This is a genomic window from Actinomadura sp. NPDC000929 (assembly GCF_040492065.1).
Classification (GTDB): domain Bacteria; phylum Actinomycetota; class Actinomycetes; order Streptosporangiales; family Streptosporangiaceae; genus Spirillospora; species Spirillospora verrucosospora.
In genome coordinates this window covers 1-48,897 of sequence record NZ_JBEUPA010000047.1, presented here as the reverse complement: position 1 = coordinate 48,897, position 48,897 = coordinate 1, and the positions used below count along the sequence as shown (strand labels likewise).

41 protein-coding genes are annotated in these 48,897 nt (G+C 74.9%); 22 read left to right on the top strand and 19 right to left on the bottom strand.

Annotation, left to right across the window (positions count from 1 at the left end; translation table 11 throughout):
• The coding region (locus ABWI04_RS18830; RefSeq protein ID WP_353833227.1) for a GntR family transcriptional regulator at positions 1-491 on the bottom strand (491 nt) is incomplete at its 3' end.
• A gap of 80 nt (positions 492-571) precedes the next feature.
• Between ABWI04_RS18830 and ABWI04_RS18825 the strand changes: the two genes are divergently transcribed.
• Together ABWI04_RS18825 and ABWI04_RS18820 are read left to right on the top strand one after the other, a co-directional pair.
• Complete coding sequence (locus tag ABWI04_RS18825) at positions 572-1,867, top strand: FAD-binding oxidoreductase (RefSeq protein WP_353833226.1); 1,296 nt, start codon at positions 572-574, stop codon at positions 1,865-1,867.
• A gap of 241 nt (positions 1,868-2,108) precedes the next feature.
• Entirely contained in the window at positions 2,109-2,432 is a 324-nt protein-coding gene (locus tag ABWI04_RS18820) for a histone-like nucleoid-structuring protein Lsr2 (RefSeq protein WP_345182244.1), read from the top strand.
• Positions 2,433-2,953: 521 nt separating this feature from the next.
• Here ABWI04_RS18820 and ABWI04_RS18815 read toward each other — a convergent pair.
• The 5 genes from ABWI04_RS18815 to ABWI04_RS18795 all read right to left on the bottom strand — a co-directional run bounded on the left by ABWI04_RS18815 (position 2,954) and on the right by ABWI04_RS18795 (position 7,445).
• Positions 2,954-3,274 carry a GroES family chaperonin gene (locus ABWI04_RS18815; protein ID WP_345182246.1) on the bottom strand — a complete coding sequence of 107 codons (321 nt, stop codon included), beginning with the start codon at positions 3,272-3,274 and terminating at the stop codon, positions 2,954-2,956.
• A 69-nt stretch (positions 3,275-3,343) separates the two neighbouring features.
• Positions 3,344-4,108 carry a serine protease gene (locus tag ABWI04_RS18810; protein ID WP_353833225.1) on the bottom strand — a complete coding sequence of 255 codons (765 nt, stop codon included), beginning with the start codon at positions 4,106-4,108 and terminating at the stop codon, positions 3,344-3,346.
• Between the two features lie 17 nt (positions 4,109-4,125).
• Positions 4,126-5,073: a DMT family transporter gene (locus ABWI04_RS18805; protein WP_353833224.1), complete on the bottom strand. Its 948-nt coding sequence runs from the start codon at positions 5,071-5,073 to the stop codon at positions 4,126-4,128.
• Positions 5,074-5,195: 122 nt separating this feature from the next.
• Complete coding sequence (locus ABWI04_RS18800; RefSeq protein WP_345182253.1) at positions 5,196-5,963, bottom strand: SDR family NAD(P)-dependent oxidoreductase; 768 nt, start codon at positions 5,961-5,963, stop codon at positions 5,196-5,198.
• A gap of 24 nt (positions 5,964-5,987) precedes the next feature.
• Positions 5,988-7,445, bottom strand: coding sequence for a flavin-containing monooxygenase (locus tag ABWI04_RS18795; protein ID WP_353833223.1), 1,458 nt, complete (start codon positions 7,443-7,445; stop codon positions 5,988-5,990).
• A 114-nt stretch (positions 7,446-7,559) separates the two neighbouring features.
• Here ABWI04_RS18795 and ABWI04_RS18790 point away from each other — a divergent pair, with 114 nt between their 5' ends.
• From ABWI04_RS18790 to ABWI04_RS18775, 4 genes are read left to right on the top strand one after another with little or no spacing between them, the layout of a single operon-like run.
• Positions 7,560-9,743 carry a DUF4132 domain-containing protein gene (locus ABWI04_RS18790; protein WP_353833222.1) on the top strand — a complete coding sequence of 728 codons (2,184 nt, stop codon included), beginning with the start codon at positions 7,560-7,562 and terminating at the stop codon, positions 9,741-9,743.
• A gap of 49 nt (positions 9,744-9,792) precedes the next feature.
• On the top strand, positions 9,793-11,043 hold the full coding sequence (locus tag ABWI04_RS18785) for a DUF4132 domain-containing protein (RefSeq protein WP_353833221.1): 1,251 nt from the start codon (positions 9,793-9,795) through the stop codon (positions 11,041-11,043).
• Positions 11,034-13,364, top strand: a complete 2,331-nt coding sequence (locus tag ABWI04_RS18780) for a DUF4132 domain-containing protein (protein ID WP_353833220.1) — start codon at positions 11,034-11,036, stop codon at positions 13,362-13,364. The genes ABWI04_RS18785 and ABWI04_RS18780 overlap by 10 nt, the downstream gene beginning before the upstream one ends.
• Positions 13,364-13,756, top strand: a complete 393-nt coding sequence (locus tag ABWI04_RS18775) for a hypothetical protein (protein WP_345182264.1) — start codon at positions 13,364-13,366, stop codon at positions 13,754-13,756. Before ABWI04_RS18780 ends, ABWI04_RS18775 begins: the two co-directional genes overlap by 1 nt.
• 8 nt (positions 13,757-13,764) lie before the next feature.
• Here ABWI04_RS18775 and ABWI04_RS18770 read toward each other — a convergent pair whose 3' ends face one another.
• On the bottom strand, positions 13,765-14,430 hold the full coding sequence (locus ABWI04_RS18770; RefSeq protein ID WP_345182267.1) for a DNA-binding response regulator: 666 nt from the start codon (positions 14,428-14,430) through the stop codon (positions 13,765-13,767).
• 94 nt (positions 14,431-14,524) lie between these two features.
• Between ABWI04_RS18770 and ABWI04_RS18765 the strand changes: the two genes are divergently transcribed.
• Together ABWI04_RS18765 and ABWI04_RS18760 are read left to right on the top strand one after the other, a co-directional pair.
• A complete protein-coding gene (locus tag ABWI04_RS18765; RefSeq protein ID WP_353833219.1) occupies positions 14,525-15,379 on the top strand; it encodes an aldo/keto reductase in 855 nt (284 codons plus the stop codon).
• 61 nt (positions 15,380-15,440) lie between these two features.
• Positions 15,441-16,007 (top strand): PadR family transcriptional regulator, encoded by a 567-nt coding sequence (locus tag ABWI04_RS18760; RefSeq protein WP_345182271.1) that lies wholly within the window; start codon positions 15,441-15,443, stop codon positions 16,005-16,007.
• Between the two features lie 31 nt (positions 16,008-16,038).
• Here ABWI04_RS18760 and ABWI04_RS18755 read toward each other — a convergent pair whose 3' ends face one another.
• The gene (locus ABWI04_RS18755; RefSeq protein ID WP_345182273.1) at positions 16,039-17,025 is read right to left on the bottom strand and encodes a diacylglycerol/lipid kinase family protein; all 987 of its coding nucleotides are present in this window, start codon (positions 17,023-17,025) and stop codon (positions 16,039-16,041) included.
• 169 nt (positions 17,026-17,194) lie between these two features.
• Here ABWI04_RS18755 and ABWI04_RS18750 point away from each other — a divergent pair, with 169 nt between their 5' ends.
• From ABWI04_RS18750 to ABWI04_RS18730, 5 genes are all read left to right on the top strand, one after another.
• A complete protein-coding gene (locus ABWI04_RS18750) occupies positions 17,195-18,211 on the top strand; it encodes an alpha/beta hydrolase (protein WP_345182275.1) in 1,017 nt (338 codons plus the stop codon).
• 17 nt (positions 18,212-18,228) lie between these two features.
• On the top strand, positions 18,229-19,116 hold the full coding sequence (locus ABWI04_RS18745) for an amidohydrolase family protein (RefSeq protein WP_345182277.1): 888 nt from the start codon (positions 18,229-18,231) through the stop codon (positions 19,114-19,116).
• Positions 19,117-19,224: 108 nt separating this feature from the next.
• Positions 19,225-19,356, top strand: coding sequence for a hypothetical protein (locus ABWI04_RS18740; RefSeq protein WP_345182279.1), 132 nt, complete (start codon positions 19,225-19,227; stop codon positions 19,354-19,356).
• 202 nt (positions 19,357-19,558) lie between these two features.
• Positions 19,559-21,061, top strand: a complete 1,503-nt coding sequence (locus ABWI04_RS18735) for a cellulase family glycosylhydrolase (protein ID WP_353833218.1) — start codon at positions 19,559-19,561, stop codon at positions 21,059-21,061.
• A 1-nt stretch (position 21,062) separates the two neighbouring features.
• The gene (locus tag ABWI04_RS18730; protein WP_353833217.1) at positions 21,063-23,054 is read left to right on the top strand and encodes a glycoside hydrolase family 44 protein; all 1,992 of its coding nucleotides are present in this window, start codon (positions 21,063-21,065) and stop codon (positions 23,052-23,054) included.
• A 26-nt stretch (positions 23,055-23,080) separates the two neighbouring features.
• Here the strand turns inward: ABWI04_RS18730 and ABWI04_RS18725 are convergent, their stop codons facing one another.
• Genes ABWI04_RS18725 through ABWI04_RS18715 form a run of 3 tightly spaced genes read right to left on the bottom strand, consistent with a single transcriptional unit; the run spans position 23,081 to position 25,610 of the window.
• Complete coding sequence (locus ABWI04_RS18725) at positions 23,081-24,127, bottom strand: cation diffusion facilitator family transporter (protein ID WP_345182285.1); 1,047 nt, start codon at positions 24,125-24,127, stop codon at positions 23,081-23,083.
• Positions 24,124-24,513, bottom strand: a complete 390-nt coding sequence (locus ABWI04_RS18720; protein ID WP_345182287.1) for an ArsR/SmtB family transcription factor — start codon at positions 24,511-24,513, stop codon at positions 24,124-24,126. The genes ABWI04_RS18725 and ABWI04_RS18720 overlap by 4 nt, the downstream gene beginning before the upstream one ends.
• A gap of 23 nt (positions 24,514-24,536) precedes the next feature.
• Positions 24,537-25,610: a DUF6777 domain-containing protein gene (locus ABWI04_RS18715; RefSeq protein ID WP_345182289.1), complete on the bottom strand. Its 1,074-nt coding sequence runs from the start codon at positions 25,608-25,610 to the stop codon at positions 24,537-24,539.
• Positions 25,611-25,709: 99 nt separating this feature from the next.
• On the opposite strand from ABWI04_RS18715, the gene ABWI04_RS18710 reads away from it, so the two are divergent.
• Complete coding sequence (locus ABWI04_RS18710) at positions 25,710-27,197, top strand: serine/threonine-protein kinase (RefSeq protein WP_353833215.1); 1,488 nt, start codon at positions 25,710-25,712, stop codon at positions 27,195-27,197.
• Positions 27,198-27,202: 5 nt separating this feature from the next.
• Here ABWI04_RS18710 and ABWI04_RS18705 read toward each other — a convergent pair whose 3' ends face one another.
• From ABWI04_RS18705 to ABWI04_RS18680, 6 genes are read right to left on the bottom strand one after another with little or no spacing between them, the layout of a single operon-like run.
• Positions 27,203-28,396 carry a VWA domain-containing protein gene (locus tag ABWI04_RS18705; protein WP_353833214.1) on the bottom strand — a complete coding sequence of 398 codons (1,194 nt, stop codon included), beginning with the start codon at positions 28,394-28,396 and terminating at the stop codon, positions 27,203-27,205.
• Entirely contained in the window at positions 28,393-30,591 is a 2,199-nt protein-coding gene (locus ABWI04_RS18700) for a DUF5682 family protein (protein ID WP_353833213.1), read from the bottom strand. Before ABWI04_RS18700 ends, ABWI04_RS18705 begins: the two co-directional genes overlap by 4 nt.
• On the bottom strand, positions 30,588-31,721 hold the full coding sequence (locus ABWI04_RS18695; RefSeq protein ID WP_425550322.1) for an ATP-binding protein: 1,134 nt from the start codon (positions 31,719-31,721) through the stop codon (positions 30,588-30,590). The genes ABWI04_RS18700 and ABWI04_RS18695 overlap by 4 nt, the downstream gene beginning before the upstream one ends.
• Positions 31,718-33,229, bottom strand: a complete 1,512-nt coding sequence (locus ABWI04_RS18690; RefSeq protein ID WP_353833212.1) for a DUF5691 domain-containing protein — start codon at positions 33,227-33,229, stop codon at positions 31,718-31,720. The genes ABWI04_RS18695 and ABWI04_RS18690 overlap by 4 nt, the downstream gene beginning before the upstream one ends.
• Positions 33,226-34,617, bottom strand: coding sequence for an SWIM zinc finger family protein (locus ABWI04_RS18685; protein ID WP_353833211.1), 1,392 nt, complete (start codon positions 34,615-34,617; stop codon positions 33,226-33,228). Before ABWI04_RS18685 ends, ABWI04_RS18690 begins: the two co-directional genes overlap by 4 nt.
• Positions 34,618-34,674: 57 nt before the next feature.
• Positions 34,675-35,436 (bottom strand): M50 family metallopeptidase, encoded by a 762-nt coding sequence (locus tag ABWI04_RS18680; RefSeq protein WP_378187843.1) that lies wholly within the window; start codon positions 35,434-35,436, stop codon positions 34,675-34,677.
• 277 nt (positions 35,437-35,713) lie between these two features.
• Between ABWI04_RS18680 and ABWI04_RS18675 the strand changes: the two genes are divergently transcribed.
• Genes ABWI04_RS18675 through ABWI04_RS18660 form a run of 4 tightly spaced genes read left to right on the top strand, consistent with a single transcriptional unit; the run spans position 35,714 to position 42,217 of the window.
• Positions 35,714-37,861, top strand: a complete 2,148-nt coding sequence (locus ABWI04_RS18675; RefSeq protein WP_353833210.1) for a fibronectin type III domain-containing protein — start codon at positions 35,714-35,716, stop codon at positions 37,859-37,861.
• A 57-nt stretch (positions 37,862-37,918) separates the two neighbouring features.
• Positions 37,919-38,902 (top strand): AAA family ATPase, encoded by a 984-nt coding sequence (locus ABWI04_RS18670; RefSeq protein WP_345182307.1) that lies wholly within the window; start codon positions 37,919-37,921, stop codon positions 38,900-38,902.
• A gap of 1 nt (position 38,903) precedes the next feature.
• Positions 38,904-40,034, top strand: a complete 1,131-nt coding sequence (locus ABWI04_RS18665; protein ID WP_345182309.1) for a DUF58 domain-containing protein — start codon at positions 38,904-38,906, stop codon at positions 40,032-40,034.
• Entirely contained in the window at positions 40,031-42,217 is a 2,187-nt protein-coding gene (locus tag ABWI04_RS18660) for a transglutaminase TgpA family protein (protein WP_353833209.1), read from the top strand. The genes ABWI04_RS18665 and ABWI04_RS18660 overlap by 4 nt, the downstream gene beginning before the upstream one ends.
• Here ABWI04_RS18660 and ABWI04_RS18655 read toward each other — a convergent pair.
• Positions 42,198-42,836, bottom strand: a complete 639-nt coding sequence (locus ABWI04_RS18655) for a hypothetical protein (RefSeq protein WP_345182314.1) — start codon at positions 42,834-42,836, stop codon at positions 42,198-42,200. The two genes, ABWI04_RS18660 and ABWI04_RS18655, sit on opposite strands and share 20 nt — an antisense overlap.
• A gap of 18 nt (positions 42,837-42,854) precedes the next feature.
• Between ABWI04_RS18655 and ABWI04_RS18650 the strand changes: the two genes are divergently transcribed.
• The 3 genes from ABWI04_RS18650 to ABWI04_RS18640 all read left to right on the top strand — a co-directional run bounded on the left by ABWI04_RS18650 (position 42,855) and on the right by ABWI04_RS18640 (position 46,161).
• Positions 42,855-43,052: a hypothetical protein gene (locus tag ABWI04_RS18650; RefSeq protein ID WP_353833228.1), complete on the top strand. Its 198-nt coding sequence runs from the start codon at positions 42,855-42,857 to the stop codon at positions 43,050-43,052.
• Entirely contained in the window at positions 43,049-43,984 is a 936-nt protein-coding gene (locus ABWI04_RS18645) for a threonine ammonia-lyase (RefSeq protein WP_353833208.1), read from the top strand. Before ABWI04_RS18650 ends, ABWI04_RS18645 begins: the two co-directional genes overlap by 4 nt.
• Positions 43,985-44,070: 86 nt before the next feature.
• Positions 44,071-46,161, top strand: coding sequence for a fibronectin type III domain-containing protein (locus ABWI04_RS18640; RefSeq protein WP_353833207.1), 2,091 nt, complete (start codon positions 44,071-44,073; stop codon positions 46,159-46,161).
• Between the two features lie 21 nt (positions 46,162-46,182).
• Here the strand turns inward: ABWI04_RS18640 and ABWI04_RS18635 are convergent, their stop codons facing one another.
• A complete protein-coding gene (locus ABWI04_RS18635) occupies positions 46,183-47,928 on the bottom strand; it encodes a serine/threonine-protein kinase (RefSeq protein ID WP_353833206.1) in 1,746 nt (581 codons plus the stop codon).
• 384 nt (positions 47,929-48,312) lie between these two features.
• Between ABWI04_RS18635 and ABWI04_RS18630 the strand changes: the two genes are divergently transcribed.
• The coding region (locus tag ABWI04_RS18630) for a hypothetical protein (protein WP_353833205.1) at positions 48,313-48,897 on the top strand (585 nt) is incomplete at its 3' end.

Below are 48,897 nucleotides of genomic sequence, written 5' to 3'. Positions count from 1 at the left end.
CGAGGCCCGCCTGGCGGTCGCGAACTGCCCCGAGCGGGCGATCGACGTCCTCGGGGAGGAGTGAGATGACCGCGGACGACCGCTTCGACAGGTGCCGACGCCAGCCAGGCGGCGCGCGGGAACGACGACGCGTCCGGCTGGCCCTGCCGCAGGTCGTGCGCCGGTTCGGACGGACGGGGCCCGAGGGGACGGGCGGCGGGCCGGGCCTGGGGCTGCGCGCCGAGCGCCACCTTCGTCCCGGAGCCCTGGCGGGCGGTCAGCCATCCCTCGGCGACGAGTTCGGCGTAGGCGTCGGCGACGGTGTTGCGGGCCATGCCCAGGTCGGCGGCCAGCGAACGGTAGGGCGGCAGCCGGGTGCCGGGGGCCAGCCGCCCGGAGCGGACCGCCGCGCGCAGCGCGCGGGTCAGCGCCGCCCGCCGCCCGCCGCCGGGCAGGTCGAGGTGGAGGTCGGCCCCGATCCGCTCCGCCAGATTGACCCAGTTTTCTGCCATGGGATTGCACCCTATCTCCGGTCTCTTCTCCTCCTAGATTTCGGTGTAGGGCTTGATGACCTGCTGATTCGGAGGAAATGATGAACGACTTGCGCGCCGCTGTCCGCGGTCGGGTCCTGCTGCCCGGCGACGCCGGATTCGACGCCGCGCGGCGTCCCTGGAACCTCGCCGTGGAGCAGCCGGTGGAGGCCGTGGTCGAGGCCGCCGACGCCGACGACGTCGCCGCGCTCGTCCGGTACGCCCGTTCCGCCGGGACGGCGATCGCCACGCAGCCCAACGGCCACGGCGCCACCGGCCGCACCGAGGGAGCGATCCTCCTGCGCACCCGGCGGCTGGACGGCCTGGAGATCGACCCCGCGGCACGCCGGGCCCGGGTGGGCGCGGGCGTCGCCTCGGGGCGGCTCCAGGCGGCGGCCGCGCCGCACGGCCTGACCGGGCTGCCGGGGAGCTCTCCCGTGGTCAGCGTCGCCGGGGTCGCCCTCGGCGGCGGGCTGAGCTGGTTCGGGCGCGCCCACGGGTGGGTCGCCGACAGCGTCACCGCCTTCGAGGTCGTGGACGGCGACGGCCGCCGCCGGCGCGTCACCGCGGACACCGACGCCGACCTGTTCTGGGCGCTGCGCGGCGGGGGCGGCGGCCTCGCCGTCGTGACGTCCCTCGACCTGGCGCTGCACCCGGCGCCGCACCTGTACGGCGGCCGGATGCTGTGGCCGGCCGTGCACGCGCCCGAGGTGATGGACGCCTACCGGCAGATCACCGCCGCCGCCCCGGACGAGCTGACCGTCTGGCTGGACCTGCTGCACTTCCCCGGCGCCGACCCGATGGTCGCGGTGGACGTCACCCACCTCGGCCCCGCGGACGAGGCGCGCGACCTGCTGCGCCCCCTGGACCGGCTCGCACGCCCCCTGTCCGACGGCAGGGCGACCATGCCGGTCTCCGAGCTGGGCGCCATCACGGCCGAGCCCACCGACCCCGGCGCCGGCCGCTCACGGGCCGAACTGCTCACGGAGCTGGACGACCGCGCGGTCAAGGCGCTGCTGGCCGATCCCATCGCGCCGCTGCTGAGCGTGCAGATCCGGCATCTGGAAGGCGCGTTCGCCCGTCCCTCCGACAGCCCGCACGGGCCGCTCACCGAGCCCTACGCGCTGTACATGTTCGGCATCCCGGCCGATCCGGCGACCGCCGACGCGGTCGCCGCGAAGCAGGAGGCGCTCGCCGGCCTCCTGCCCGCCAGCGGACGCAAGCCCTTCACGTTCCTCAACCCCGAGGAGACCGCCGCGAACGCCTTCGCCCCCGAGGCGCTGGACCGCCTCCGCCGCGTCAAGGCCCACCACGACCCGCGCGACACCTTCCGCGGCAACTTCCCGGTCACCCCCTGAGAGCCCGACCGAGAAGTGCACTGCAATCGACACCCTGGGCACAAGAAATTGCCAAGACAGGGTCCGAATTGCAGAAGCATCGTGTCCGCGCCGGTCTGCTGCCTTTATACCGGAACATGGGGGCGGTGCCTCGCCCGGACGAGGCAGTGGCGGCGCGGTTGCGATGACCTGGCCTGTTCCCCGGCGGCCTAGTATGAAGACGGGACCGTCATTCGTCAGTGAACGAGGGGGAAGGCAATTCATGGCGCAGCAGGTCAAGGTTCGCCTGGTCGACGACATCAGCGGCGGGGAGGCGGTGGAAACCGTGTCGTTCTCGCTGGACGGCCGGTCCTATGAGATCGACCTGAACAAGAAGAACGCCGCCAAACTGCGCAAGGTCATCGAGCCTTACCGGGAGCACGCCCGCAAGGCGCGCCGCACCGCGGCGAGGAGCGCCACGCGCACGGCGGGCAGCCGCGAGCGCAGCGCCGAGATCCGCCGGTGGGCGAGGTCGGCGGGAATCCCGGTCAACGACCGCGGGCGCATTCCCGCCGATGTGCTCCAGAAGTTCGAGGCCGCGCACTGACCCGTCACTCCGCCGGGCAGAGGCCCATTTCCAGGCGGCTGCGGGCTCCGAGTCGCTCCGCATCCGGCGCCGAACGCCATGCGGCGAGATCCCCGGAGCACTCGCGGCCGCCTGGCAGGTCTCCCACAGATTTCGAGCCGGGGCAAAGCGACCGCCGGTCGTTCTCAGCAGACTGGACGACGGCGGCAGCGCGATAGGGCCTGTCACGCCCGCCCAGCGGGCACTTGCGGCCCATCACCGGATGAAGTCCGGCAGCCATACCGCAGACCAGCACCCACTACTGCGACGACCTAAGCCACCACAGCACCCCGCGACAACCCGGGGCCCGCGATCGCGTCCGAAGGCAGATTCGAGCGAAGCAAGAATCTGATCGCGCAGCGAGCCGCCAGGCGAGCCGGAGCGATGCCAGCGATCGCCGCGGTGCTCGACGATGGAGGGCCCTCCGGGCCCGAAGGAGGAGAGCACCGCAATAAACACAGCCGACGATGGAGGGCCGCCAGGCCCGAAGGAGGAGAAAAAGGCTATAGATAGAGCCCAGTGCCGTGTTCTGGGCGTTCGCTGGCGATGGCGTGCAGGTCGCGCTCGCGCATGATCAGGTAGTTCTCGCCCTGGATCTCGACCTCGTACTGGTCGGCGGGGTGGAAGAGGACGCGGTCGCCGGGCTTGACGATCCGCACGTGGTGGCCGACCCCGCAGACCTCTCCCCATACCAGGCGGTTCTGCTGCTCGACCGTCGCGGGAATGACGATGCCGCCGGTGCTGCGGCGTTCGCCGCTGTCCTTCTCGGACTTGATCATGACGCGGTCGTGCAGCATCTGGACTTCGAACTTGGGCTCGGACACGCGGGCGAGTTTATCCGTCCGCGCGGGTAGGAACGTTCCGCGCTGCGCCCGGGGCGGGGCTGCGCGGGGTCAGGGCAGGGAGGTGAGCCTGGCGTAGACGCCGGGGTAGCCGGGCTTGCCGCAGCCGTAGCCCCAGGAGACGAGCGCGGCGACGCGCCCGCCGGCGATCAGCGGGCCGCCGCTGTCGAACTGGCACGAGTCGGCCTTCGCGGATCCGGCGCACAGCATGTCGGACGGGTCGAAGGAGTCGCCGTAGGCGCGCCGGCACGCCGCGTCGCCGGGGAGCGGGACGGCGGCGGCCCGGAGGCGGGTGTTGAACAGGTCGTTCTCGGAGGTGAAGCCCCACCCGGCGATCTCTGCGGTGCGGGCGGAGCCGGGGGCGCCGAGGGGCGCGGCCGGGCGGTTCACGCGGCGCGCGAGCGTCAGGACGGCGAGGTCGTGGTGGCTGACGGACTCGTCCTTGAAGGTCGTCTCGCGGTACTTCGGGTGCATGCGCACGGACTTCACCGCGACCGTCTCCCCGCCTCGGCCGGCCAGGTCGTCCCGGCCGAAGGTGGCGGTGAGGACGCCGGGGACCCGGCGGAACATCGACACGCAGTGGCCGGCGGTGAGCAGCCGGTCGGGCTTCACCAGGACGCCGCCGCAGAACTGCCCGGCCGGGCGGACGAAGAAGATCGGGGAGCCGACGGCGGCCATCCACGGGTACCGGGCGGCGGGCGCCGGGGCGCCGCCCACGACGGCGTCGGCGGGGGCGGCGGTGGCGGCGAGCGGCGCGAGCCCGAGGCAGGCTCCGAGCAGGGCGAGACCGAGGGACCGGCGGGAGGGCAGGGCCATGGCCGCACTGTAGGCGATCAGGGGGCGGCGCGCACGCGTTTGCCGGCGGCTGCCCGTTGCGTCTGCGCGGCCGGGTCCTCGTAGCGGGGGAACAGCGCCAGCGCGGCCAGCGCGAGCGCGAAGCCGCCCGCCCGGAGCGCGAACGGCGCGGTGTCGCGCGGCCACTGCTCGTCGAACAGGACGGTGCTGCTGAGGACGAGGTAGGTCCGGCCGATGACGGTGAGCACGACCGCGACGATGGCGATCCGGCAGCGCTGCAGCGCGACCTGGAGTTGCCCGAGCGCGATCGCGGCGAGGCCGATCGTCAGGTACGGGTAGGGGGACTCCAGGACCGCCCGCGCGCTGCCGGTGTCCTGGTAGACGAGCGAGATGCCGCGGATGCCGGCCTCGGCCAGCCCGGCGCAGGCCCCGGCGCCGATCCCGTAGGCGACCCCGGCGAGCCTGCGGGCGTGCCGGCCGCCCGCGCGGCGGTCGCCGACGAGCCAGACCATGGCCGCGACGATCACCGCGGGGGCGCAGACGGCGAGCATCGTCCAGGGCCGGGCGAGGGTCCCGGCGAGGGTGGCGTCGGCGCGCGGTTCGCCCTCGGTCGTGGCCGACAGGCCGATCAGCCCGGTGGCGAGGACGAACAGCGCGACGCTCGCCCATTCGCGCAGGCTCAGCCGCTCGCCGAGGACCCCGGCCGCGAAGGCGACGAGGAGCACCAGGCCGAGGGCGAAGACGGGCTGCGCGACGGCGAGCGGCACCGCGGAGAACGCGACGACCTCGTAGCCGAGGCCGAGGAACAGCAGCAGGCCGCCGCCCAGCCAGACGGGGTCGGTCAGCATGAGCCGGGCGACGCGGAACGGGCGGCTGCCCCGCAGCGGCTCCATCCGGCGCGCGGAGACGCGGAAGACGAGGAAGGCGATGTAGTAGACGGTGGTGGCGAGCAGGGCGAGGGCGGCGTAGCCCAGGTCGTGACCCATCGGGAAAGACCCTTCGGCGGACGGGGGCGGGAAGAGTCGTCCGGCGCGCCTCGAAGCGACTCGCCCTGCCACGATGCCCTCTCGCACCGCCCGTGACAAGGCCGTGACCCCTGACTACATGATCAATCGTAGTGACGGCCGCGGGTGGACGACAGGCGGGAGACGAGGCCCCGGGGCAGCAGCCGTGTGATCCCGACGACGGCCTTGTACTGCGCTCCCGGGACGCTGACCTGCACGCCGCGGCGCAGGTCGCGCAGGGCGGCGGCCACGACGTCGTCCTTGTCCAGCCACATGAAGTCGGGGACGTCTGACATGTCCATCTGGGCGCGGTCGTGGAACTCGGTGTGCACGAAACCGGGGCACAGCGCCATCACCCGGACGCGGCCCCGCGACCGTCTCCGGATGTCGGCGGCGACGCCCTGGCTGAAGTTCACGACCCACGCCTTGGACGCCCCGTAGGTGCCGCGCGTGGCGAACGCCGCGACCGACGAGACGTTGACGACGCCGCCCCGGCCGCGCGCCAGCATCCCCGGGAGGGCGGCGTGCGTGAGGCGCAGGACGGCCTCGCAGTGCACGCGCAGCATGGTCAGCTCGTCGGACACCGGGACGTCCAGGAACACGCCCCTGTTGCCGAATCCGGCGTTGTTGACCAGCAGGTCGACGTCCTTGCCGACGCGCTCCTCGGCCGCGGCCAGGCCCTCCTCGGTGGACAGGTCGGCGGGCAGCGCCTCGGCGCGCACGCCGTAGGCCGCGCGCAGCTCGGCGGCGGTCCGCTCCAGCCGTTCGGCGTCGCGGGCCAGCAGGACCAGGTCGAACCCGTCGGAGGCGAGGCGGCGGGCGAAGGCGGCACCGATCCCCGCGGTCGCGCCGGTGATGAAGGCGGTCGGCATGGCCCCGAGCCTAGGGCGCGTTCCCTACCGGGCGGCGGCACGCCGCGCGCGGAAGTGCCGCGGGTCGGGGCGGCGGGTCGCGCGGCGGTAGGCGAAGGTGTAGCCCGGCCAGTTGTTGACGACCTTCCCGCCCTCCGTCATGTACCAGCTCCGGCAGCCCGCCTCCCAGACGGTCGAGCGCATCCGCTCCCGCATCTCCCGGGTGAACGCGTCCTGCACGTCGGGCCTCACGTCGATCCAGGCCAGGCCCGCGCCGCGCAGCGCCTCCACGCATCCGAGGACGTACCGGAACTGCGACTCCAGCATGTAGATGATCGAGTTGTGCCCGAGGTTGGTGTAGGGCCCGTACAGCAGGAACAGGTTGGGGAAGCCGCTGACGGTGATGCCGAGGTGGGCCTGCGCGCCGTCCCGCCACGCCTCGTTCAGCTCCCGGCCGCCCCGTCCGACGATCTTCATGGGGGACAGGAACTCGGTGGAGCGGAACCCGGTCGCGTACACGATGACGTCGGCCTCGTGCGCGCCGCGCGCGGTCCGGATCCCCGTCGGGGTGACGCGCTCGATCGGGTCGGTGATCAGGTGGACGTTCGGCCTGCTCAGCGCCGGATAGTAGTCGTCGGACAGCAGGATCCGCTTGCACCCCATCCGGTAGCCGGGGACGAGTTCGGCGCGCAGCGCGGGGTCGGCGACCTGCTCGGCCAGGCGGCGGCGGAAGCCGCGCTCCATGAGCCCCATCAGCCGCGGGTACCGGATGAAGCCGAGCGCGCGGGCCTCGAACAGCGCGTAGATCCGGGCGCGGCTCAGCGCGTACAGCCCCGGCACGGCCCGCAGCGCGGCCCGCTCCCAGGCCCGGTACGGCCGGTCCGGTTTGTCGATCACGTACGGCGCGGACCGCTGGAACAGCAGCAGCTCCGCCGCCTCCCGGGCGATCTCCGGGACGATCTGGATCGCGCTCGCACCCGTCCCGATCACCGCGACGCGCCTGCCCCGCAGGTCGGCGCCGTGGTCCCAGCGGGAGGAGTGGAAGGCCGGTCCGGTGAACGACTCGCGGCCCTCGATCGGCGGCAGCTCGGGCCGGTTGAGCTGCCCGCACGCCGAGACCAGCACCCGCGCGGCGAGGTCCCCGGTCGTGGTGGAGATCCGCCAGAGCGCCGCGTCCTCGTCGAACCGCGCCTCGGTCACCTCGGCGCCGAACCGGATCCGGTCGAGGAGGCCGTGCTCGCGGGCGCAGTGCCGCAGGTAGTCCAGGATCTCCGCCTGCGGCGGGAAGCGGCGCGACCAGTCGGTCCTGCGCTCGAACGAGAACGAGTACAGGTGGGACGGGACGTCGCAGGCCGCGCCCGGGTAGGTGTTGTCGCGCCAGGTCCCGCCGAGGTCGGCGGCCTTCTCCAGGATCACCACGTCGCGGACGCCGGCCTGCCGCAGCCGGATCGCCATCCCGATCCCGCCGAACCCGCTCCCGATGATCACCACGCTGTGCGTCATGGCAGTTCCGAATCTCATTCTGTCTGGGTCCCCCACGAGCGTAGGTGACCGTGAAGTCACTGAGAAGGTGTCGCCGCGGCGCGTTTTGTCGGTCGGTTCTGCCAGCATCCCGGCATGCCCGACCATGCCCTCGCCGCCGAAGCGCGCGCCGACGACGGTCCCGGAACGGTCCAGGCGCTGATGGCGCGCGCCTGCGAGTCCGGAGAGGAGGGCTACCGGCTGGCCGTGCTCGTCGAAGAGGCCCTGTCCGGCGCCGAGCGCCTCGACGCCGGAACCCTGCGCGAGATGGCGCCGCCGCTGAAGCGGCTCAACGGCGTCTTCGCGCGGGCCGAGGTCCCGATCGGGTACCGCCAGCGGGTCGACCGCCGCCTGCGGGCGCTGCTGGCGAGCGTGGACGAGGCGTACCTGCCCGAGGGGGTGCTCCCCGTCCACGACGTCTGGGCCGCGCCGCTCCGCGAGCGAGTGCGGGTCGCGCCGTCGGCCGAGCTGACCCGGTTCGTCCGGCACCTGGCGAGCCTGTCGGCGCCGCGCCCCTCGCGCGCGTGGCACCGCGCGTGCGTCACCCTCGCCGACGAGGCGGCCGCGCGCGAGGACGTCGCCGAGTGCCTCCGCGCGCTCGCGGAGGACGAGCCGCACTGCCCCCGCGAGGACGGCCCGCACACCGCGACGTCCTGCGGGTACCACCATCTGGTCGACCCGCACCACGGAGACGTCGCGCGCGGCCTCGTCTGGGCGGCGGCCCTCACCGGCGGCCCGGACGCGGTGCCCCGGCTCCGCGCGGTCGCCCTGCGCATGGGCACGGCCGGCCGCGACCTCTACGAGGGCCCCAAGGTCGCGGGCGCGGCGATCAACGCGCTGGGCGCGGTCGACGATCCGCGCGCGCTGGAGGCGCTCTGGCGGCTCCGCGCGCCGGTCACCAACCGCGCGCTGCGCAAGCAGCTCGACACGGCGCTCCAGGCGGCGGCCGAGCGGCAGGGCATCACGCGGGCGCAACTCGTGGAGCGCAGCGTCCCCGCCCACGGACTCGGCCCGGACGGCTCGGCGGAGCGGGTCCTCGGCGACCACACCGCGCGCGTCGCGGTCGAAGGCGCGGCGACCGTCCGCGTCACCTTCACCGGCCCCGACGGCCGCGTCTCCCGGACGGCCCCGGCCGCGGTCAAGGACCGCTTCCCCGACGAGCTGAGGCGCCTGAAGGCGCTCGCCAAGGAGGTGCGGGCGACGCTGTCGGGCGAGCGGGCGCGCATTGAGGGCCTGCTGTCCGAGGACCGCTCCTGGCCCTACGCCGAATGGTGCGAGTTCTACCGCGACCACCCGATCACCGGGGCGGTCGCCCGCGGCCTCGTCTGGGAGTTCCAGGGCGAGGACGGCCGCTGGCGCGCGTCCCTCGGCGCTCCCGGCGGCGACGCCGCGCGGGTCAGGCTCTGGCATCCGCTCCGGGCGGCCGTCGGCGAGGTGCGGGCCTGGCGGGAGCGCGTCGTCGACGAGCAGGTCCGGCAGCCGTTCAAGCAGGCGTTCCGCGAGATCTACCTCCTCACCCCCGCGGAGGAGGGCACCGCGACCTACTCCAACCGGTACGCGGCGCACATCGTCCACTACCGGCGGCTGTACGCGCTGTTCAAGGAGCGGGGCTGGCAGTCGAACTTCCTCGGCCGGCACGAAGGCGGCCTCCACGGCGAGGCGCGCGGCGAGTTCGGCGGCGGCGAATGGCGGGCGTGCTTCTACCACGAGCCGGTCGACCACGACGGCGACTGGACGGTCGAGCACGCCGCGACCGACCAGGTCCGCTTCGAGCGCAGGCACGGCCGGCGCTGGCGGGAGGCGCCGCTCGCCGACGTCCCGCCGCCGGTGTTCAGCGAGGCGATGCGGGACGTGGACCTGTTCGTCGGCGTCACCTCCATCGCCGCCGACCCGGACTGGGCCGACCGGGGCGAGGACCGCCACGCCGCCTACCGGCGCGAGGCGGGCTTCGGCGCGCTGACCGCGAGCGCCGAGGTCCGCCGGGCGGCGCTGGAGCGCATCCTGCCGCGCACGAGGATCGCCGGCCGCTGCGCCCTGGACGGCCGGCACCTCGTCGTGCGCGGCGAGCTGCGCACCTACCGGATCCATCTCGGGTCGGCGAACGTCCTGATGGAACCGGACGGCGCCTACCTGTGCGTCGTCCAGGGCCGCCGGCTCCCCGGCACGCTGTACCTGCCGTTCGAGGACGAGCGGCTCTCGCTCATCCTCAGCAAGGCGTTCCTGCTGGCCGCCGACCACAAGATCACCGACCCCTCGATCCGGCGGCAGCTCGGCGTGTGATCACCTGAAACGTCCCGGAACCGGCGCTTCCATCTGGAAAGATCACCTCATGTCCGACGACCACCGGCCGCCGGCCGCGCTCGACCTTCTGGACCGCCCGCCCGTCCCCGGCGGGCCCGCCGGGGGCGGCGACCCCGGGGTGCCCGCGCACGGGCTCGGCCGCGACGGCTCGCTGGCCCGCGACATCGGCGGCTACCAGGCGGTCCTCGCCATCGCCGACCCGATGACCGTCCGGCTCACCTTCATCGGCGCGGAGGGCCGCCCGCTGCCGACCGTCCCGGGCGCGCTCAGGACGGGCTTCGCCGCGCAGGTCAAGGAGACGAAGGCGCTGGCGAGGCGGGTCCGCGCGACGCTGGCCGCCGAGCGGGCGCGGGTCGAGGCGCTGATGGCGGCCGAGCGGACCTGGCCCTACGGGCAGTGGTGCCGGCACTACCGCGACCATCCGGTCACCGGACGGGTCGCGCACGGTCTGATCTGGGAGTTCGAGGAGCCGGACGGGCACTGGCAGGCCGCCACGCCCGGCGAGGACGTGCTGGTCACGGTGGACGGCCGCGCCCTGCCCGCGCCGCCGGGCGGCGCGCGGGTACGGCTGTGGCATCCGGTGCGGGCGCTCCCGGGCGCCGTCCGGGCCTGGCGGAGCTTCGTGACCGGCAACCGGATGGCGCAGTCGTTCCGGCAGGCGTTCCGGGAGACCTACCGGCCCGGCCCGCCCGGGGCCGAGACCGATCTGCGCCGCGGCCGCTTCGACGGCGAGGAACGGCGCGTGCTCGCCGGGGGCGCGTGGCGGGTCGGCTGCCGCGAGGGCCGGGCGCGGGTGACGTTCGAGCGGCGGGCCGCCGGGTCCTGGCGGGAGGAGCCGCCGCGGGCCGTGCCGCCGCCGGTGTTCAGCGAGGGGATGCGGGAGGCCGACCTGTTCCTGCGCCTCGCCCCGGCCGCGGAGGAGGACCCGTTCGGCGCGCCGTCGGCGACCGCCGAGATCCGGGCGGACGTGCTGCGCCGGATCCTGCCCGGCACGAGGATCGCGGGCCGCTGCGCGGTCGACGGGCGGTTCCTCGTCGTCCGCGGCGGGCTGCGCACCTACCGCGTCGACCTCGGCTCCGGCGGCGTGCTGATGGAACCGGGCGGCGACCGGCTGCGGATCGGGCCGTCCCGCCGGACGGGGCAGAAGGGCCTGTTCCTGCCGTTCGAGGACGAGGTGCTGGCACGCGTCCTCGGCACGGCGTTCCTGCTGGCCGCCGACCACCGGATCACCGACGAGGCCGTCCTGCGGCAGATCAGGAGGGACGCCCGATGGAACTGACCGCGCGGCTGCTGCGCGCCATGACCGACCCGGCGGCGGAGGACGAGGAGTTCCGCACCTGGTATCCCGACCTGTCGGCGCTGTCCGACCGCGATCTCGGAGACCTCGTGCCCGCCGCCTACGCGGTCGGCCGGGAGGCGCCGTTCGTGTCGATGTCCGTCCGGCTCAGGATCGAGGACGAGGCCAAGCAGCGGCAGCCGCGCTACACGCCGGAGGCGTGCGAGCGCATGTTCCAGACGCTCGTCGGCGGGCTGGCCCACCGCAAGTGGGCCGACCTCGTGCTCGGCGCGGGCACGCTGGTCCGCTGCACGGGGCCGTGGCCCGACCTCGCCGGCCCCGCCCGGAAGCTGGTCGAGTATCTCCTCGCCCGCGAGCGCCTCGACCAGCCGTTCGCGCTGCTCGCGGTCGGCGGGCTCGCGGGCGACGGCGTCCTGCAGGCGGTCGCCGGGCGCCTGCGCCAGAAGTGGAAGGGACCGATCGCGCACGACGAACTGGACACCGTCGTGCGCCTCGCTCCGGTGGAACGGGTGCTGCTCGCCCAGGTGGCCGAGAACCGGTCGTTCAACTCCCCGCCCGTCCCGCCCGAGGTGTGGGAGCGCGTCGCCGCCGTCCCGGCCTGCGCCGAGTTCGCCCGCCGCGCCCTGGAGACCGCCGCCGAGCGCGCCCGCGCCGTCCAGGAGGGGGAGGTCCCGTTCCGCGCGGACAGGGCGTTCACCGGGGACGAGGTCGCCGCCGTCGGGCTCGCCGCGCGCATCGCGCTGCTGCGCGACGAGCCGTGGCTGCCCGCCCTGTTCGACCGGCTCCTGCCCGGCGTCTCGGTGGCCCCGACGCAGGCGAGGACGCTGCCGTCGCAGGCGCTGCTGTACGAGATCGTCCGGGCCGCGCAGGAGTTCCCCACGCCCGAGCTGGTCACCGCGATCCGGACCGTCCGCGGGATCGTCCGGCACGCCGGGGTGCCCAAGCAGCTCGACAAGATGCTCAAGAAGGTCGAGGCCGCCCTGGCCGAGCGGACCGAGGTCGCGCTGCGCCTCCCCGATCTCGGCTTCGGCCCCGGCGGGGTCCTGCGCAGGGAATTGGGCGACTACACCGCCCTCGTCACGATCACCACGGGCAAGGCCGCGCTGACCTTCGAGAAGGGCGGCGCCGCGCTCAAGGGCGTCCCCGCGCCCGTCCGCCGCGACCACAAGGACGAGGTCAAGGAGCTCCGCGACCTCGTCGCACGCGTCAACGCCCAGCTCGTCACGCTCGCGCGGGCGCTGGAGGGCGGCTTCTCCGTCGACGCCGTCCACCCGTTCGGCCGGTGGCGGGACACCCTGCTGCGCCATCCGATCGCGGGGCCGGCGGTGCGCACCCTCATCTGGGAGATCGAGACCGCGCCCGGCGAGTGGCGCACCGTCCTGCCCGAGACCGGCGAACTTCCGGACGCCGCCGACGACGCCTCCGTCCGGCTGTGGCACCCCATCAGGTCGGGGCCGGACGAGGTGCGCGCCTGGCGCGACCTGCTCGACGAGCGGCGGATCCGGCAGCCCTTCAAGCAGGCGTTCCGCGAGATCTACCTGCTCACCCCCGCGGAGGTGGAAACGGCGACGTACTCCAACCGGTTCGCCGCGCACCTCGTCCACTACCGGCGGATGTTCGCGCTCTTCCGGGCCCGCGGCTGGACGAGCGCCCTGCTCGGCCCCTGGGACGGCGGAGGCTCCGACGAGGCGGCCCGGACGCTCGCGGCGGGGGAGTGGCGGGTCAGGTTCTCCCACGTCCTGGCCGACTGGCAGGGCGAGCACGAGATCGCCGGCACGAACTGGGTGGTGTTCGACCGCCGAGGCGACGGCGGCTGGCGTGAGGCGGCCCTCGCCGACGTCCCGCCGCTGGTGTTCAGCGAGGCGATGCGCGACGTGGACCTGTTCGTCGGCGTCACCTCCATCGCCGCCGACCCCATGTGGGAGGACGGCGAGGCCCACGAGTACTGGGTGCGCGCGTGGTACGCCGACCTCGGCGAGTCGGCCCGGACGCGCCGGGACGCCCTGGAACGCGTCCTTCCGCGCACGAAGATCGCCGACCGCTGCTCGATCGAGGGCCGCCACCTGGTCGTGCGCGGCGACCTGCGCACCTACAGGATCCACCTCGGCTCGGCCAACATCGTGATGGAGCCGGACGACGCGTTCCTGTGCGTCGTCCCGGAGCGCCGTGCAGCGGGCGCCAAGGTCTTCCTGCCGTTCGAGGACGAGCGGCTCTCCCTCATCCTCAGCAAGGCGTTCCTGCTCGCCGCCGACGCCGCGATCGACGACGAGTCCATCCTGACGCAGATCAAGCGAGGCGCCTGATGACCGCCGTGAACTTCCGCGACGAGACGGCCGCCGGCGCGCCCGTCGCCGCGTTCCAGGTGGGCGGGCTGCCCGACCGGATGACCCTCCGGGAGCTGATCAGGCTCCGGGTCCGCGAGGAGGTCGCCCGGCACAACGCCCGCCCCTCCGACCGGTTCCACGGCCTGGTCCGCCCGGACGGCGCCGAGGCCGAGCTGAACGGCTACCGCCTGCGCGAGCCCCGCCGCCTGGACTGGGAGCGGCAGGCCGACATCGCCGAGCGCGCCTTCCTGGGCAACGGGTTCTTCGTCCTCGCCGCCGACCGGCAGGTCGAGGACCTCGACGAGGAGATCGACCTCACCGGCGACCCCGACCTGGTCTTCATCAGGCTCGTCCCGCTCGTCGGCGGCTGAGGGGGCTCTCAGCCGACCAGGCCGAACTCGTGGGCGCGCAGGCCCGCCTGGAAGCGGGAGTCGGCGTCCAGCAGGGTCAGGATCTCCGCGACGCGGCGCCGGTAGGTGCGCAGCGACATGCCGAGCCGGCGCGCGGCGGCCTCGTCCTTCAGCCCGCCGCCGAGCAGCCTCAGGATGCGCAGGCTCTCCTCGCTCAGCGCGGGCGGCCGGCCGCGCCGGTGGTCGGCCAGGTCGGCCGCCGTCTCCCACGTCGCCTCGAAGAGCGAGACCACGCCCTTCACCACGCCCGGCGACCGGACGACGGTGTACTCGCGGACGCCGCCCTCGACCGGGCCGGCGAGGATGGCGACCCTCCGGTCCACGATGATCGTCTCGTGGGGGAGCGGGGCCGGGCAGATCCGCACCCGCCCGCCCGCGGCGGCGATCGCGAGGAGCCGCCGCTCGGACTCCTCGTCGGCCAGGGCCGCCGGGTTGTACAGCTTGCGGACGGCCGGGGCGGGCCGGATCCGGCGCCGCTCGGCGACGATCCACTCCCGCAGGCCGGGCAGCGCCCACGTGTTCTGGTCCGTCGCGGCGCACGAGAACTCCTCGCACGCGAAGAACAGCCGTCCGGCGCGCTCGACCAGCTCCTCCTCGCCGCGCAGCACGACGTTCCGGTCCAGATCGGCGCTCACGGCCCCAGTCTGCCACGCGGCCCGCGGGCCGCCGCCGTGGCAGCAAGCTGCCAGCCGGTCGCCGCGCCCCGGCGGGCGCAGCACAGTGGACCGCATGACACGACACTTCGATCTCGGCGGCGACCTGCGGATCTCCCGGATGGGCTTCGGCGCGATGCGGCTGCCCGCGAGCACCCGCGGCGGGCCCGCGGGCGACCGGGACACCGGAATCAAGATCCTCCAGCGGGCCGTCGAGCTGGGCGTGGACCACATCGACACGGCCGCGTTCTACTACTACGAGGGCGGCCCCGCGGCCAACGAGATGATCCGCGCCGCGCTGGCCCCCTACCCGCCCGGCCTGGTCGTCGCCACGAAGGTGGGCCCGTACCGGGGCCCGGGCGACCCCTTCCCGTCCGGGCAGCTCCCGGCACCGGAGCTGCGCGCCGAGGTGGAGCGCAACCTCACCGAACTCGGGCTCGACCGGCTCGACCTGGTCTACCTGCGGCCCGGCGGGCTGGAGGAGCCGGGGACCGAGCCGATCGGGGAGCGCTTCGCCGTCCTCGCCGGACTCCGCGAGGAGGGGCTGATCAGGCATCTCGGGTTGAGCCACGTGAGCCTCGCCCAGCTGGAGGAGGCGCGCGGGATCGCGCCGGTCGCGGCCGTCCAGAACCGGTTCGACGTGACGCGGCCGCGGGACGCCGAGCTCCTCGCCGCATGTGAGCGCGACCACATCGCCTACGCCCCCTACTTCCCCCTCGGCGGGTTCGGCATCCCCGACGACGCGCGCGTCAACGCGGTCGCCGCCCGCCACGGCGCCACCGTCCCGCAGGTGCTGCTCGCCGGGCTGCTGGCGCTGTCGCCGGTGATGCTCGCGATCCCCGGCACCGGCTCCCCGGACCACCTGGAGGAGAACCTCGCCGCCGCGGATCTGGTGCTCGCCCCGGAGGATCTCGCCGCCCTGAAGCGGTGAGGACCGCGCGCGCGGCCGCCGGAGCCTCTACCCTGAACGGGTTTGCGATCAGGGGGAGAGGATGTCGACGACGCGGCTGCTGGTGCTCGGCGGGGTGCGCAGGTTCGGGCGGGCGCACGGCTACGAGGTCCGCCGTGAGCTGCTCTCCTGGGGCTCGGACGAGTGGGCCCACGTCAACCCGGGCTCGATCTACCACGCGCTCAGGCAGCTGGCCAAGGAGGGCCTGCTGCACGCCCACGAGGTGGAGGAGAGCGAGGCGGGCCCGCCGCACACCGACTACGAGATCACCGAGGCCGGCCGGGCGGAGTTCCACCGGCTGCTGCGCTCCGCCCTCTCCGCGGTGGACGTCCGGCATCCGGAGATGCTGACGGCGGGCCTCGGGTTCCTCACCGAGCTGCCGCGCGCCGAGGCGCTCGCCCTGCTGCGCGAGCGCCTCGACGGCCTCGCCGCCTGGCGCGCCTCCGTCGCCCCGCCCCTGGACGAGCTGGACCCCTCCGACCACCTGCGCGAGCTGCTCGGCTGGTGGGTCCACTCCGCCGACTCCGCCAGGGCCTGGACGCTCGGCGTGATCGAGCGCCTGGAGGCGGGCGCCTACGTCATGGCCGACGAGCGCGGCGCGACCGGCTGACGGCCCGGGCGCCCGCGGCGCCCGCGGCCGGTCAGGTGTCGACGAACGTCCTGGGGACGATCACCCGCAGCGCGTTGCCGCGCAGCTTGATCGACACCGGGGTGCGGCCGCGGACCTCGCCGTCCACGTCCACCTGCATCGGCGGGTCGGTCTCGATCTCCACGTTCGCCGTGGTGAGGAAGGCGTCGTCCTCCAGCGACCGCCACGGGCCGGTGAGGACGTGCCGGGCCGTGGCCGACGCCAGCCGCAGCCGCCGCTCGTCGCCGAGCCGGTACACGGCCAGCAGCCGGTCGTCCGGGCTGGCGTCGCGGGCGATGCGCTGCCCGCTGTGGTGCGCGCCGTTGGCGACGTTCAGCTGGTGCGTCGCGACCTCGTGCGTCTCGCCGTCGATCGTGATGCGGGCGGTGAACGCCTTGTGCCGGGGCAGCAGCCCCGCCGCCGTCAGCGCGTAGGCGGGGCGCCCGATGAACCGCTTGAGCGTGTGCGGGACGTGCTCGGCGACCTCGACCGACAGGCCGAGGCTGACCATGTTGGCGAAGATGTGCTCGCGGTCGGCGCCCGGCCCCTCGCCCTGCGGGTCGCCCGTCGACTCGAACCAGCCCACGTCGACGTCGGCGACCTTCCCGCCGCCCGGCCGGCCGAGGGCGAGGGTCGCGACCGCGCCCGGCAGGTCGAGCGGCAGCTCCAGGCTGCGGGCGAAGTTGTTGGTGGTGCCGAGCGGCAGCACCCCGAGCGCGATGTCGCGGTGCGCCAGGTGCCCGACCGCCTCGGCGACCGTGCCGTCCCCGCCGCCGACGACCACCAGGTCGGGCTCCAGGGCGAGGACGTCGGTGAACAGCTCCCGCAGGCGGGCCGGGTCGGTCACCGGGAAGACGTGCGGGAACTCCAGGCCCGCCTCGCGCAGCAGGCGGCGCGCCGTGCCGTAGAGCCGCCGCCCCCGCCGGGAGCGGGAGTTGATCACCAGCGCCGCGCGCCCGCCGCCCGCGATCGCCGATTCCAGCTCCGCCTTGCTCCGCATCTGGACGCTCCGCATCTCTTCCGGTCGCCCCCTTCGTCCGCGCCACCCTGGAGGGTACGTGGACCGGAACTCCCGGCCCGACATTTTATAAACCGATTACACAGCGTTGAAACATTCCCGTCAGAGGGAACCTTTACCAGCAGGCGCCTCTGGACGACCGGGGGAGATCATGCGGTTGCGCGGCTTGGCGGGAGCGGGACTCATCGTTGCGGTCGCCGGGCTGACCGCGTCCATCGCGGCGGGCGGCACGGCCCCGCCCGGCGCCCCGGCCGACGACGGCGCGGCCGTGGTCGGCGAGCGCCGCCCGCGCCGCCGCGTCCTCGACCTGGCCGTGCGCTCCCCCGTCCTGGCGGACGTCGTCCACGTCCGCCTCCTGCTGCCGCCCGGCTGGTCGCGCGACGCCTCCCGCACCTGGCCGGCGCTCTGGCTCCTGCACGGGGCCTCCGCGGGCCGGGACGGCCACACCGCGTGGAGCGAGCACAGCGACATCGAGGAGCTGACCGAGGACGCCGATGTGATCGTCGTCATGCCGGACGGCGGCCCGTGCGGCAGCTACACCGACTGGTGGAACCGCGGCGGCGGCGGCGCCCCGAAGTGGGAGACCTTCCACCTCGCCGAGCTGCGGCAGATCCTGGAGCGCGGATACCGCGCGGGCCCGGACCGCGCCGTCGCCGGCAACGCGATGGGCGGGCTCGGCGCGCTGGCGTACGCGGCCAGGCACCGGGGCCTCTTCCGGGCGGCGGCGTCGTTCAGCGGGCCGGTCCACACGCTGCACCGCGACCCGGCCGGTCTCGACGTCGCCGACCTCGTCGAGCTGAGCGTCGCGATCGGCGCGCCGTCCCTCGACTGGACGGACGTGTGGGGCGACCCCGACGAGCAGCGCGTCGTGTGGCGCCAGCACAACCCCTACGACCTCGCCGGGCGCCTCGCGGGCGTCCGGGTGCACGTCAGTGCGGGGGACGGCGCCCCCGGCCCCTTCGACCACCCCGGCCGGGGCGGGCGGGACCCCGTCCCGCACGACGCGCTGGAGGCCCTCGCCCACACCGTCTCCCGCGAGTTCGCGGGCAAGCTGAAGAAGCTCGGCGTCCCCGTCTCCACGCACTTCTACCGCGGCACCCACACCTGGCCGTACTGGCGCCGCGAGCTGCGGGCCGCGCTGCCCGCCCTGCTCGCCGAGATCACCTGAGCGGCTAGGGTCGGGGCGTGGCCGAACCTCGTTCTGATTCAGCTGTCCCCGCGTTCTGGCGGTCGCTCGGGCTGCCCGGCATCATCGACGTCCACGTCCACTTCATGCCGCAGCGCCTGATGAGCGCGGTGTGGGACTACTTCGACGAGGCCGGGCCGCTGATCGGCACCGAGTGGCCCATCCGCTACCGCGACTCCGAGCAGGAGCGGCTGGACTTCCTGCGCGGGCTCGGCGTCCGCGCGTTCACCTCGCTCGCCTACCCGCACCGGCCCGGAATGGCCGAGTCCCTGAACGAGTGGGCCGCCCGGTTCGCCGCCCGGGTCCCCGAGTGCCTCCAGTCCGCCACTTTCTATCCCGAGCCCGGCGTCGAGGAGTACGTGCGCCGCGCGCTGGACGCGGGCGCCCGCGTCTTCAAGGTCCACCTCCAGGTCGGCGGCTTCGATCCGCGCCTCAAGGAGCTGGACGCGGTCTGGGGGATGCTCGCCGACGCCGGCGTGCCCGCCCTCGTCCACGCCGGCTCCGGGCCGGTGGCCAACGGCTTCACCGGGCCCGGCCCGTTCGGCGAGGTGCTCGCCCGCCACCCGGGCCTGACGGCGATCGTCGCCCATCTCGGCGCGCCTGAGTTCGAGGGCTTCTTCGCCCTGGCCGACGCCCACGAGCGCGTCCGCCTCGACACGACGATGATCTTCACCCGCTTCGCCGCCCTGGCGCCCTTCCCGGACGCGCTGCTGCCCCGGCTGCGCGACCTCGGCCTGGAGGGGCGCATCCTGCTCGGCACCGACTTCCCGAACATCCCCTACGAGTACGCGCACCAGCTGGAGTCGCTGGCCGCGCTCGGCCTCGGCGACGACTGGCTGCGCACGGTCTGCTGGCACGGCCCCGCCGACCTGTTCGCCCTCTCCTAGCCGGCACACCGCTGTTGCGGCGTCCCGGGCATCGCGGACTGTCTCCGGTGTGGTCGGAGTCAATGCTTCGACCTTTTGTGAGGGATAAAACGAGATGGAGTGATCGATATGGCTGGCGGCAAACTGCCGGAGAAGCGCGACGACTGGGCCGACAAGCAGCCCGTGGTCAGCGGTTCCGAGGAGGACCTCAACGAGGTCATCGACGAGGTGGCGAAGAACCTCGGCGTCGAGCGGGGCTAGCGGAACTGACGAACGGCCCTTGTTGATTGATTAAGCAGACCGGTCCCGCCCCCCGGGCGGGGCCGGTCTTTTTTCACGGGTTTTCACGCGGGGTGCCTGGTCAGCGCGGGACGGCTGGAGCCGTCCTTGACAGGCCGGGTGCCGCGGCCGACTGTGGGAGCGCTCCCACCCCGTCGATCGAGGACCCCGTATGAGAACGACCGTGACCGTGAGACTCCGGCGGACCCGCCTCGTCCCGATCATCGTGGCCGTGCTGCTGGCGCTGGCGTTAGTCCAGGCCGCGCCGCGCCCCGCCCGCGCGGCGGGCGCCGGCTACTGGCACACCAGCGGCCGGCAACTGCTCGACGCCGCCGGGCAGCCGGTGCGGATGACGGGCGTCAACTGGTTCGGCGCCGAGACGTCCAACTACGCGCCGCACGGCCTCTGGTCGCGCGGCTACAAGGACATGCTCGACCAGATCAAGAGCCTGAGGTACAACACGCTGCGGCTGCCCTACAGCAGCCAGCTGTTCGACTCCGGCAGCACGCCGAACAGCATCGACTACTCCAAGAACCCCGACCTGCAGGGGCTGAACGGGCTGCAGATCCTGGACAAGATCATCGCTTACGCGGGGCGGATCGGGCTCAAGGTCGTCCTCGACCGGCACCGCCCGGACTCCGGCGGCCAGTCCGCGCTCTGGTACACCGCCGCCTACCCCGAGTCGCGCTGGATCTCCGACTGGACGATGCTCGCCCGGCACTACGCGGGCGACACCACGGTCATCGGGGCCGACCTGCACAACGAGCCGCACTCCCCGGCGTGCTGGGGCTGCGGCGACCAGTCGAGGGACTGGCGGCTGGCCGCCGAGCGGGCCGGCAACGCGATCCTCGCGGCCAACCCGAACTGGCTGATCATCGTCGAGGGCGTCAACGACCAGGGGAGCGACAACTACTGGTGGGGCGGCAACCTCCAGGGCGCCGCGCAGTACCCCGTGCGGCTGAACGTCGCGAACCGGCTCGTGTACTCCGCCCACGACTACGCCACGTCGGTGTACCCGCAGCCGTGGTTCGACGACCCGTCCTTCCCGTCCAACCTGGCCGGGATCTGGGACAAGAACTGGGGCTACCTCTACAAGAACAACGTCGCGCCGGTCCTGCTCGGCGAGTTCGGGACGACGCTGAGGGACCCGCGCGACCAGACGTGGCTGCGCACCCTGATGGCCTACCTCGGCAAGGGCACGGGCGGCGTCTCCTTCACCTTCTGGTCGTGGAACCCCAACTCGGGCGACACCGGCGGCATCCTCAACGACGACTGGACGACCGTCAACACGACGAAGCAGGCCTACCTCGACCCCTACCTGCTCGGCGCGGGCGACCCGGGCGGCGACCCCGGCGACCCGGGCACGCCGGGAACGTCGTGCAAGGTCGCCTACACCGTGCAGAACAGCTGGTCAGGCGGTTTCACCGCCCAGGTCACCATCACCAACACCGGGTCCTCGGCGCTGAACGGCTGGACGCTGGAGTTCGCCTTCCCCGGCGACCAGAAGGTCGGCCAGGGGTGGAGCGCGGCCTGGTCGCAGAGCGGCGCCGCCGTCACGGCCAAGAACCTCGACTGGAACGCCTCGGTCGCGCCCGGCGCCTCGCTCACGGTCGGGTTCCAGGCGACCGGCGCGGCGAGCGGCGCGCCCGCCGCGTTCGAGGTGAACGACAAGGCATGCGAGGTGTGACATGACCAGGAAGGCCTGGCTCGCCGTCGCCGCAGCCGCCGCGCTCCTGCCGTGGGCCGCGCCCCCGGCACAGGCCGCGGACGGGCCCGCGCTGACCGTCGACCCGTCCGCGTCCCGGCACGCGATCAGCCCCTACGTGTACGGGATGAACTTCGCGTCCGAGGAACTCGCCAAGGAGCTGCGCCTCCCCGTCCGGCGGTGGGGCGGCAACGCGACGACGCGCTACAACTATCTCTTCGATGAGACCAACCGGGGCTCGGACTGGTACTTCGAGAACGTGCCCGGCCCCGCGCCGGACCCCGCGAAGCTCCCCGACGGATCCGAGACCGACCAGTTCACCGAGCAGGACCGCCGGACCGGCACCGGCACGCTCCTGACCGTCCCGCTGATCGGCTGGACGCCGAAGGGCCGCGACTACACCTGCGGGTTCGGCATCGCCAAGTACGGCCCGCAGCAAGGCGCCGACGCCCAGTGGCGGCCCGACTGCGGCAACGGGGTCAAGCCGGACGGCTCGAACGTCACGGGCAACGACCCGGCCGACACCAGCGTCCCGGCCGGCCCCCGGTACGTCACCGACTGGCTGTCCCACCTGACCGGCAAGTACGGCCGGGCGGACGACGGCGGGGTGCGCTTCTACGATCTCGACAACGAGCCCGACCTCTGGCACGCCACCCACCGCGACGTGCACCCGGACGGCGCCGGCTACGACGAGATGCGCCGCCAGACGTACGCGATCGCCTCCGCGGTGAAGGCCGCCGACCCGGGGGCCAGGACGCTCGGCCCGGTCGGCTGGGGCTTCCAGTCGCTGACGATGTCGGGCCTGGACAAGCAGACCTGCGACCGCGAGGGCGGGGACTGCTGGTCGAACCCGCCGGACCGGGCGGCGCACGGCGGCGTCCCGTTCGCCGACTGGTACCTGCGGCAGATGAAGGCCTACGAGCAGGAGCACGGCACCCGCATCCTCGACTACTTCGACGAGCACATCTACCCGCAGCAGGCCGGGGTGTCCTCCGCCGACCCCGGCGACGCGGCGACCCAGGAGCTCCGGCTGCGCTCCACCCGGCAGCTGTGGGACCCGGCCTACACCGACGAGAGCTGGATCGGCCAGCCGATCAACTACATCCCGCGGATGCGCGAGCTCGTGAACCAGAACTATCCGGGCACCAAGCTGGCGATCACCGAGTACAACTGGGGCGCGCTCGGCCATCTGAACGGCGCGCTGGCCCAGGCGGACGTCCTCGGGATCTTCGGCCGCGAGGGGCTCGACCTGGCGACGCTGTGGGCGCCGCCGGGCGCGTCCGACCCGGGCGCCTACGCGTTCCGCATGTACCGGAACTACGACGGCGCGGGCGCCTCGTTCGGCGAGACGTCCGTCCGCGCGTCGAGCGCCGACCAGGGCAGGCTCGCGGTGTACGCGGCGGAGCGCGCGTCCGACGGGGCGCTCACCCTCATGATCGTGAACAAGTCGCTCACCGACGACCTCACCAGCACCGTCTCGATCGCCGGGCGGTCGGGCTCGGCGGCGGGGCGCGTCTACCGGTACGGCGGCGCCGACCCGGCCGCGATCGTCCGCGCCCCGGACGTGGCGGTGGGAGCGGACGGGTTCACCTCGGCGTTCCCCGCGTCCTCGATCACGCTGGTCGAGATCCCGGCGGGCGGCGGCCCGGCCGCCCCGGCGTGCGCGGCCGGGTACTCGGTGCAGAGCCAGTGGGGGACGGGCTTCACCGCGCAGGTCACCGTCGCCAACACCGGGACCTCGCCCATCGAGGGCTGGGCGCTGAAGTTCGCGTTCGGCGCGGGGCAGCGCGTCACCCAGGGCTGGAACGCCGCCTGGTCGCAGAGCGGCCCGGACGTGACCGCCCGCAACCTCGACTGGAACCGGACGATCCGGCCGGGAGGCTCGGTGACGATCGGCTTCAACGGATCGAGCGGCGGGGCGAACCCGCCCCCGAGCGCCTTCACGGTGAACGGCGCCGCCTGCACCGCCCGCTGATCACGGGGCGGCGCGCCCGCGCGGCCCTAGTGGTCGCACGGCGCGCCGCCCGCGTGCTCGTGGGGCTCGGCGGCCTCCGCCACATGGCGGGGGCCGTGCGCGTCGTCGCAGTGGACGTGGCCGCCGCCGGACGGCTCGGCCACGTGGTCGACCTCCAGCGTCGTGTGCGTGATCGCGTAGGCGTCGCGCAGCAGCTCCTGCAGGTCGCGGCGGACGGCGTGGCAGTCGCCCTGGGAGTCCACGAGCACGTGCGCCGACAGCGCCGGGTAGCCCGAGCTGACCTCCCACACGTGCAGGTCGTGGACCTCCTCGACGCACGGGCGGCCGGCGAGCCGCGCGCCGAGCTCGGACGGGTCGATCCCGGCGGGCGCGGCCTCCATGAGCACCCGGCCCGCGTCCCGCAGCAGCCGGTACCCGGCCTTGAGCATCAGCGCGGCCACCACCAGCGAGGCGATCGCGTCCGCGCGGGCGAAGCCCGTCGTCCACACGACCAGGCCCGCGACCGCGGTCGCGACGAACGCGAACAGGTCGTTCAGGATGTGCTGGAACGCGCCCTCGACGTTCAGGCTGCGCCGGTCCGCCCGGCTGATCAGCATCGTCGCCGCGACGTTGACGGCGATGCCCGCGAGGGCCGTCCAGAAGACGAACTGGCCCTCCACCGCGGGCGGCTCGACCAGCCGCCGGACCCCCTCGTACACGAAGTAGACGGTGAGCAGGATCAGCGTCAGCCCGTTCAGCTGCGCGGAGAGGATCTCGGCGCGGCGCAGGCCGAAGGTGTACCCGCCCTTCGGCGGGCGCGCGGCGATGCGCATCGCGACCAGCGCCAGCGCGATCGCGAACGCGTCGGTCATCATGTGCGCGGCGTCGGTGATCAGTGCCAGCGACCCGGCGAGCAGGCCGACGACCACCTCGCCCGACATGTAGGCGATGATCAGCGCCAGCGCGCCGGTCAGCAGCCGCCGGTCGGCGCCGGCGGAGACGGCGTGCCCGTGCCCGTGGCCGTGCCCCCCGTGCCGGGCGCCCCCGTGCTCGTGCCCCCGCTTCCCGGGCGTGTCCCCGCGGTCCCCGATCATGGGCCTTCCTCCCCGTGGCCGACGTGGGTGAGGGCGAGATCGAGCAGCAGCCGGACGTGCGAGTCGTCCAGCCGGTAGTAGGCCATCCGGCCGGCGCGGCGGACGCGCACGACGCGGTTGGCGCGCAGCAGGCGCAGCGCGTGCGAGACCGCCGACTCCGAGTGCCCGCAGGACGCGGCGATGTCGCACACGCACATCTCTCCCCCTTCGAGCAGTGCGGTGATCACCCGCAGCCGGCCGGGGTCGGACAGCAGCCCGAACACCTGCGCCAGCTCGGTGATCGTCTCCGTGTCCGGCAGGGAGGCCGAGACGGCGGCGACCTTCGCGGCGTCGACCACCCGGACGGCGCAGGCGTCCGGGGCGATGACATCTGAAGCACTGCTCATATGAGCAAAGATAGCGCACGATCTCAGGAGGTCGCGGGCGCGGGCTCCCTCGACGGCGGCAGGGAGACGGGCCCGTGCGCCTCGTCGCCCGGCGCCTCCTTCCCACCGGCGCCCGTACCCGGGTCCTGCGTGACCACGCCCGGCGACGGGGACGAGAGCGCGGGGCCCGGGGTCTGCGGTCCGGGCGACTCGGTCCCCGGTGACCGCGCGCCGGGCGACTCCGGCGCGGGCGCCTCGGTGCCGGGCGACTCCGTGCCGGGGGACTCGGCGCCGGGCGTCTCCAGGCCCGAGCCGGACGGCGCGGGCGAGTCGCTCGCCACGACCTCGGTCTCCGCCGGCGGCAGCGCGGTCGGCGGCCCGTCCGACGCCCCTCCGGTGGCGCGGGGCCGGGCGAATCCCATCGTGGCCTCCGGGTCGACAAGGACGAAAGTGGCGATCGGTCCCTTACGGGAATCCCGCGGCTGTACCCGGGTGACATTCCCCTTCTCGAATCCCGGCCAGGACCGGCCACTGTACGACGCGTTCCGGGTGGAGATCTTTTTGCCGGGCGGACTGAGGGGATTGCCGCAATTGCACTTCACCGTGGGCACTCCGTAACCATTGACCAGAACGCCCATTCCGGCCTGAAGGACGGCGGGGTCGCTCACCGCCTCCCCGTCCCGGTACCCGTGGTTGGTGACGAGCGTGTCGGTGCGCAGCAGCACCGGCGTCTGCCGCGACACGTACTGCGGGATGTCGCCCACCGGGATGCCCTGCACGCGCGCCCACGCCCGCGCCTTGTCGGGATGAGTCCGCAGGAAGGCGACGAGCCGCTCCCTGTCGCAGGTGGAAGCGCGGCGCGTTCCGCCGTAGAGTCCCGGTGCGTCCCCCTCCTTCGTGCCGCCCGCCTGCGGCCGCGCCTTCACGTCCACCCTGTCGGTGCCGGACACCAGCGTGTACGGGTCGGGCCCCGGCGATCCCACCGTCAGCCGCGTGATGGTCGCGCCGGCGTCCCCGCAGCCGGTCAGCGCGCCGGCCGCCACGAGGGCCGCGACGCACCCCGCCAGCGGCACGGCGCCGGGCCTGGACCGCGCAATCGTCGAACGAATCTGCAGCATCTCTTCTCCCGCTTCGGGCTCGCCGAACCTATACTCTTCGATGCCGGGCGGAGCGGTTTTGTGCCCGCGGGAATGCTCAATTTTTTCGAGAGGGTGCGAATGGCGGGTCCTGTTCCCCTCACAGCGGCCGATCCCACCCGGCTCGGACGGTGGGAGCTGCTCGGCCGGATCGGCGCCGGCGGCCAGGGCGCGGTCTACCTCGGCCGGCCCGCCGAGCCGGGCCCCGGGCCGTCCCGGGTCGCCGTCAAGCTGCTGCACGCCCAGCTCGCCGGCGACGCCAGCGCGCGGGAGCGGTTCGTGCGCGAGATGGCCGTCCTGGAGCGGGTCGCCGGGTTCTGCACCGCGCAGATGCTCGCCGCCGACGTGGTGGGCGACCGCCCCTACATCGTCAGCGAGTACGTGCCGGGACCGTCGCTGCGCGCCCTCGTCCACGACCAGGGGCCGCGCACCGGCGCGGCGCTCGACCGCCTCGCGATCAGCTCGGTGACGGCGCTGTCGGCGATCCACCGCGCGAACGTCGTGCACCGCGACCTCAAGCCGCAGAACGTGCTGATGGGCCCGGACGGGCCGCGCGTGATCGACTTCGGCATCGCCCGCGCGTTCGACGCGAGCGCGACGATGACGAGCCAGGTGGTCGGCACCCCCGCCTACATGGCGCCCGAGCAGTTCACCGGGCGGGTCGGGCCGTCGGCCGACCTGTTCGCCTGGGCGAGCACCCTGCTGTTCGCCGCCACCGGCCGCGATCCCTTCGCGGGCGGCCCGCTGCCCGCGGTGATGTACCGGATCCTGAACGAGACGCCCGACCTCGGCGCCCTGCCCGGCCCGCTCGCCGAGGTCGCCGCCGCCTGCCTCGCCAAGGACCCGCAGGCCCGTCCCACCTCCGAGGACGTCCTGCTGTGGCTGCTCGGCGAGAGCGAGCGGCACGCCCGCCTGGAGATCCCTCCCGAGTTCCTCACGGAGGACTTCGCCGGCCCGACGTCGCCGGTCCCGGAGCCCGCGGCCGAGCTCGCGCCGCAGCCGGCCGCCGACGCGTCCGCCCCGGATTCCTGGGAGCAGACGCCGACCTGGCCCGGCCCGTCCACGGCTGCGCCCGCTCCGCCTTCACCCGGACCGGCCTCACCCGCGCCGCCTTCGCCCGCGCCGGCTCCCGCGCCGACGCAGGGATCGGCGCCCGCACCGGGCCCGCTGCCCCGGTCGCCCCGCGGCGTCCGGACGCTGCGGCGCGGCCCGGCGGTCGTGACCGGCCTGCTCCTCGCCGGCCTTCTCGCCGCGCTGGACGTCGCCGCCCTCGCGATCCTGATCGCCCGGCCGTCCCTCAGCGAGGGCCACCGGGGCGGCCTTCTGCCCGTGGTCGCCTCGTCGTTCGCGGTCGTCGCCGTCGTCACGCTGGTCGGGGTGATCCTGGCGTGGCGCGGCAGCCGCGCCGCCGCCGGGACGGTGATGGCCGCGCGTGTCGCCCGCGTCGCGATGTGGGCGGCCTGGGGCGCGCTCGTCGAGATCCAGCCGTCCGCGCTGGCCGGCCACGCCCTGGTGACCGCCCTGGTGGTGCTCTTCCTGGTCCGCGGCCTGTCCCGCTCACCGGTCTGACGCGCTCACCGGTCCGGTGCGGCGCGCTCTGACCACTCCTTGAGGTCGCGGCGTTCGATGGCGGCGGCCATCAGCCCGGGGAAGGCGTCGGGGGTGCACGCGAAGGCCGGGACGCCCATCGCGGCCAGGGCCGCCGCGTTGTCGTGGTCGTAGGCGGGCGCGCCCTCGTCCGACAGGGCGAGCAGGACGACGACCTGCACGCCCGACGCCGTCAGCGCCGCGACCCGCTGGAGCATCTCGTCGCGGACGCCGCCCTCGTACAGGTCGCTGATCAGCACGAGGGTCGTCTCGGCCGGTCGCGTCACCAGGCCCTGGCAGTACGCGACGGCGCGGTTGATGTCGGTGCCGCCGCCGAGCTGCGTGCCGAACAGCACCTCCACCGGGTCGTGGAGCTGGTCGGTGAGGTCCACGACGCTGGTGTCGAACACCACCAGCGACGTGCGCAGCGACCGCATCGACGCCAGCACCGCCCCGAACACGCTGGCGTACACCACCGACGCCGCCATCGAGCCGCTCTGGTCGATCGCGAGCACCACGTCCCGCTTGACGGCCTGCCGCCGCCTGCCGTACCCGATCAGCCGTTCCGGCACGAGGGTGCCCTGGTCGGGCAGGTAGTGGCGCAGGTTGGCGCGGATCGTGCGGTCCCAGTCGACGTCGGCGAGCCGCCTCGGGCGCAGCACCCGCGCCGACCGGTCCAGGGCCCCGCCGACGGCCGAGCGGGTCTTCTGCGCGAGCCGCCGCTCCAGGTCGCGCACGACCGTGCGGACCACCGCGCGCGCCGACTCCCTGGCCTTGTCGGGCAGCACCCGGTTCAGCGACAGCAGCGTCCCGACGAGGTGGACGTCGGGCTCGACCGCGTCCAGCATCTCCGGCTCCAGCAGCAGCCGGGTGAGGTCGAGGCGCTCGATCGCGTCCTTCTGCATCACCCGCACGACGCTCGACGGGAAGTAGGTGCGGATGTCGCCGAGCCACCGGGCCACGGAGGGCGCCGAATCGCCGAGCCCGGCGCCGCGCCGCCCCGGCCGCGGCCGCCCCTCGCCGCCGCCGGCCCCGTAGAGCCGCTCCAGCGCGCCGTCCATGCGGACGTCGTCGCCGCCCAGCGTCACGCCGGTCCCGTCGGCCTGGTCGCCGCCCAGCACGAGCCGCCATCGCCGCAGCCGGTCGTCCGCGCTCTCGTCGGTCGCGCTCTCGTTCGTCATGCGGGGCTCTCCCATCCGAGGATCCGCAGGGCCGTGGCGGCCGCCGGGGCGGCCCGGGCCTCGTCGACGTCGTCCTCCGGCGGCCGGTCCCGCCCGGCGGGGGCGCGGCCCCGGCGGCGGAGCCGCTCGCCGATGGCGCGGCGCTCGGCGGCGGGGTAGGCGCCGAAGGTGCGGCGCAGGAGGGGCAGGACGTCGGTGAACGAGTCGGCGGGCAGGCCGGCGATCCACCCGTCGACGAGCCGCAGGAGCGCCTCGTCGTGCAGGAGCAGGAGGCCGCCGCCGGCGAGGAAGCCCTCGACCCAGGCGGCGGCGCGGTCGGGCGCCGCGCCGGTGGACACGGCCCGCGCCATCCGGTCGGGGACGTCGTGCAGCCGCCCGGCGTCCAGCAGCAGGCGGGTGAGGCGCCCCTCGATGAGGCCGTGCAGGGCGTCCGGGCGGCCGAGCAGGCCCTCCAGGGCGCGGCGCCAGCGCTCGACGTGGCCCTCGTCGGCGAGCAGGGACAGGGCGCCGTGGACGGCGTCGACGTGCCCGAGGAACTCGCGGGCGGCGTCGTCGTCGAGCCCGGTGATCGCGGGCGGGAGCCCGACGCAGACCCGGACGACGAGGCCGTCGACCACCGTGCGGAGCGGGCCGGTGGAGGTGCCGCGGACGTCGCCGTAGCGCAGCGCGCGCACCAGCGCGGGCATCGCCGCCATCAGGTGCGCGACGTCGGTGTCGACCGCGGCGCGGTCGGCGAGGGCGCGCATGACCGCGGGGAGCGCGTCGCCGAGGTCGGCGAGCAGGCAGCGCTCGGCCACGTCGGTGAGGTCGGCGAGGGCGGCGGCGCTCTCGGCCGCCTCCCGCGCGCGGGCGGTGCTCGCGCCGCGCACGGTGGTGCCCCACGCGCTCGCCTCGATCAGCTCCACGTCGAACTCGGGCCGCCAGAGCAGCGTCCACGTCTCGCGGAACGTGCCCTTGGAGCGGCTCTCCGACGGGACGCCCCAGTTCACGTCCAGCATGCGGAGCCGGTGCAGCAGGCGGCTGCGCTCCAGGTCGGTGGGCTTGCGCAGGTCGAGGTCCTGCTCCTTCTCAAGGGCGCTCGGCCTGAGCCTGAGCCGCCGCTGCTCGGCCTGGAGGTCGCGCTGCAGCGGCACCATCGGGGTCCGGTCCGGGACGGCGCCGAGCCGCTCGCCGACGACCAGCCGGTCCTGGATGAGCCGGACGGGCAGCTCGGCGCCCTCGCACAGGACGGCCCGGGTCGCCTCGGTGACCTCGTCCAGCCCGGCGAGGGGGCGCCCGCGCAGCGCGGCCAGGGCCTCGGCGAGCCGGACGGCCTCGATCACGTGCGCGGAGGAGACGTGCAGGTCCTCCTCGCGCAGGACGCGGGCGGCGGCGGTCAGCCAGCGCTCGATCGGGCGGTCGCGGGCCGCGAACAGGTGGTGGTACCAGCCGGGGGAGCGCACGCCGGCGCCGTAGCCGGACCGGCCGGCGAGCCGCCCGTGCGTCCACGGCACCCACGTCATGGCGACCTTGGTCTTCGGCAGGCCGCGCAGCGTCCGGTCGTCGCGGCTCGCCGGGACCTTGGCGCGCAGGGCCGGGACGTGCCACGCGCCGCACACCACGGCGATCCGCTCGTGGCCCTCCTTGAGGGCGCGGCGCACCGTCCTGCGCATATGGGCCTCGCGCTGCTCCTCCCGGGCGGCCGGTTCGAGCTCGCCGCGCAGCTCCGCCATGGCCTCGGCGATGGCGGGGAACGGGGACGGGCCGCCGTGGCGGTGCTCGACCACGTCGTCCCACCAGCGCTCGGCGTCGTCGTACCCGGCGGCCTTCGCCAGCCAGCCGAGCGGGTCGAGCCGGATGCCCTCCTCGGGCGGCTCCTCCTCCTCGGCGACGAGCTGGTTCGCGGCGGGCAGGTCGCAGAACCGGACGGGCACGCCCGCCGACAGCGCGTACCTGATCGCCTGCCATTCCGGGCTGAACTCGGCGAACGGCCAGAACGCGGCCCGGCGGTCGCCGTCGGCGGGTGCGGGGGAGTAGGCGAGCAGGGCGACCGGCGGCACCATCCCCGGGTCGCCCGCCAGCTCCACGATCGCGTCGGCCTCGGGCGGCCCCTCGACGAGCACCGCGTCCGGCTTGAAGTCCTCCAGCGCACCCCGCAGCGCGCGGGCCGACCCCGGCCCGTGGTGCCGGATGCCGAAGACTTCGACCTGGCTCAAGAGACCTCCCGGCAGGCGCGGTAGAAGTCCCGCCACTCGGGGCGGTCCCGGACGACCGCCTCCAGGTACTCCTGCCACACGACGCGGTCGGACACCGGGTCCTGGACGACGGCGCCGACGAGCCCGCCCGCCACGTCGGCGGCGCGCAGCACGCCGTCGCCGAAGTGCGCGGCCAGCGCCAGCCCGCTGGTGACCACCGAGATGGCCTCGGCGGTGCTGAGGGTGCCGCTGGGCGACTTCAGCTTGGTGCGCCCGTCGGCCGTCGCCCCGGACCGCAGCTCCCGGAACACCGTGACGACGCGCCGGATCTCCTCCAGGCCCGCCGGGCTCTCGGGCAGCTCCAGCCCGGCGCCGATCTGGTCGACGCGGCGCGCGACGATCGCGACCTCGTCCTCGACGGACTCCGGCAGCGGCAGCACGACCGTGTTGAACCGGCGGCGCAGCGCGCTGGACAGCTCGTTCACGCCGCGGTCGCGGTCGTTGGCGGTCGCGATGACCGTGAAGCCCTTGCGCGCCTGCACCTCGGTGTTCAGCTCGGGCACGGGCAGCGTCTTCTCGGACAGGACGGTGATGAGGGCGTCCTGGACGTCGGAGGGCATCCGGGTCAGCTCCTCGATGCGGGCGACGGAGCCGTGCCGCATCGCGCGCATCAGCGGGCTCTCCACGAGCGCGCGCTCCGAGGGGCCCTCGGCGAGCAGCCGCGCGTAGTTCCAGCCGTAGCGGATCGCCTCCTCCGCCGTGCCCGCCGTGCCCTGCACGAGCAGCGTGGAGTCGCCGCTGATCGCGGCGGCGAGGTGCTCGGACACCCAGGTCTTCGCCGTGCCGGGGACGCCGAGGAGCAGCAGCGCCCGGTCGGTCGCGAGCGTCGCCACCGCGACCTCCATCAGCCGGCGCGGCCCCACGTACTTCGGGGTGATCGCCGTGCCGTCCGGCAGCTCGCCGCCGAGCAGGTACGCGGTGACGGCCCACGGCGACAGCCGCCAGCCGGGCGGCCGGGGCCGGTCGTCGTGCTCGGCCAGCCGCGCCAGCTCGGCGGCGTGCTCCTGCTCGGCGTGCGGCCGCAGCACGGCGCCCGCGGTCGGCGCGGGGGAACCGTCCCCGAGGCCCGCCGGGCCTGCCTCTTCGGTCACTGGTCAAGCTCCTTCAGCATCTCGTCGCGGAAACGCAGGGTCGCGACCAGGTCGGTCACGGCCCGCGGGGCGGCCGGTCCGAGGGCCGCCAGGCGGACCGCGGCGGCCGGGTCGAGCCGCTGGTCGGCGAGCCGGCACAGCTGCGTGATCAGGTGCTCGTCACGGCGGGTGGGGCGCTCGGCCGACGCGCTCAGCGTCTCGACCACCGCGGCGGCGAGCGGCCCGGCCCACGGACCGGGCACCCGTTCCAGGACCCGCAGCAGGCCGGGCCGCCCCTCCACCCAGCGGATCAGGTCGGCCGCCGCCGGGTCGCGCTCCGGGCCGGGCAGGACCGACAGCAGGTCGGCGAGGGCCTCCGGCTCGTCGACCATGACGCCGCCCCTGAGCAGCGCCCGCGCCCAGCCGGTGTCGCGCTGGCCGAGGGCGGCGCGGGCCCAGCCGATGTGGACGTCGCGCCCGTCGGAGTCGGAGACGGGCAGGCACACGATCTCCATGGGCGGCAGCCCGAACAGCTCCGTCCAGGTGGACAGCGGGGTGCGGGCCAGGATCTCGCGCAGCCACGCGGCGCGCGTCCCCACCGGAGCGCCGCCGCCGCGCGGCGCGAACGACCCGGTCGGGTGGAACGGGACGCCGTCGCGCGCCATGTCCTCGTCGTGGGCGTCCGGCGGCTCCACCCGGATCCACGTCTGCTTCCGGCCCTGGACCGTGCGCTCCTCGGCGGTCAGGCAGGCTCGGGCGCGCGCCGCCATGCGCTCCCCGTACGCCGAGCCCGGCACGCGGGCCAGCAGGTCGGACGCGATCTGCCGGACGTCCTTGCCGCGGTCGCCCAGGGCCGCCTCCAGGAACTCCTCGTCGTCGAGGGAGAGCCCGTGCCCGAACGTGGCGAGGAACGCCGCGCGGTCGGGCGCCGGCTCCTTGGCCCAGGTTCCCCGGAGGAGCTCCCGCGCGCGCTCTGGCTCGGTCTCGCGAAGCATGGTCAGGTAGGCCACCCGCCGGTTGCGCGTCCCGGTCTCCCACACTTCGGGGCCGCCGCCGGGGTCGTCGCCGGAGCCGACCAGATAGGCCCAGTCGGTGTTCTGCAGGGCCAGCCACACGCCGCGCCGCCCGCACGCCCGCGCGATCGAGGGCCGCAGCATCCGGTCGCTGCGCCCCCGCTCCAGCAGCTCGGGAAGGGACTGGGCGGGCACCCGCAGGCCCCGGGCGGCCGCCGCGTCCAGCCATTCGGGCAGCACCCGGATCTGCTCGCCGCCGAGGATCCGCCGCAGCCGGGCCGCCGCCGCCCTCGGCACCGCCGGGACGTCCTCCACCGGGGCCAGCGCCACCGGCTCGGGCGCCGCGCCCGCCGGGACCCGCCCCGCCCGCCGCCGGACGGCCAGCAGCGCCGCCTGGTCGAGCAGGCGCCCCGCCCTGTCGGCGCCGCCGTCGGGGGGCGCCTCCGCCAGGACGGGCGGGTCGCGGCGCTCGGTGCCCAGCAGCGCGGCGGTGACGTGCTCGTCCCAGGCGGTCACAGGACCACCGTCCCCTCGTCCTCGTGCCACGCGGCCAGCGGGCGCAGGCCGCGCGGGCGCCACTCCCCGGCCAGGGTGACCGGCCCGCCGCCCGACAGCGCGAGCAGCCGCCACGGATCGCCGATCCGCAGCGGCAGCGCGTCTCCGGCGCCGTCGACGACGTAAAGGTCTCCTTCTCCGGTGCGCGCCAGGCGGACGTCCGCCAGCGTCGCGGGCCAGCGGTCCAGCCACGGGTCGAGCGCGACGGCGGCCGCGTGCTCGTCGAGGAAGCCCCGGACGGACGTCCCCGCGGGCGCGGCCCGCATCGGCGCCCCGTACCGCTCGGCGACCAGCGCCCGCAGCGGCTGCGCGCCCGGATAGAAGACCAGCTCCGCATCGATCTGCATACCCACCACGAGGGAACCGTCCAAGGACGTGCCCGGCGCGGCGAAGGACAGCACGAGCGCGGGACGCCCCGTCCGGCCGCCGCGGAGCCACACCCTGCGCGTGGTGAGCAGGTCTTGCGCGGTGTCGCGCGACCCGGTGACCGACCACAGGTCCCGCACGCGCTCCCCGCCGGACAGCACCTCCTCCTGCGGGACGGTGAAGCCGACCCGCGAGCGGACGGTCTCGCGCAGCCCCTCGGGCAGCTCCTCCCGCCGCTGGTAGGCCCGGACGAGCAGCCGCAGCAGCGCGTACTCCTCCAGCAGGCGCCCGGGCCAGCCGGGCCGGCGCGGGATCGCGGCCAGGCCCCTGACCGGCCCCGCCAGCGCCCCCGCCTGGGCGTCGACGAGCCGCCGCGCCGCGTCGTCCCACAGGCGGTAGGGGGCCTTCTCCGCCTGGGCGAGGCCGTGCGCGACCTGGTCGCGGAGCCACTGGTCGAGCTCGGCGAGCCCGTCGTCGACCCGCCTGGCCCGCCGCTCCGCCGTCTTCGGATCGCGGGCCTTGGCCGCCGGGGCGGGGCGCCGCTCGGCCGCCCGGCCGGCGCGCTCACGGCGGTCCTCCAGCCACTCGGCGACCCACGCGGGACGCGACCCGCCCTCGGCGCCTTCCCCCGCGGCCCCCGGAGCGCCTTCGGCTCCTACCTCTGCGGGGGGACGACCCCCCGCACCCCCCGCAGCGCCTTCGGCTTCTTCTATGAGGCCGTCGGCCCACAGGAACAGCAGCGCCAGGGCGTGCTTGCACGGGAACTTGCGGCTCGGGCACGTGCACCGGAACGCCGGGCCGGTCAGGTCGGCGCACGTCCGGTAGGAGGACTTGCCGCTGCCCTGACACTCGCCCCAGACGGCCTCGCCGTCGCACCCCGTCCCCGCCCACCTGGCGGGCTTGGCGACGCCGCCCGCCGCCCTGGCGGACGACGCGTCGGGCGCGAGCCCGAGCACCTGCTCACGAGACCACCGATCCCTCACACAGCCGAAACTATCGGCGCCCTCGGACAGTCGGCGCCATCGCGGCCCGGTCCGGCGTCAGCCCACCCCGCCGAAGCCGGGCGGGGTGGGCAGGTCGGGCAGCGAGACGTCCGGGATGAGGAGCGCGCCGCCCGCCAGCAGGGCCAGCAGGGCGGTGGCGGCGAACAGGCCCACCCAGGCGAGCCCGGGGACGCCGGTGAGGTGGTGGAGCTGGTCGGCGTCGGAGCTCGGCGCCATGTGCCGGGCCCGCATGCGCTGCAGCTCGATCACCGGGCGGGTGCCGGCCAGCAGCAGGAACCAGGCGGCCAGGTAGGCGAACCCGGCCTGCACCGTGGCGCTGCCCAGCCACGACACCGCGAAGACCACCGCGCCCGTCACGATCACCGAGAGCGCCCCGTAGGCGTTGCGGATCATGATGAGCATCGCGGCGAGCAGGGCCAGGGTGAACCACAGCATCAGCGTGATGCGGCCGTCCTCCAGCAGCAGCGCGAACAGCAGCCCGAGCAGCGGCGGCGTGACGTACCCCGCCATCGCCGTGAGGATCATGCCGGGGCCGTGCGGCTTGCCGCGCGACACGGTCACGCCCGAGGTGTCGGAGTGCAGCTTGATGCCGTCCAGCTTGCGGCCGGTGACCAGCGCGACCAGCGCGTGCCCGCCCTCGTGCGCGATCGTGACGGTGTTGCGCGCCATCCGCCAGGTCGGGCCGTGCACCACCGAGGCGAGCGCCACGAGGCCGACAAGGGCCACCAGCCACCACGGCGGATCCGGCTGCGTTCCCGTCACCCGGTGCCACAGGTCGGCGATGCTCACGTTTTCCACGTCCACCTCGGAGTCGTCGTCGCGATGCCCAACACTAGGACGTCCCGGATAACGTTCGCGTTCGGATCTCAGACCGACGGACCGGGGCAAGCCGCAATCCCTTGCCCACAACCGATTGGTGTCGTGGCGGATCGCCCGTCACCCGCCGGACCGGCATCGATCTACCAGGCCGATCTCCGCAAACCCATTCCGGAGCGCCCCGTATTGCCGTTAAGGTGCCTTCGCGCCCCGGGTCAGCGGTTTCCCGCTCCCGGCGCGCCGAGAGGGTGAGCGGGGATTGAACGGGGACCGATCCTCCGCGCGGACCACCGGCCCGCGCGGTCATTACCGATTCTTCCGGCGTGACAGGCTGACGGGCCAGATCGCCGCCGGGCTGGTCGGCGTGCTCGCCGTGGGCGCGCTCGTCTACGGCGTGGGCACCGCCAGCGCGCGGTACCGGCTCTCGGACGTGGGGGCCTGGCTGAGCGCGAGCGGCAAGGGCCTGGTCGTGCACGCCAACGGGCTGGCCGGCAAGGTCGACGGCAAGACCCCGGTGGTGCCGCAGATGCGCGGCCACCGCATCAGGATCGTCCAGGACGGCGCCACGGTGCTGCTGGTCGACGAGGAGACCGGCGTCGTCAGCCGGATCGACCCCTCCCAGCTCAAGATCACCAAGAGCCGGCAGGCCGGCGGGCCGGGCATGCAGGTGCTCTCCGGCGCCGGCGCCGCCTACACCGTCGACCTCGTCAAGGGCTCCGTCCAGCAGATCGACCCGGTGACCCTGGCGCCGGTCGGCACCCCCGCGACCCTCACCGCGCCGCTCGGGCAGGCGGGCATCGACGCCGACGGCGCGCTCTGGGTGCCCGTCCCGCAGACGGGCCGCGTCGTCCCGTTCAGGTCGGGCCGCCAGGGCGAGCCCGTCGCCGTCGGGAAGGCCGGCGACCGCCTCGCGCTGACGATCGCCGCCGGACGGCCCGTGATCACCGACAGCACGTCCGCCACCGCGCTGATCGTCCGCCCCGAGGGCACGCAGCGGGTCAACCTGCCCGCGCCCGTCACGCGGGCCGCGGACGGGGTCAAGGTCCCGGCGGTCGCCGACGGGCAGATCGTCCCGATGCTCGGCGCGGGCGGCTCCCTCTACCTGCTGGACACGGGCGTCGGGCGGGTCGACTCGGTGGCCCTGCGCGTGCCGGACCACCACGCCTTCGAGCCCCCGAACGTCCTCGGGCAGCGCGTCTACCTGCCCGACCGGACGTCCGGCCGGCTGCTGGTCTTCAACACCGAGCGCAACGCCTGGGAGCGGCCCGTCGCGGCCGCGCGGCCCGGCGGAACGATCGAGATGCTCGTCCGCGACCACATGCTGTGGGTCAACGACCCCGACGGCCCCACCGCCCTCGCCTTCGGCCCGGACGGCGGCGTCAAGCGCATCGAGAAGTACGACGACAAGGTCCCCGGCAGCGCGCGGCGCCCGCTGCCCGTCCAGGCCAACCCGGGAGGCGGCCAGGGCAACCGCAACCGCGGCGGCACGGGCAACGGCGGCACCACCACCGTCACGCCGCCGAGCAGGCCCGTCAGGCCTCCGGTGAAGAAGGACCCCACCGCGCCCGACCCGCCCACGCCCGCCGCGTCCGGCGACAACGGCTCGATCAAGGTCCGGTTCACGGCGGCCGCGCAGCCGCAGGGCGTCTACCCGGTGACCCGGTTCGTCCTGCTCGGCCAGAACGGCAAGCCGGTCGCGGGCGCGAGGCCGGCGCAGTTCGCCGGGGCCGTCCAGGGCGGGACGTTCTCCGTCGGCGGCCTCACCTGCGACACGACCACCCACGTCTACAAGGTGGCAGCCGAGTACAGGGGGAAGGACGGCAAGCCCGCCTACAGCGAGTCCGGCGAGGTCGCCGCCACCGCCTGCACCGCCCCCGGCCCGCCGACCGGCCTCAGCGCGACCCCGGTCAACCACGGAGCGGACCTCCGATGGGCCCCCTCCGCCGGCTTCGACGTCACCTACGTGGTGACCTCGCCCAGCGGGACGCTCACGACCAAGCGCACCTCGGAGGCGGTCCGCGGGCTGGCCAACGCGACGACACACCAGGTGAGCGTCAAGGCCCGCAACGGCGCTGGTGAGTCCACGGAACTGACGAAGACGGTGGACCTCGCTTATCCGACCAAGCAGATCCGCAACCAGAACAACGGCCAGACCAACACGCTGATCCGGTCGGGCCCGAACACCTCCGGTCCCACCACGGGCACGATCCCCAAGGGGCAGATCATCACGATGACCGTGGTGTGCCAGGTCCAGGGGCAGTCGTACAACGACCCCGAGAGCAACACGTCGAGCTCCGTCTGGAACCAGGTCCAGACGTCGTACGGCAACGGCTACCTCAACGACACTCTGGTGGCCACTTCCAAGAACGGCTACCCGTCGGACGGTCTCTTCGAATGCCAGACGTGAGCGGCCGAGGCCGTCCGAGGGTGAACGAACCATGTCGAGCGCGCGGGGAAGCGGATCATGAGTGAGAACGCGGCGGTGGACGCGGACGCGCTGGCCGGGCGGTTCGCGCAGATGTTCGCGGCGCTGGCGGGCAACATCGAGCGGGTCGTGCGCGGCAAGCGGGAGAAGGTCGAGCTGGCGCTCACCTGCCTGCTGGCCGAGGGGCACCTGCTGGTCGAGGACGTTCCGGGCGTCGGCAAGACGACGCTGGCGCGGGCGATCGCGGCGTCCGTCGAGGCCAAGTGGGCGCGCATCCAGTTCACGCCCGACCTGCTGCCCAGCGACATCACCGGCGTGTCGATCTTCAACCAGGGGACGGCCGAGTTCGAGTTCCACCCTGGACCGATCTTCGCGAACCTGGCCGTGGCCGACGAGATCAACCGCGGCTCGCCCAAGACGCAGTCGGCGCTGCTGGAGGTCATGGAGGAGCGCCGGGTCACCGTCGAGGGCGTCCCGCATCCGGTGCCGCGCCCCTTCATGGTGATCGCCACGCAGAACCCCGTCGACATGGACGGCACGTACCCGCTGCCGGAGGCGCAGCTCGACCGGTTCCTGATGCGGATCTCGATGGGCTACCCCGACCACCAGGCCGAGGTGGCGCTGCTCGCCGGGGCCCCGACCGGTGCGGTGCTCGACCAGATGCCGCCGGTGCTGAGCCGCGAGGACCTCGCCCGGATGATCGATTTCGCGCAGCGGCTGCACGTCGCGCCGCCGCTGTACGACTACCTCGTGCGCGTCGTCGCGGTCACCCGCGAGCACCCCGACCTGCGGCTCGGCGCGAGCCCGCGGGCCGGCATCGCGCTGCTGCGCGCCGCGCGGGTGCGGGCGGCGGCGGCCGGCCGCTCCTACATCGTCCCCGAGGACGTCAAGGCGCTCGCGGTGCCCGTCATCGCGCACCGGCTGATCGTCACGCCGGAGGCCGAGCTGCGCGGGCGCTCGGGCGCCGACGTGGTCGCCGAGGCGCTGGGCGACGTGCCGACGCCGCAGGCCGCCGGGGTGTGACGTGCTGACGCCGCTCGGATGGGGGACGGCGGCCGGTTCGGTCCTGCTGTACGCGGCGGGCTGGTGGCTCGGCTATCCCGAGCCCGCCGTGCTGGCCGTCGCGGGCCTGGTCGCGGTGGGGGCGGCGGCGCTGTGGACGCTGCCGCGCCCGAAGCTGGAGGTCGGCAGGGAGATCGCGCCGGCGCGGGTGGCGCGCGGCGAGCCCGCCGTCGGGGTCCTGCACGTGACGAACAAGGGGCGCGGCGTGCGCGGGCTCAGCGCCGAGGACGCGGCGGGCTCCACGCCTGTGGCGGTCGACATCCCGCGGCTGCGCCCGGGCGGCGGGCGCACCGTGACCTACCGGCTGCCGACGTCCCGGCGCGGCGAGATCCCGGTGGGGCCGCTGCGGCTGGTGCGCGCCGACCCCCTCCGGCTGGCGCGCCGGGTGCGCGAGTACGGGGCGCCGCGGGTCCTGCTCGTCCGGCCGAGGACGGTGCGGCTGTCGCTGCTGCCGTCCGGGCGCGCCTACCACCTGGAGGGCCCGACCAGCGACCGGTCCCCGGCGGGGACGGCGACGTTCCACGCGCTGCGCGAGTACGTGATCGGGGACGAGCTGCGCCACATCCACTGGAAGTCGTCGGCGCGCACCGGGACGCTGATGGTCCGCCAGCTCGTGGACGCCAGCCTGCCCACGACGACGGTCGTGCTGGAGGCGCGCCCCGGCTCGTGGCCGGAACCCGACGACTTCGAGCTCGCCGTGGACGCCGCGGCGTCGGTCGCGGCCGGGGCGGCGTCGGCGAGCTTCCCCGTCCGGATCCTCACCGGCGACGGCCAGGTGGCCGACACGCGGGGCGGGCCGGACGACGTGGAGGTCCTCCTCGACCGGCTCACCGCCGTCCGCACGCGTGAGGGGGCGGGCTCGGTCGTGGACGCGGTGCGCCGTGTGCGCCCGGGCGGGTCCCTCGTCGTCATCACCCCGGACGCCGCCGAGCTCGGGCGCATCGCGGCCGTCCGCAGCCGGTTCGACCGGATCGTCGTGCTGCGGGTCCGCCCGGGGGGTCCCGCGGCGGCGCCGCCCGGCGTCCAGCTCGTCGACTTCGCCGACCTGGAGGGGCTGGCGGAGGCGTGGCACCGGCTGGGGAGCGCCCGGTGACCCGGTACGCCTCGATCGCCGTGACGGCCTGCCTGGTCGCCGTCGCCGGGCTGGCGTTCCAGCGGGTGTTCGGGCTCGGGCCGGTCGTCCCCGTCGCCGCCGTCGCGGCGGTGGTGCCGACGCTGCTGTGCGGGCTGCTGTCGGGGCCGCGCAAGGACAAGGGTCCCTGGCCGCTGTGGATCTCGCTGGTGCTGACCGTCCTCGCCTGGGCGGCGACGGTCTCGGCGACCGTCCTGCGCCCCGCCCTCGGGGACGGGACGCTCCCGCAGACGCTGCGCGAGGGCGTGCTCGGCGCGTGGAAGTCGATCCTGACCACGCTGCTGCCCGCCCCCGCGAAGCCGGAGTACCTCGTCCTGGTCCACGTGGTGGTGTGGCTGGCGGCGTTCGCGGCGGCGGAGCTGGCGCTGCGCACCTCGCTGCGCGCCCTGCCCTGCGTGCCCGCGCTCGGCGTCTGGGCGGTCGCGCTGCTGCTCGGGGTCGACGGCCCCGGATCCAACCTGCCGCTCGCCGCCGCGACCGTCGTGCTCATCGCCGTGCTGGTCCTCGTCCGCGCGGACGGGCCCGACTCGGGCACCGCGTGGCGGCCGCTGCTGGTCGGCGTCCCCGCCGCGGCCCTCCTCGGGGCGCTGGCGTTCGCCGCCGGACCCGTCGTCCCCGTCAGCGCGGACCCCTACGACCCGCGCGAGCAGGTGCAGGCGCCTCCGCCGCAGCAGCGCGACGGCGTCAGCCCGCTGGACCGCGTCGGCGGCTGGCTGCTCAGCCCCGACCAGGTGATGTTCACGGTCCAGTCGAGGCGCGACGAGATCGAGCGGCTCGCCGTGCTGGACCGGTTCGACGGCGTGACCTGGTCGTCCACGGCCCGGTTCGTCCCCACCGGGAGCCGCGTTCCGGAGGGGCCGGAGCCGGACCGCGAGCACGAGGTCGCGCAGCGCGTCACCATCCGCGACCTGCCGGGCGTGTGGGTGCCCGCCGCCGACCGGCCGCGGGAGGTCGCCGGGCTCCCCGTCGTCGTCGACCCCGGCAGCGGCGCGCTGGCCGCCGCGCAGCCGCTGCGCCCCGGCCAGACCTACCGAGTCGACTCCGTCGTCCCCGAATGGACGGCCGACGACCTCGCCGGGGCGGAGGTCGCCGGCGACGCCGAGGCCAGGGCCGCGCGGGAGCTGCCGTGGGGTCCGGGCGCGAAGGAGCCGCCCGTCCAGATCGCCGAGTTCCGCAGGTTCGCCCAGGCCGCGACGCGGGGCGCCGTGTCGCCGATCCAGAAGGCCGCGATGCTCGCCGAGTACCTCAAGCGGTACGCCAGGTACGACGTCACCGCCCCGCCGGGGCACGGCTACCGGCAGCTCGACTACTTCCTCGGCGAGGGCAGGCGCGGCACGCCCGAGCACTTCGCGACCGCCTACGCCCTGCTCGCCCGGACGATCGGCCTGCCGTCCCGGGTCACCGTGGGCTTCGACGGCGGCGCCCGCGCGGGCGACACCGTCCAGGTCCGGTCCGGGGACGTGATGGTGTGGCCGGAGATCAAGTTCGACCGGCTCGGCTGGATCCGGTTCAACCCGCTCCCCGACAGCGCGCGCCGCTCCAAGAAGAACGACTCCGTCGCGGCGGGGGAGACCGAGCAGAAGCTGGAGCAGGCCCAGAAGAACGCGGCCTCCCAGCAGCGCGGCCAGGGGCCGGGCGCCACGACGCAGAAGGGTCCGCAGAAGCCGACCGCCTCGGACGGCGGTCCCACGCCGTGGTGGGTGCTCGCCGCGCTCGCGGCGGGCGCGCTCGCCGCCGGCTACCTGGGCGCCGTCCTCCTCGCCCCCGCCCTGCGGAAGCGGCGCCGGAGGGCCGGGCCGCCCGCCGCCCGCATCACCGGCGCGTGGCACCAGGCGCTCGACCATCTCGCCGACGTCGGCCTGTCCACGGCCCGGACGCTGACCGCGCACGAGGTCGCCCGCTTCGGCGCGTCCGCCGTCGGCGAGGACGCCCACGGCCACCTCGGGCCGCTCGCCGACCTGGTCAACCGCAGCCGGTTCGCCGCGTCCCAGCCGGACCCCGGCGCCGCCGACCGCGCGTGGCGGCACACCGACGAGCTCGGCCGCCTCGTCACCGCCAGGGCCGGGCGGCTGCGCCGCTTCCGGCGCCGCCTGCACCCGCGGTCGCTGCGGGACCGCCGGGCCGTCAGGACGCGGGGACGCTGACGGCGATCTCGCCGCCGAGCACCGCGCCCGTCTCCAGCTCCAGGTCGTCCCCGCTCCAGAACCGGCCCGGGTCGAACCAGTTCGGGCGGCGCCCCTTCGGCAGCAGCCCCATGGACTGGTACGTCACCGCGACGATCTCCGCGCAGAACGCCGTCTCCAGGTTCGGGTCCCGCTCGGCCGGCCGCCGGATCGGCACCCGCCCGCGCAGCCACCGCGTCGCCAGCTTCGACGTCGAGGGGAACGGCGTGCCGTCCAGCCGCGCCACCGCGCGCAGCGCCGCGTCCTCCATCGCCCGGGTCGGCGGCGGGTCGAGCTGCCGCAGCCAGGCCCGCTGCCCGTAGCGGTTCCCCCAGGCCAGCACCGCGTCCCGCAGGTCGTGCAGCTGCGCGCCGCGGTGGTGCCCGCCGGTCCACATGTCCCGCAGCGAGCGGCCGAGCTCGGCGTGCCACATCAGCGGGGGCAGGTCGTCGATCACCACCGCCATGCCGACGTGGTTGACGGGGCTGTTGGTGGTCATCTGGATGGCGCGGTCGGCGACCGTCCGGCCGCGGAACAGCCACACGTCCCCGGTGCGGGTCAGTTCGGCGGCCTCGGCGAGGGAGATGCTCGTGCCCGGCATGGTCGCTACGGTAGCCGCATGCGCACGTTGCGAGGGTCCGGCCTGTTGAAGGCGTCGAATCTCTGGAAGGCACTGGGCGTCGCGGGGTTCCTCGGGGTCGCCGCGACCGGCGCCGTGGTCGTGCGCGCCGAGCGCCGCCGCCGCGCCTACACCCCCGAGGAGATCCGGGACCGCCTCCACGAGCGGCTGGACGGGTCGCCGGGGGAGCCGGCATGACGGTGCGCGCCGTCCGGCCGCCCGGCCCGGACGACCTGGACCGCGCCTGGCGGGCCGTGTCCGCCGAGCTCGCCCCCACGCCGCTGGTCCCGTCGGGCGTGGCGCCGGGCGCGCTGCTGAAGCTGGAGACGTTCCAGCCGGTCGGCGCGTTCAAGGTGCGGGGCGCGCTCGCGGCCGTCGCCGCGCTCCCCGCCGGGGAGCCGGCCGTCACGGCGAGCGCGGGCAACCACGGCCTCGGCATGGGGTACGCCGCCGCGAGGGCGGGCGCGGACGTCACCGTGGTGGTCTCGACCCGCGCGTCGCAGGTCAAGGTCGACAGGATCCGCGCGTTCCCGGTGCGCCTCGTCCAGCACGGGACGACCTACGACGAGGCCGAGGCGCACGCGATGACGCTGCCCGGCCACTACGTCTCGCCCTACAACGACCCGGCGGTCATCGCGGGGCAGGGCACCATCGGGCGCGAACTCGACGCGCAGGCGGACGGCCCTCTCACGGTCGTCGCGCCGGTCGGCGGCGGGGGGCTCGTCGCCGGCCTGTGCCTGTGGGCGCGGGAGCGCGGCGACGTGCGGGTCGTGGGCGTGGAGTCGGCGGTGTCGCGCGGAGTCTCCGCGTCGGTGGCGGCGGGACGGGTCACCCGGGTCGAGGTCGGCGAGACGTTCGCCGACGGCCTGCCCGGCAACCTCGAACCCGGCTGCGTCACCCCCGAGGTGATCGGCCGCACCGCCGAGCTGACGGCGGTCACCGACGACGAGATCCGGGCGGCGCTGCGCCTGCTGTTCCACGAGCACGGCCTCGTCGCCGAGGGCGCGGGCGGCGCGGCGGTCGCCGCCGTCATGGCCGGGAAGGTCGAGGCCGCCGGCCGCCTGGTGGTGGTCGTGTCCGGGCGCAACATCACCGCCGCGGAGTACGCCGCCGCCGTCCGCGGAGACTGACCGCCGCCGTTTCGCGGGAACACCGGCGCCGGTGGGACGCGAGCGGCTACGGTGTCCCCTGCGAAATGGGTGGGGGATAACAGGACATGGCGGGCCTGGGCGTTTTCTTCCGGCGTGATCGGCTGACAGGGCAGGTGGCCGTCGGGCTCACCGGCGTGCTCGTCATCGCCGCCGTCGTCTACGGGGTGGGCGTCGCGAGCGCCAAGTACCGGATCGCCGACGTCGGCGCCTGGCTCACCGCGCGGGACAAGGGCCTCGTCGTGCACGTCAACGGGCCCGCGGCCAAGGTGGACGGCAAGACCGGCGTCCCCCCGCAGATGCGCGGCCACGACATCAGGATCGTCCAGGACGGCGCCACCGTCCTGATCATCGACCAGGACACCGGCGTCGTCAGCCGGCTCGACCCCTCCCAGCTGGACGTCGGCGCGAGCCGGCCGCTCGGCCGCGGCATCCAGGTCCTCGCCGGCGCCGGGAAGGCCTACACGGTCGACTCCGTCAAGGGCCTCCTCCAGCAGATCGACCCGGTCGGCCTGACGCCGGTCGGCGCGCCCGCGACGCTCCCGCCCGTCCTCGGGCAGGCGGGCATCGACGCGCGCGGCGCCCTGTGGGTGCCCGTGGCGAAGGACGGGCAGGTCACGGCGTTCAAGGACGGACGCACGCAGCCGCCGGTCCGCGTCGGCGGGCCGGGGGACGACCTCGCGCTCACCATGGCCGCAGGCGACCCGGTCGTCGTGAACTCCACGAACGCCACCGCCACCGTCGTCAAGCCGTCCGGGACGCGCCTGACGGTCGGGCTGCCCGCCACCGTGAGGCAGGCGGGCCGCGGCGGCGTCCTCGCCCCGCCCGCCACGGAGGGCAAGACCGTCCCGCTGCTGGTGCCCGGCGCCGGGTCGCTGGTGACCGTGGACACCGACACCGGGCGGTACTCCAGCACGCGGCTCGCCATGCCGAAGCACCGGTACCGGCCGCCGCAGATGCTCGGCCCCAAGGTCTACATCCCCGACGAGACGGCCGGGGCGCTGCTGGTGTACGACTCGGCGGGAAACCGCTTCGAGGCGCCGGTCCCGGTCAGCGGGCGGCCCGCCCGGCTGGACGTCTTCGTCCGCGACGGCCTGCTGTGGGCGAACGACCCGTCCGGCCCGCGCGCCGTCGTGGTCGACGGGCAAGGCGGCCGCAAGGGCATCGACAAGTACCGGGACAAGGTGCCGGGCGGCCCGGTGCGCCGCGCCCTCCCGCAGCCCGGCGGCAGCGGCGCTCCGCAGCCGCCGCGGGCGACCGCCCCGCGGGATCCGCGCCGCCCGCGGCCCGGCGCGCCGCCCGCCGCGCCGCTGAACGTGTCGGTCACGCCCGGGGCGGGCACGATGCGGATCGACTTCCAGCCCTCGGACGGCGAGGGGATCATCGGGTACGCGCTGAAGGACGTCCCGTCCGGCCTCGCGGCGAGCCCGGCCGCGATCGCGCCGGGGGCCGGGCCCTTCACGTTCACGGTCACCGGCGGGGACTGCGCCCGCGAGTACCGCTTCCGCGTCGCCGTCCGCTACCGGGACGGCCGCGGACGCACCCGGGAGCAGGTGTCGGCGCCCAGCGACCCCGCCCGCCCGTGCGTGACGCCCGGCGCGCCGACCGGCCTCAAGGCGCAGGCCACCTCGTCCGGGGCGAAGGTCTCCTGGACGGCCCCGCCCGGCGCGTCCGCCTACCGGGTCGGCTGGGACGGCCCGGTCAAGGGGTCCCGGACGGTGCCCGCCGCCACGGGCTCGGCCATGACCGCGACGCTCGGGGAGGTGTGGACCAACGGGCCCTACACCTTCACCGTCTCCGCCGTGAACGGCGCGGGCACGGGCGCCGCCGCGACGCTCGGCGCCAGGCTCACCGGGCCCGCCGCCAGGTACCCGGTGGAGCGCAACGGGAACTCCAACGCCTACATCCGGGCCACCGCCGACGCCAACAACGGCACGACCGTCGCCACCATGACCGACAACAACGGCGAACTCGTCGTCGTGAACTGCCAGAAGAAGGGCGTCTACTACAGGCACCCCAGGGACGCCGCCCTCGCCGGCGACATGTACGCCAACATCACGTGGAGCGGCAAGACCGGCTACGTCATCGGGTACCTGGTCAACACGCCGGGCGACTGGAGGAGCCTCGCGGGGCCCGCGGTCTGGACGTGCGCGCCCTGACCCGCGGACCCTCCGCGAGAGCTACGGCTTGGGGCGCTTCTTCGCCTTGCCGACGCAGGCGGGCGCCGACCACGCCACGTCCGGAGCCTGGCCCTGGTTGAGGCGCAGCACCGCGCCGACCTTGAAGCAGTGCGCCGTGTTCGGCCGCAGGCCCGGCATGGTCGCCGACTGCGAGCCCGCCTTCACCGACACGATCGGCTGGGTCCCGGCGGGCTGCTGCTGGACGAGCAGCGGCAGCCCGCGCGCGGCGGGCGGCAGCGTCCAGAGCAGCGCCGCCGTCCGGCCGACCTGCCGCGCGACCACCTTGCGCGGGCGGGTCGCCGCGAGCTGCGAGGCCGGGATCGGCTGGGGCGGGGTCTGGGTGGTCTGCCCCTGCGGGGCGGTCGGGGAGGGCGGCGGCGACGTGGCGGCGGTCCCGCCCTTGCCGTCGCCGCCGCCGGACAGCGCGAGCGCCCCGATGCCGAGGGCCAGCCCGCCGGCGAGCACGATCCCGCCCACCACGATCAGGCCGCGGCGCTGGCCCTGCTGGGGCTGGTCCCAGGTGGTCTGGTGCGGGCCCCCGTGCGGCGTGGTCTGGTGCGGGCCCCCGTGCGGCGTCGTGTGCGGTGACGTGTGCGGCGTCGTGGAGGACCCGTTCGCGGGCCGGTCGCCCGCCTGGGGCACCGGCATCGGAGGCCAGGCGGCTTCCGGGGAGGGGGGCGGACCTTCCTGGGGGAGGGCCGTCTCACGCGTCTGCGGCGGGAGGGCGTGCGGCGCCCACGGCGACCGCGGCGGCGCCGATGTCGGCGCGGCGAGGGGCGCCGGAGCCGGCGGCGCGGGGGCGGGCGGGGACGGCGCCTGCGCGGCGGGCGCCGGCGGCGGGGCGGAGACGTCGGGGAACGAGGGGATCGGGCCGGCGTCCGACAGCGCCAGGGCGCCGCGGCCGGCGTGCGCCACGTCCGTCACCGGCAGCCCCAGCTCGGCCTGGACGCGCTGGAGCGCCTGCGCGAACTCCACGGCGCTCGCGAACCGCTCGTCGGGCGTCTTGGCCATCGCGCGCACGATGACGTCGGTGACCTGCCGCGGGACGTCGGGGCGGGGGATCGGCGGCGGCGGGTCGTTGAGGATCCGCAGCATCAGCGGCGCGATGCCCTCGCGGGGCGGCCCCTTGAACGCGGGCCGTCCGGCCAGCAGCTGGTAGAGCGTCGAGCCGAGCGAGTACAGGTCGGACCCGATGCCCGGCGGCCTGCCCTCCAGCACCTCGGGGGCGGCGTGGTGCGGGGTGAACGCCTGCGTGTGGGTGGCGTCGAAGCTGTCGACGAGGCGGGCGATGCCGAAGTCGGCGAGCGCGGGCTCGCCGTACCGCGACAGCAGCACGTTCTGCGGCTTGACGTCCCGGTGCAGGACGTCGGTCTCGTGGGTGGCGGCGAGCGCGCCCGCCATCTTCACCCCGATCCGCAGCACCTCGGCGAACGCGAGGGGCCCCTCCCGCGCGAGCCGGTCGGTGAGCGCTCCGTGCTCGAAGTACTCCATCACGATGTAGGGGCGCCCGGACCGGGTGGTGCCGGTGTCCAGCACGGTCACGATGTTCGGGTGCCCGGAGAGCCGACCGGTGATCTTGCACTCGCGCTGGAACCGCCGCATCGCCGCGTCGTCGACCGCGCTGATCGACATGACCTTCAGCGCGACCATCCGGTCCAGGCGCTCCTGGTGGGCGCGGTAGACGACGCTGAAGCCGCCCTCGCCGACCTGCTCAAGCACCCGGTAGCCCGGAACGTCCTCGGTCATGGGTCGGGGGTTCCCTCTCGGTCGCTCGTCTCGTCCGGGGCGCGTGCGGGCGCGTGCGCGGCTGGTTCGTTCGATGCGGCGCGGCCCGGGGCGGTTCCCCCGGGCACAAGCGTAGTACGGGGAGGAAACGGGCGTGGCTGCTCTCGCGGGGAAGACCGGGCCCGCCGCCTCCGGCACATCGTACGGAAATGAGATGACATTTCCATTCGGTCGGTTAATCGTTGTGCCAATTGCGCTCCAGTGCCGGCTCTCTCCGTCCTAACCTCGGGATTCGCGACGAAGGAACTGCCCCAGAGGGAGTGGCCCGCCGTGACGGACGATGTCATGACGAATCCGCACAGGGAAACACCACCGACCGAATCGGCTTATGGCGACCTTGTCCGGATGGCGTATTTCGTTCTGCCGGGACGGGGAAAGCGCGTCTACCGGCTGGCGATCGCCCGCCGGATCGTGGACTCCACCTCGCGCGGCGCCCGCGACCGCTCCGCCGCCGGGCACGCCCGGCGCCGCACCCGCGTGCTGCGCCGGGCGCTGCGGCCGTCCCGCCGCCTGCAGATCGGCCTCGGCCCGTGGCTGCGCGCGCTGCCCGCCCGCCTGCCCGACCCGGCGCTGACCGCGGCGCTGTCCAGGCTCGATCCCCACGTCCGCGTCGCCTACGTCCTGCGGAACGTCGAGGGGATGCCCCGCTACGCCGTCCGCGACCAGCTGATCGAGCTGCGGGTGCGCGACCCGTGGCTGGTGATCCGTGCCGCCGAGGCCGTCGAGGTGCCGGTGCCCCGCCGCGGCGACCGGTTCGAGGCGGAGCTGCTGCGCCCCGTCCGCACCCGCTCGGTCATCCCGCTGGCGGCCGCGGTCTTCCTCACCGCCGCGCTGGTCGGCGCGCTGCTGGTGACGGAGCGGGAGGGCGCCCGCGAGGCGTCCGCCCGCGGCCTCGGCCTCGTCACGGCGGCGCCGGACGCCTGGACGCGC

Bases quoted from the DNA above. Each gene is read 5' to 3' on its own strand.
- ABWI04_RS18640 (WP_353833207.1), top strand. From the start codon at position 44,071: ATGGCGGGCCTGGGCGTTTTCTTCCGGCGTGATCGGCTGACAGGGCAG.
- ABWI04_RS18635 (WP_353833206.1), bottom strand. From the start codon at position 47,928: ATGACCGAGGACGTTCCGGGCTACCGGGTGCTTGAGCAGGTCGGCGAG.
- ABWI04_RS18800 (WP_345182253.1), bottom strand. From the start codon at position 5,963: ATGCCGACCGCCTTCATCACCGGCGCGACCGCGGGGATCGGTGCCGCC.
- ABWI04_RS18645 (WP_353833208.1), top strand. From the start codon at position 43,049: ATGACGGTGCGCGCCGTCCGGCCGCCCGGCCCGGACGACCTGGACCGC.
- ABWI04_RS18720 (WP_345182287.1), bottom strand. From the start codon at position 24,513: ATGAGCAGTGCTTCAGATGTCATCGCCCCGGACGCCTGCGCCGTCCGG.
- ABWI04_RS18670 (WP_345182307.1), top strand. From the start codon at position 37,919: ATGAGTGAGAACGCGGCGGTGGACGCGGACGCGCTGGCCGGGCGGTTC.
- ABWI04_RS18780 (WP_353833220.1), top strand. From the start codon at position 11,034: ATGGAACTGACCGCGCGGCTGCTGCGCGCCATGACCGACCCGGCGGCG.
- ABWI04_RS18725 (WP_345182285.1), bottom strand. From the start codon at position 24,127: ATGATCGGGGACCGCGGGGACACGCCCGGGAAGCGGGGGCACGAGCAC.
- ABWI04_RS18710 (WP_353833215.1), top strand. From the start codon at position 25,710: ATGGCGGGTCCTGTTCCCCTCACAGCGGCCGATCCCACCCGGCTCGGA.
- ABWI04_RS18730 (WP_353833217.1), top strand. From the start codon at position 21,063: ATGACCAGGAAGGCCTGGCTCGCCGTCGCCGCAGCCGCCGCGCTCCTG.
- ABWI04_RS18775 (WP_345182264.1), top strand. From the start codon at position 13,364: ATGACCGCCGTGAACTTCCGCGACGAGACGGCCGCCGGCGCGCCCGTC.
- ABWI04_RS18755 (WP_345182273.1), bottom strand. From the start codon at position 17,025: ATGCGGAGCAAGGCGGAGCTGGAATCGGCGATCGCGGGCGGCGGGCGC.
- ABWI04_RS18655 (WP_345182314.1), bottom strand. From the start codon at position 42,836: ATGCCGGGCACGAGCATCTCCCTCGCCGAGGCCGCCGAACTGACCCGC.
- ABWI04_RS18795 (WP_353833223.1), bottom strand. From the start codon at position 7,445: ATGACGCACAGCGTGGTGATCATCGGGAGCGGGTTCGGCGGGATCGGG.
- ABWI04_RS18765 (WP_353833219.1), top strand. From the start codon at position 14,525: ATGACACGACACTTCGATCTCGGCGGCGACCTGCGGATCTCCCGGATG.
- ABWI04_RS18785 (WP_353833221.1), top strand. From the start codon at position 9,793: ATGTCCGACGACCACCGGCCGCCGGCCGCGCTCGACCTTCTGGACCGC.
- ABWI04_RS18650 (WP_353833228.1), top strand. From the start codon at position 42,855: ATGCGCACGTTGCGAGGGTCCGGCCTGTTGAAGGCGTCGAATCTCTGG.
- ABWI04_RS18705 (WP_353833214.1), bottom strand. From the start codon at position 28,396: ATGACGAACGAGAGCGCGACCGACGAGAGCGCGGACGACCGGCTGCGG.
- ABWI04_RS18810 (WP_353833225.1), bottom strand. From the start codon at position 4,108: ATGGCCCTGCCCTCCCGCCGGTCCCTCGGTCTCGCCCTGCTCGGAGCC.
- ABWI04_RS18740 (WP_345182279.1), top strand. From the start codon at position 19,225: ATGGCTGGCGGCAAACTGCCGGAGAAGCGCGACGACTGGGCCGACAAG.
- ABWI04_RS18750 (WP_345182275.1), top strand. From the start codon at position 17,195: ATGCGGTTGCGCGGCTTGGCGGGAGCGGGACTCATCGTTGCGGTCGCC.
- ABWI04_RS18790 (WP_353833222.1), top strand. From the start codon at position 7,560: ATGCCCGACCATGCCCTCGCCGCCGAAGCGCGCGCCGACGACGGTCCC.
- ABWI04_RS18825 (WP_353833226.1), top strand. From the start codon at position 572: ATGAACGACTTGCGCGCCGCTGTCCGCGGTCGGGTCCTGCTGCCCGGC.
- ABWI04_RS18715 (WP_345182289.1), bottom strand. From the start codon at position 25,610: ATGCTGCAGATTCGTTCGACGATTGCGCGGTCCAGGCCCGGCGCCGTG.
- ABWI04_RS18805 (WP_353833224.1), bottom strand. From the start codon at position 5,073: ATGGGTCACGACCTGGGCTACGCCGCCCTCGCCCTGCTCGCCACCACC.
- ABWI04_RS18760 (WP_345182271.1), top strand. From the start codon at position 15,441: ATGTCGACGACGCGGCTGCTGGTGCTCGGCGGGGTGCGCAGGTTCGGG.
- ABWI04_RS18820 (WP_345182244.1), top strand. From the start codon at position 2,109: ATGGCGCAGCAGGTCAAGGTTCGCCTGGTCGACGACATCAGCGGCGGG.